This window comes from Pantoea sp. ACRSB (assembly GCF_022346905.1).
In the GTDB taxonomy this organism is placed as follows: domain Bacteria; phylum Pseudomonadota; class Gammaproteobacteria; order Enterobacterales; family Enterobacteriaceae; genus Pantoea; species Pantoea piersonii.
Genome location: NZ_JAKRNL010000009.1, coordinates 1 through 57,671 on the forward strand (window position 1 = coordinate 1; position 57,671 = coordinate 57,671).

56 protein-coding genes and 3 pseudogenes (1 of these 59 running past the window's edge) are annotated in these 57,671 nt (G+C 52.1%); 28 read left to right on the forward strand and 31 right to left on the reverse strand.

From position 1 onward, the window contains the following. On the forward strand, positions 1-164 hold a 164-nt coding region (locus MHZ89_RS19780), incomplete at its 5' end, for an IS1 family transposase (protein WP_000507499.1). Here MHZ89_RS19780 and MHZ89_RS19785 read toward each other — a convergent pair. From MHZ89_RS19785 to MHZ89_RS19800, 4 genes are all read right to left on the reverse strand, one after another. Beyond that, entirely contained in the window at positions 99-704 is a 606-nt protein-coding gene (locus MHZ89_RS19785; RefSeq protein ID WP_311784385.1) for a YaaC family protein, read from the reverse strand. The genes MHZ89_RS19780 and MHZ89_RS19785 overlap by 66 nt on opposite strands. 69 nt (positions 705-773) lie before the next feature. Then, on the reverse strand, positions 774-1,910 hold the full coding sequence (locus tag MHZ89_RS19790) for a hypothetical protein (protein ID WP_311784386.1): 1,137 nt from the start codon (positions 1,908-1,910) through the stop codon (positions 774-776). A 585-nt stretch (positions 1,911-2,495) separates the two neighbouring features. Next, entirely contained in the window at positions 2,496-4,160 is a 1,665-nt protein-coding gene (locus MHZ89_RS19795) for an ATP-dependent helicase (protein WP_311784387.1), read from the reverse strand. Further along, positions 4,157-6,061: an AAA family ATPase gene (locus tag MHZ89_RS19800; protein WP_311784388.1), complete on the reverse strand. Its 1,905-nt coding sequence runs from the start codon at positions 6,059-6,061 to the stop codon at positions 4,157-4,159. The genes MHZ89_RS19795 and MHZ89_RS19800 overlap by 4 nt, the downstream gene beginning before the upstream one ends. Before the next feature lie 921 nt (positions 6,062-6,982). Between MHZ89_RS19800 and MHZ89_RS19805 the strand changes: the two genes are divergently transcribed. The 7 genes from MHZ89_RS19805 (at position 6,983) to MHZ89_RS19835 (ending at position 14,013) form a co-directional block, all read left to right on the forward strand. Continuing rightward, on the forward strand, positions 6,983-8,335 hold the full coding sequence (locus tag MHZ89_RS19805) for an MFS transporter (protein WP_311784389.1): 1,353 nt from the start codon (positions 6,983-6,985) through the stop codon (positions 8,333-8,335). Beyond that, positions 8,313-9,656: an enolase C-terminal domain-like protein gene (locus tag MHZ89_RS19810; RefSeq protein WP_311784390.1), complete on the forward strand. Its 1,344-nt coding sequence runs from the start codon at positions 8,313-8,315 to the stop codon at positions 9,654-9,656. Before MHZ89_RS19805 ends, MHZ89_RS19810 begins: the two co-directional genes overlap by 23 nt. A 121-nt stretch (positions 9,657-9,777) precedes the next feature. Further along, the gene (locus MHZ89_RS19815; RefSeq protein WP_311784391.1) at positions 9,778-11,118 is read left to right on the forward strand and encodes a glycosyl hydrolase family 28 protein; all 1,341 of its coding nucleotides are present in this window, start codon (positions 9,778-9,780) and stop codon (positions 11,116-11,118) included. Between the two features lie 238 nt (positions 11,119-11,356). Next, the gene (locus tag MHZ89_RS19820; RefSeq protein ID WP_311784392.1) at positions 11,357-11,800 is read left to right on the forward strand and encodes a hypothetical protein; all 444 of its coding nucleotides are present in this window, start codon (positions 11,357-11,359) and stop codon (positions 11,798-11,800) included. 276 nt (positions 11,801-12,076) lie between these two features. Continuing rightward, positions 12,077-12,700, forward strand: coding sequence for a class I SAM-dependent methyltransferase (locus tag MHZ89_RS19825; protein ID WP_311784393.1), 624 nt, complete (start codon positions 12,077-12,079; stop codon positions 12,698-12,700). 71 nt (positions 12,701-12,771) lie between these two features. Next, positions 12,772-13,128, forward strand: a complete 357-nt coding sequence (locus MHZ89_RS19830) for a nuclear transport factor 2 family protein (RefSeq protein ID WP_311784394.1) — start codon at positions 12,772-12,774, stop codon at positions 13,126-13,128. A gap of 363 nt (positions 13,129-13,491) precedes the next feature. Further along, positions 13,492-14,013 carry a GNAT family N-acetyltransferase gene (locus MHZ89_RS19835; protein WP_311784395.1) on the forward strand — a complete coding sequence of 174 codons (522 nt, stop codon included), beginning with the start codon at positions 13,492-13,494 and terminating at the stop codon, positions 14,011-14,013. 101 nt (positions 14,014-14,114) lie between these two features. Here MHZ89_RS19835 and MHZ89_RS19840 read toward each other — a convergent pair. The 3 genes and pseudogenes from MHZ89_RS19840 to MHZ89_RS19850 form a co-directional block, all read right to left on the reverse strand. Then, positions 14,115-14,222: pseudogene (locus tag MHZ89_RS19840) on the reverse strand (GIY-YIG nuclease family protein); the annotation flags it as partial. A 48-nt stretch (positions 14,223-14,270) separates the two neighbouring features. After that, positions 14,271-14,996 (reverse strand): nucleotidyltransferase domain-containing protein, encoded by a 726-nt coding sequence (locus tag MHZ89_RS19845; RefSeq protein WP_311784396.1) that lies wholly within the window; start codon positions 14,994-14,996, stop codon positions 14,271-14,273. A 453-nt stretch (positions 14,997-15,449) separates the two neighbouring features. After that, on the reverse strand, positions 15,450-16,196 hold the full coding sequence (locus MHZ89_RS19850; RefSeq protein WP_311784397.1) for an SDR family oxidoreductase: 747 nt from the start codon (positions 16,194-16,196) through the stop codon (positions 15,450-15,452). 99 nt (positions 16,197-16,295) lie between these two features. Here MHZ89_RS19850 and MHZ89_RS19855 point away from each other — a divergent pair, with 99 nt between their 5' ends. From MHZ89_RS19855 to MHZ89_RS19875, 5 genes are all read left to right on the forward strand, one after another. Beyond that, positions 16,296-17,183, forward strand: coding sequence for an AraC family transcriptional regulator (locus MHZ89_RS19855; protein WP_311784398.1), 888 nt, complete (start codon positions 16,296-16,298; stop codon positions 17,181-17,183). 1,170 nt (positions 17,184-18,353) lie between these two features. Continuing rightward, the gene (locus tag MHZ89_RS19860; protein ID WP_311784399.1) at positions 18,354-19,952 is read left to right on the forward strand and encodes a PTS sugar transporter; all 1,599 of its coding nucleotides are present in this window, start codon (positions 18,354-18,356) and stop codon (positions 19,950-19,952) included. A gap of 25 nt (positions 19,953-19,977) precedes the next feature. After that, positions 19,978-20,817 (forward strand): histidine biosynthesis protein, encoded by an 840-nt coding sequence (locus MHZ89_RS19865; protein ID WP_311784400.1) that lies wholly within the window; start codon positions 19,978-19,980, stop codon positions 20,815-20,817. Between the two features lie 46 nt (positions 20,818-20,863). Next, a complete protein-coding gene (locus MHZ89_RS19870; protein WP_311784401.1) occupies positions 20,864-21,676 on the forward strand; it encodes a Cof-type HAD-IIB family hydrolase in 813 nt (270 codons plus the stop codon). Positions 21,677-21,722: 46 nt separating this feature from the next. Further along, on the forward strand, positions 21,723-22,478 hold the full coding sequence (locus MHZ89_RS19875) for a DeoR/GlpR family DNA-binding transcription regulator (protein WP_311784402.1): 756 nt from the start codon (positions 21,723-21,725) through the stop codon (positions 22,476-22,478). A 287-nt stretch (positions 22,479-22,765) separates the two neighbouring features. On the opposite strand, the gene MHZ89_RS19880 is transcribed toward MHZ89_RS19875, so the two are convergent. After that, on the reverse strand, positions 22,766-23,266 hold the full coding sequence (locus MHZ89_RS19880) for a hypothetical protein (protein WP_311784403.1): 501 nt from the start codon (positions 23,264-23,266) through the stop codon (positions 22,766-22,768). Positions 23,267-23,976: 710 nt separating this feature from the next. On the opposite strand from MHZ89_RS19880, the gene sapA reads away from it, so the two are divergent. The 3 genes and pseudogenes from sapA to MHZ89_RS22710 all read left to right on the forward strand — a co-directional run. Further along, on the forward strand, positions 23,977-25,599 hold the full coding sequence (sapA, locus tag MHZ89_RS19885; protein ID WP_311784404.1) for an ABC transporter substrate-binding protein SapA: 1,623 nt from the start codon (positions 23,977-23,979) through the stop codon (positions 25,597-25,599). After that, positions 25,600-26,565 carry a putrescine export ABC transporter permease SapB gene (gene sapB, locus MHZ89_RS19890; protein WP_120454159.1) on the forward strand — a complete coding sequence of 322 codons (966 nt, stop codon included), beginning with the start codon at positions 25,600-25,602 and terminating at the stop codon, positions 26,563-26,565. It begins immediately after the preceding gene. 134 nt (positions 26,566-26,699) lie between these two features. After that, a pseudogene (locus tag MHZ89_RS22710) lies at positions 26,700-26,858 on the forward strand (hypothetical protein); the annotation flags it as partial. 30 nt (positions 26,859-26,888) lie between these two features. Here the strand turns inward: MHZ89_RS22710 and MHZ89_RS19895 are convergent. The 8 genes from MHZ89_RS19895 to MHZ89_RS19930 form a co-directional block, all read right to left on the reverse strand. Next, positions 26,889-27,167, reverse strand: a complete 279-nt coding sequence (locus MHZ89_RS19895) for a YrhB domain-containing protein (RefSeq protein WP_120454155.1) — start codon at positions 27,165-27,167, stop codon at positions 26,889-26,891. Between the two features lie 94 nt (positions 27,168-27,261). Then, on the reverse strand, positions 27,262-27,714 hold the full coding sequence (locus MHZ89_RS19900) for a toxin glutamine deamidase domain-containing protein (RefSeq protein ID WP_311784405.1): 453 nt from the start codon (positions 27,712-27,714) through the stop codon (positions 27,262-27,264). A gap of 894 nt (positions 27,715-28,608) precedes the next feature. Next, complete coding sequence (locus MHZ89_RS19905) at positions 28,609-28,872, reverse strand: MafI family immunity protein (protein ID WP_311784406.1); 264 nt, start codon at positions 28,870-28,872, stop codon at positions 28,609-28,611. Between the two features lie 121 nt (positions 28,873-28,993). Then, positions 28,994-29,383, reverse strand: coding sequence for an EndoU domain-containing protein (locus tag MHZ89_RS19910; protein ID WP_311784407.1), 390 nt, complete (start codon positions 29,381-29,383; stop codon positions 28,994-28,996). Between the two features lie 104 nt (positions 29,384-29,487). Continuing rightward, the gene (locus tag MHZ89_RS19915; RefSeq protein WP_311784408.1) at positions 29,488-29,904 is read right to left on the reverse strand and encodes a hypothetical protein; all 417 of its coding nucleotides are present in this window, start codon (positions 29,902-29,904) and stop codon (positions 29,488-29,490) included. Next, the gene (locus tag MHZ89_RS19920; protein ID WP_311784409.1) at positions 29,868-30,119 is read right to left on the reverse strand and encodes a VENN motif pre-toxin domain-containing protein; all 252 of its coding nucleotides are present in this window, start codon (positions 30,117-30,119) and stop codon (positions 29,868-29,870) included. The genes MHZ89_RS19915 and MHZ89_RS19920 overlap by 37 nt, the downstream gene beginning before the upstream one ends. A gap of 66 nt (positions 30,120-30,185) precedes the next feature. Further along, positions 30,186-30,326: a hypothetical protein gene (locus MHZ89_RS19925; protein ID WP_311784410.1), complete on the reverse strand. Its 141-nt coding sequence runs from the start codon at positions 30,324-30,326 to the stop codon at positions 30,186-30,188. 79 nt (positions 30,327-30,405) lie between these two features. Next, positions 30,406-30,801, reverse strand: a complete 396-nt coding sequence (locus MHZ89_RS19930; protein ID WP_311784411.1) for a VOC family protein — start codon at positions 30,799-30,801, stop codon at positions 30,406-30,408. A gap of 183 nt (positions 30,802-30,984) precedes the next feature. On the opposite strand from MHZ89_RS19930, the gene MHZ89_RS19935 reads away from it, so the two are divergent. Next, positions 30,985-32,508: a sensor domain-containing diguanylate cyclase gene (locus MHZ89_RS19935; RefSeq protein WP_311784412.1), complete on the forward strand. Its 1,524-nt coding sequence runs from the start codon at positions 30,985-30,987 to the stop codon at positions 32,506-32,508. On the opposite strand, the gene arnF is transcribed toward MHZ89_RS19935, so the two are convergent. The 9 genes from arnF to MHZ89_RS19980 form a co-directional block, all read right to left on the reverse strand. Next, positions 32,503-32,886, reverse strand: coding sequence for a 4-amino-4-deoxy-L-arabinose-phosphoundecaprenol flippase subunit ArnF (arnF, locus tag MHZ89_RS19940; RefSeq protein ID WP_311784413.1), 384 nt, complete (start codon positions 32,884-32,886; stop codon positions 32,503-32,505). The two genes, MHZ89_RS19935 and arnF, sit on opposite strands and share 6 nt — an antisense overlap. Further along, complete coding sequence (arnE, locus tag MHZ89_RS19945) at positions 32,883-33,215, reverse strand: 4-amino-4-deoxy-L-arabinose-phosphoundecaprenol flippase subunit ArnE (protein ID WP_311784414.1); 333 nt, start codon at positions 33,213-33,215, stop codon at positions 32,883-32,885. The genes arnF and arnE overlap by 4 nt, the downstream gene beginning before the upstream one ends. Further along, on the reverse strand, positions 33,212-34,873 hold the full coding sequence (gene arnT, locus MHZ89_RS19950; protein ID WP_311784415.1) for a lipid IV(A) 4-amino-4-deoxy-L-arabinosyltransferase: 1,662 nt from the start codon (positions 34,871-34,873) through the stop codon (positions 33,212-33,214). The genes arnE and arnT overlap by 4 nt, the downstream gene beginning before the upstream one ends. Before the next feature lie 33 nt (positions 34,874-34,906). Next, on the reverse strand, positions 34,907-35,791 hold the full coding sequence (gene arnD / locus MHZ89_RS19955) for a 4-deoxy-4-formamido-L-arabinose-phosphoundecaprenol deformylase (protein ID WP_311784416.1): 885 nt from the start codon (positions 35,789-35,791) through the stop codon (positions 34,907-34,909). Then, positions 35,788-37,767 carry a bifunctional UDP-4-amino-4-deoxy-L-arabinose formyltransferase/UDP-glucuronic acid oxidase ArnA gene (gene arnA, locus MHZ89_RS19960; protein ID WP_311784417.1) on the reverse strand — a complete coding sequence of 660 codons (1,980 nt, stop codon included), beginning with the start codon at positions 37,765-37,767 and terminating at the stop codon, positions 35,788-35,790. Before arnA ends, arnD begins: the two co-directional genes overlap by 4 nt. Further along, complete coding sequence (gene arnC / locus MHZ89_RS19965) at positions 37,767-38,750, reverse strand: undecaprenyl-phosphate 4-deoxy-4-formamido-L-arabinose transferase (protein WP_311784418.1); 984 nt, start codon at positions 38,748-38,750, stop codon at positions 37,767-37,769. The genes arnA and arnC overlap by 1 nt, the downstream gene beginning before the upstream one ends. A gap of 1 nt (position 38,751) precedes the next feature. Next, positions 38,752-39,888 carry a UDP-4-amino-4-deoxy-L-arabinose aminotransferase gene (gene arnB / locus MHZ89_RS19970; protein ID WP_311784419.1) on the reverse strand — a complete coding sequence of 379 codons (1,137 nt, stop codon included), beginning with the start codon at positions 39,886-39,888 and terminating at the stop codon, positions 38,752-38,754. A gap of 737 nt (positions 39,889-40,625) precedes the next feature. Beyond that, a complete protein-coding gene (locus MHZ89_RS19975) occupies positions 40,626-41,030 on the reverse strand; it encodes a cupin domain-containing protein (RefSeq protein WP_311784420.1) in 405 nt (134 codons plus the stop codon). 213 nt (positions 41,031-41,243) lie between these two features. Then, positions 41,244-41,993, reverse strand: coding sequence for an SDR family oxidoreductase (locus tag MHZ89_RS19980; RefSeq protein ID WP_311784421.1), 750 nt, complete (start codon positions 41,991-41,993; stop codon positions 41,244-41,246). 238 nt (positions 41,994-42,231) lie between these two features. Between MHZ89_RS19980 and MHZ89_RS19985 the strand changes: the two genes are divergently transcribed. The 7 genes from MHZ89_RS19985 to MHZ89_RS20015 all read left to right on the forward strand — a co-directional run bounded on the left by MHZ89_RS19985 (position 42,232) and on the right by MHZ89_RS20015 (position 48,962). After that, positions 42,232-43,116 (forward strand): LysR family transcriptional regulator, encoded by an 885-nt coding sequence (locus MHZ89_RS19985; protein ID WP_311784422.1) that lies wholly within the window; start codon positions 42,232-42,234, stop codon positions 43,114-43,116. A 141-nt stretch (positions 43,117-43,257) separates the two neighbouring features. Then, positions 43,258-43,659, forward strand: a complete 402-nt coding sequence (locus tag MHZ89_RS19990) for a nuclear transport factor 2 family protein (RefSeq protein WP_311784423.1) — start codon at positions 43,258-43,260, stop codon at positions 43,657-43,659. Positions 43,660-44,039: 380 nt separating this feature from the next. Next, complete coding sequence (gene sapC / locus MHZ89_RS19995) at positions 44,040-44,930, forward strand: putrescine export ABC transporter permease SapC (protein WP_271153060.1); 891 nt, start codon at positions 44,040-44,042, stop codon at positions 44,928-44,930. Further along, positions 44,930-45,925 carry a putrescine export ABC transporter ATP-binding protein SapD gene (sapD, locus tag MHZ89_RS20000; RefSeq protein ID WP_311784424.1) on the forward strand — a complete coding sequence of 332 codons (996 nt, stop codon included), beginning with the start codon at positions 44,930-44,932 and terminating at the stop codon, positions 45,923-45,925. The genes sapC and sapD overlap by 1 nt, the downstream gene beginning before the upstream one ends. Beyond that, positions 45,926-46,729: a putrescine export ABC transporter ATP-binding protein SapF gene (gene sapF, locus MHZ89_RS20005; RefSeq protein ID WP_120454116.1), complete on the forward strand. Its 804-nt coding sequence runs from the start codon at positions 45,926-45,928 to the stop codon at positions 46,727-46,729. Between the two features lie 118 nt (positions 46,730-46,847). Further along, on the forward strand, positions 46,848-47,636 hold the full coding sequence (fabI, locus tag MHZ89_RS20010; protein ID WP_120454114.1) for an enoyl-ACP reductase FabI: 789 nt from the start codon (positions 46,848-46,850) through the stop codon (positions 47,634-47,636). 198 nt (positions 47,637-47,834) lie between these two features. Then, positions 47,835-48,962 carry an oxidoreductase gene (locus tag MHZ89_RS20015; RefSeq protein ID WP_311784425.1) on the forward strand — a complete coding sequence of 376 codons (1,128 nt, stop codon included), beginning with the start codon at positions 47,835-47,837 and terminating at the stop codon, positions 48,960-48,962. On the opposite strand, the gene MHZ89_RS20020 is transcribed toward MHZ89_RS20015, so the two are convergent. Both MHZ89_RS20020 and MHZ89_RS20025 read right to left on the reverse strand, forming a co-directional pair. Beyond that, a complete protein-coding gene (locus MHZ89_RS20020; RefSeq protein WP_311784474.1) occupies positions 48,938-49,855 on the reverse strand; it encodes a LysR family transcriptional regulator in 918 nt (305 codons plus the stop codon). The genes MHZ89_RS20015 and MHZ89_RS20020 overlap by 25 nt on opposite strands. Before the next feature lie 166 nt (positions 49,856-50,021). Continuing rightward, positions 50,022-50,228 carry a hypothetical protein gene (locus tag MHZ89_RS20025; protein ID WP_311784426.1) on the reverse strand — a complete coding sequence of 69 codons (207 nt, stop codon included), beginning with the start codon at positions 50,226-50,228 and terminating at the stop codon, positions 50,022-50,024. Between the two features lie 236 nt (positions 50,229-50,464). Here MHZ89_RS20025 and MHZ89_RS20030 point away from each other — a divergent pair, with 236 nt between their 5' ends. Beyond that, the gene (locus MHZ89_RS20030) at positions 50,465-50,608 is read left to right on the forward strand and encodes a hypothetical protein (RefSeq protein WP_311784427.1); all 144 of its coding nucleotides are present in this window, start codon (positions 50,465-50,467) and stop codon (positions 50,606-50,608) included. 382 nt (positions 50,609-50,990) lie between these two features. Beyond that, complete coding sequence (locus tag MHZ89_RS20035; RefSeq protein ID WP_311784428.1) at positions 50,991-51,200, forward strand: hypothetical protein; 210 nt, start codon at positions 50,991-50,993, stop codon at positions 51,198-51,200. 182 nt (positions 51,201-51,382) lie between these two features. Here the strand turns inward: MHZ89_RS20035 and MHZ89_RS22715 are convergent. The 4 genes and pseudogenes from MHZ89_RS22715 to MHZ89_RS20050 form a co-directional block, all read right to left on the reverse strand. After that, a pseudogene (locus MHZ89_RS22715) lies at positions 51,383-51,508 on the reverse strand (hypothetical protein); the annotation flags it as partial. A gap of 179 nt (positions 51,509-51,687) precedes the next feature. Further along, positions 51,688-52,401 (reverse strand): YoaK family protein, encoded by a 714-nt coding sequence (locus MHZ89_RS20040; protein WP_311784475.1) that lies wholly within the window; start codon positions 52,399-52,401, stop codon positions 51,688-51,690. A 294-nt stretch (positions 52,402-52,695) separates the two neighbouring features. After that, entirely contained in the window at positions 52,696-52,905 is a 210-nt protein-coding gene (locus MHZ89_RS20045; RefSeq protein ID WP_120454107.1) for a hypothetical protein, read from the reverse strand. A gap of 50 nt (positions 52,906-52,955) precedes the next feature. Continuing rightward, positions 52,956-54,542, reverse strand: coding sequence for a PTS transporter subunit EIIC (locus MHZ89_RS20050; RefSeq protein WP_311784429.1), 1,587 nt, complete (start codon positions 54,540-54,542; stop codon positions 52,956-52,958). 250 nt (positions 54,543-54,792) lie between these two features. Here MHZ89_RS20050 and MHZ89_RS20055 point away from each other — a divergent pair, with 250 nt between their 5' ends. Beyond that, the gene (locus tag MHZ89_RS20055; protein WP_311784430.1) at positions 54,793-57,096 is read left to right on the forward strand and encodes an FdhF/YdeP family oxidoreductase; all 2,304 of its coding nucleotides are present in this window, start codon (positions 54,793-54,795) and stop codon (positions 57,094-57,096) included. 122 nt (positions 57,097-57,218) lie between these two features. Next, a protein-coding gene (locus tag MHZ89_RS20060; RefSeq protein WP_311784431.1) for an exoribonuclease II crosses the window boundary here: on the forward strand, positions 57,219-57,671 show its start. Its footprint extends 1,482 nt past the window's final position; only the first 453 of its 1,935 coding nucleotides appear in the window; the start codon lies at positions 57,219-57,221; the stop codon falls past the right edge of the window.

Here is a 57,671-nt window from a genome sequence, read left to right on the forward strand (position 1 = left end):
TGCACGTAATCAGCAAGCGATATACGCAGCGAATTGAGCGGCATAACCTGAATCTGAGGCAGCACCTGGCACGGCTGGGACGGAAGTCGCTGTCGTTCTCAAAATCGGTGGAGCTGCATGATAAAGTCATCGGGCATTATCTGAACATAAAACACTATCAATAAGTTGGGACCATTACCCGATAGTATATCTCTGATATTTAAACTTTTCGGTCCACTATTATAGGAAGGTGCTTTCGATAAATCAAAAAGACGTAACATCTCATGGGCGACTTGAATATCACCGCTGTTACTTGTTTTTATAGTGACGCTGGATTTAGAAAATTCACTCTGATAATCTTCCGATATGCCGTGTATATACCCCTTAAACAAAACATTATCTGACCGGGAAATGTTGATTGCGATTTTTGAAAGGTTAAGAAATGCATAGTAATATAATAACGGTTGGGATTTCACCGGGCTATTTTCTGCTGATTCGTAAAAGTTTTTTGCCTGTTCCAGAAAAGAAAATAGCACCTTTTCTTTTTTAAGCTTATCAGCATTCGTTTTGGTTGTTTTCTCAATGTAACGTTTCAATATATAGTCCCAAAAAGACCATATATCAGAAATAATTATCTTTTCTCCTGAACCAATCTTTAGCTTATTATAATCCATGGAAAACAGTGGAAAGCCATTAAGGTACTTTCTTATCTGTATAATTGACATATACTGCCCCAGTACGTTACTGTATAATTAAGAAACAAAGAAGCCAGTTTTTTTCAATATCTTATATATCTATGACTCGTCCTTATTTAGCCCGTAAATTTCAGATAATCGTTTTTTTTCGGCCTGAAACTCTTCATCAATACTAGCGAAATCAGGTAATGAACCAATCAAATCCTGAATGCGATGAATTATTTTCCATGCATCATAATGAATGAATGGGTTCATACCTATAACATTCCCGGCATCGGGAATAATCGAATTTCCGGCATTAGCGAGCATATTAAATTTATCTGTAGCTATGTTTTCATCCCATTCAGATACAAATAGAAGCAACGCGGAGACAGCAAGCAACTGATTATTTCTCATTATTGAGAGCGGAGTAGTAAACTTTCTTCTGAGAGAATCATAGTGCTTGATTATTGTCGTTGACAAGTGCATGGCTGCCACGTACTTATCATTTAGCTCTCGCCTGTCAAATATCCTTATTCCTTTGTCCTTTATGACAAGTCGATGTGCTTGGTTTGCTAATGTGTTACTATACAACCTCATAAACGGGTTGTTTTCTTTAGTATTCAAATCAATATTGAAGAAGGGTGGATATTTACACTTTAAAGACTTATACACCTCATCATTTATATTAAACCATGATTCGTATTGCTTACCATCCTGAACTACATATTCATCAGTATCACCTTTACTATAAAATGATGCTCTGATAAGATTAATAATGTGTGGGCTGTAGCTGATGACAATATTCCCCGACTCGCGCAGATCAGCAAACCACTTTCTCATGTTCCTGATATCGGTCTGGTTAAAAACCTTGTGCTCAATTCCTCGACAAACCAGTTCTCTTACTAATATCATAATTTCTGAACCATCCTTTCCAAACTTAATAAAGGCATCACCACCTGAATCTCTGACTTTATCTGGGCCCGTATAATAGTCACAAAAAACCTTGTGTGCATCCGTATCATCAGGTTTTCTGAATGCAAAGCATGACTGCTTAACCTTTTTACCAGTTATCTTCGAATAGCCTTCCGATACATAATATGCACCTGTAACGTTGCACATTGGGCATTCTGCATCTTCATGTACGAATCGTTGAAAACCATCTAAGTTACATGACACATTTTTAAGATATAATCTTTCTAATTGCTCTTTATCCAGTTCGATTTTAAATTTCTTTGAATAAACAGTAATTGCCACGTGCTTCTCCATTAGTTAACCGTTAAATAATGCAGAGGGCTATTGATAAGCAGGCAAGCCCAGGAGTTTTCTGCCAGTTGGTGTTCCGACCTAGATAGTATTTTATTATATCACCGCCATAAGGGGCATAGTGGAAGCCGGTGCGATCACAACTTGCGCTCATTATACGTTTTCTGTCCCACAATGACGGGATGAGAAGTAAAGCCTCAGCTGTACAGCTTCAACCTGCTCCCCTTTGATTAAGAAACATTTCTGTCAGTGATTTCATCATAATGTCTCTTACTGTGTATACAACTTAGTCCTCTCCTTACTCTTAACAGATGCTGTTCGGTGTGCAGGTCCGCGTTGTGTTAGGAACGGATGCTGCAGGCTTCAGTCTGTGTTGATCAACGGGGAGTCGGTCACAATCACAAACTACATGTCTTTCGGGTCTGCCACTTGGCGCAAGAAGCAAACGCTGCAAATGGCATTCCGCATTAACTATTGAACAATGCTTGAATAGCCAATTGTAAATATCAATGCATTATAGCCCAATAAATGATATGAAAATAATTGTGCAATTATAAGGAATTTTTGGGTTGACCGTTACCTCACAAACGGAAGAACATAATCAAAAAACTCTAATCGAGCAGTCCGAAAAACTTTCCAGTGCATAGCATTAGCAGGTTCATCACGCTTGTTAGTATGAGTTAAAATAAGGCGTCTCTTTGCTCGTGAAACACCGACAAAAAACGCGCAGCGATTTTCTTCTTCTTTACCAAAGAAAGTCTCATTCTCTACAGCCATGATAACAACCGAATCAAACTCTAATCCTTTGCTTTTATGAATGGTCAAAATGCGCACAGCCTGATCATCAGCAAATCGTTTTAATGCGAGTAGTAAATCAGATTCGATTTCCAGTAAATATTTGATACGTGCTCTGGCATCGCGAATAACCTGTTTCAGACGTTCATGGGACTCATAATCAGGAGATAATGCAACAAGCGTCTGTAAACCTATGTGCTTTAAGAGAGCTCGTCCAAATTTCCACCATTCAGAAAAGGGTGTGTCCGTTTTTTTTGCACCAGATACTTCCTTACGATGCTTTCTTATAAGTTGATCAAGACCTTTTCGCACGCTGGTCTGAATTTCTTCATCAGCAAAGGGAACCAGCAGGTTCATCAGGCGAATCCAGGCTTTAGGTTCCCGATGCCCATAAAGACAGGACAAGTAATCAACGATTAAACGAGCCACGGGTTCAACCGTGATGTCCTGCATTTGCTGCTCATTGCGGTAGGGAATTCCGCGCTGCTCTAACTCTTTGAAGAGGTGATCAGCATACAAATCTGGTTGCTTTGAAACCAGTACTGCAATTTCAGCTGGAGGTAGCTGCTCTTTATTTATCCAACCATCAATTAGGTCAGCCAGATGAATAGCTTCAGTTTGACTATCTTCAAATTTCCAAGCAAAAACCTCTCCTTCCTCCCCTTCCAGTTGATCATCAGGCATTACGGAGTCAGGATCTAACTTACGAATAATTTCGTTCTGAACACGCAGCAATGTTGGTTTTGAGCGGAAATTGCGATACATATTGAGCGGCAACGCATTAAAGTCCTTTGTGAAGGACTGGAAAATGCCGTCCAGCGCACCTGCCCAGGCCATAATTTTCTGTTTTGTATCACCGACTGCAGTCAGTCGAATTTTGGTTCCCTGAAAAGCGAGCTTTAACAAGTCATATTGTAAATTTGTGCAGTCCTGAAATTCATCAAGGAAAATGTCACTATAGGTCTGACGGATTGCATTTCGGGCTATTTTTGACGTTTGCAATATCTTAATTGCATAGGGAACCAGTTCGCCGAATGCTATTTCGTGACGAGACGCCCCGATTTTCTTGTCCACAATAGTGTAACCAGTATCTAAGGCATATTCTCCCGTGAGTACCGGCCTGAATCGATCTATGATGCGCTTAGCAAATGCGTGAAAGGTAAAACTGTCAAAGCGAGAAGCAAGATCCTGTCCACACCTACGTTCAACGCGCTCTGTAAGGTTTCTGCTGGCATCAACCTTAAATGAGATCGCCAGAATCCTTTTGGGGTATCGGCACGTTCCAGTTCGCAAAAGGAAGTCAGCACGCTGTGCGAGCATTTCCGTCTTACCCGCGCCCGGTCCGGCAGTTAGTGCCAGACAACGTTTACGCGCTTTCGCTGCACGTTTCGCATTAGGTTCCAGCATCAATCCATCTGCGGGCTGCCATTCTTCAACAGTAATCATTCTGGCAGTTCCGTGAGTTTGGCAATAACCGCATCAGCCAGCCTGTCCAGTGAATCCGGCATGCTATCAAGTAGCTCATCATCATTTAGTTGAGTTAACGCCTCGATGTGCGCTGCGGGTTTGCTGCCAAGCTTGAAGCGTTGATGATAGGTATTGAAAAGCGCTAATTCATAGTCACTGTACTGAGATGGATCGTAATGACTTTTTCCGAGAACAGCTTTAAGGGTTGCCTCATCGGGCTTGTCTTCGTGAACGTCATAGGCTTTTGGATACGCAAGTAACATTGAAAAGTCTAAATCCATTGGGTAGGAGAAAAACACCCCGCGCTCTTCAAGAATGTCAAGATAATTTTCGAAGTCCCGAATTTTATCCTTTCCATCATTCCATTTTGGAATTTCGTAATCTTCAGGGAGTTTTTTACTCGGTTGATGTATTGCAAACTGATCGTTTACGTACTTAATTCTTCCCCACCCTGCTGCATAGCGGGCAACATCAAGATCAAGCAGTGTAAAATAGGGGATCTTTAATGCTGCAAGCAGACGCCAGAAATGGTTAACATGCCGCCCTCCTAATGGTGCTATCGTAATGGCAGACTCATCAACGGGTGCCCCCTTGGCCTGAAGCAAGCGTGGCAACACAATTTCTTCACTATCACCTTCGCCAAGCACTACCAGCCGTGAAAAATAAATTTCCGGAAATGCCTGGACGGCTTCTCGCACAAACTTATGTGCCTCATCAGTTTCATCAGGCAATTTGATACAGGTGACACACGTCTCTCTTGACTCATTCAGACGAAGATAACGTATTAGCTCAGGACCCACCCGGCGCAGCATTGTGGGTGCATGCGTCGCAATGAGCGCTTGCGCATCCGGGTTTTCTGTCATGACATTCAGGGAACTAACAATGCGACCCAGATAATGTGGGGAAAGGCTGTTTTCTGGCTCCTCAAGGGCTACCAGTGTGAAGACCGGAGGACGTAATTTATCGGGATCAAATGTTACATTTTTTTCTGCAAGAACAGCTCTGCCAATAGCTTGAGACGATAAGACAAGAGAAAGGTAAAGCATGGATTTTTGACCATCGCTCAGCCTTGAAAAATCAACAAATGAGCCATCGTGACCTGGGGTAAAGGAAACCGACAGATGCCTTAACAGCGATTCAATTTCTGATGCGACAAAAGTAATTTTAGGATCAGAAAAAAATTTACCTTTGTGCAGCGTTGCCCATGTTGCCTTTAAACTCTCACTGAAAGCATTCACCGAGGGGTTTGCCGCAAGGCTTTCACTTATTTTATCCGTCAGCCCTCTAATCGTTTCGCGTTCAGCGTCCCAACGAACAGCGCGAAGTAAACGCCCAAGTAATGCATTCGCACCGTAAGTAATATGGTCAGCAGGATCACGTCTGGCAGGCAGATAGTGTACCTGAATATGATTACGTTCAGCGCGTGGAACCTGAGCGACATTCAAAGGCAAGTCATCTGCATCAACGTCCAAAACATATACCAGAGCGTCTTCAATATCGCCATCCAGCCCCATAGCCGCATTAAGGCGAAAACGTACACGCGGAATCCCATCCGGCTCGTCCAGTCGCATATGACTAAAATGGGGAGCTACGGTACTGTTGTCCTCCTCCTCTTCCAGTTCGGGAAACAGAAAATCAGCCTCTATCCACAGCTGGCGCTCAAGCGGAACCTCCTCTTCATCAAAGGGGACGTGGAAATCTGAACGCTGAATCCGCCTTAATGCGGGGTCGAATGCAAAGAGTCGACACAAAGCCTGGAGAACTGCAGTTTTACCTGAACCATTAGGACCAATGATATATGTTATATCTTCAAGGCTCAGTTCGGTTGATTCATGTCCAAACGACTGAAAACCAGATAAACGAATCGCTTTAAGCTTCATGCGTATCCCTACACAGGTTAATTAGATTTTTAAATCAATTATTTAAACCACTTATCATCTAACAGCAACATTCTGTTAAACTCAGACTCAGTCAGGGTAAATACAGAAATTTCTTATTGCTTGTACTTAATAAATTTTAATAACAGTTTTTATGAAAACATTAAAGTCATTTTTGTTAATCCAGTCATTCGGTAATCTCGATTCCCGATAGCAGAACTGCCACTCGGGGTTAGGACAGAACGCAAACAGGGAAGTGAGTGCCAAAGCGACTCTTGCATAAGGTCGTCCGTGTGGCAGATTTCTTCACAGCTTAAGGACCGGGAAACGAAGCCGTATGAGGAGATATGAACCGTGCAAAGCCCCGGATCGTGTCAGTGTGTTGGTATAGTTCTTAGTGGCCGCTAAATTCGCTACCAAAAAAGTTAGCTGCGTACGTCTTATTTACCATCAGACACAAGCCACTAAGCCCGAAATGTCGTTTCTGGTGTTCCAGCGGCGCTTACCGACTTACCAGTTAGTGGAATCGGAATGACGACCCGAAGGTTCAGAGAACCTGAGGTGGCATAGAAAAAAGGATATGTAACCGAGCCCCTGACTATCAAGCTCAGGTGGCCCGCTCCCAAATGATTCACAAATATTCATACTAGTAAATCGCCATGCTGCCAGTTATGAAGGTCCGCTCTTCGCTCATAGCGGATCTTGCAGCCTGTATATATGTTTTATGCCAACAGCGGACATAACCTCCCGAGTGAGCCAGCGCACAAACCAGCACGAAACCTTTCGACGTAAATTTACATAATTTCATGAAATTGAAAAACTGCACGGCATTTGCCTGACAGTTCCAGGGCAAAAACACATAACTACTCACCCACTCTACTGCGTATACCTATAGCGGTGTTTTTCTGCCCCTAAAGGTGACGCATGACACAACAACTGCATGAATTATCGGCCGATCACGAGGCTCATATTGCTTCTGCAATAGGCAAATTTTTCCGTCGCATTATTCCAATGCTGGCGCTGATGCTTATCGTTAATCAGATTGACCGCGCCAACATTGGCTTCGTTAAAGCCGAACTGCAAACCGATGCCGGCATTAGCGCTGCTGCTTTCGGTTTAGGCGCGGGGCTTTTCTTTATTGGTTATGCGCTGTTTGAAGTGCCCAGCAATATGATGCTGAAAAGATACGGCGCACGCGTGTGGCTTACGCGCATTATGATTACCTGGGGAGCGGTGGTCGTTCTTACCGGTTTCGTTAGCACGCCGCTGCATTTTTATCTGCTGCGTTTCCTGCTTGGCGTAGCTGAGGCGGGCTTCTTCCCTGGCGTTCTGTTCTATTTCCGTCAATGGGTGCCAAATGCCTGGCGAGGGCGCGCTACCGCAATGGTGCTGAGTGCAACCGCCAGCGCTTTTCTGTTCTCTGGCCCGCTCACAGGCGCAATCCTGATGATGCATAATGCTGGTGGGCTCGCGGGTTGGAAATGGGTAATGTTCATGGAAGGTGGCGGATCGATAGTGATCGGCTTGCTGGCGGCGCTTGTGTTGGTATCGAAACCAGAAGGGGCAAAATGGCTAAGCGATGCGGAAAAACAGGCACTGGCACAGCAGCTGGCTCTTGAAGAGACCGCTCGTGAAGAACATGCCGTCACGCACGGTCGCTGGGGGTTGATAACCGATCGCAGCCTTCTCTCCTACTGCTTGATCTTCTTCACCATGACCATGACCGGTTACACGCTGGTGTTCTGGCTACCGCAAATCATCCAGCGTATTCAGGGGTTCAACAGTTTCGAAACCGGACTGCTGACTGCCATCCCGTGGTTGTTTGCCATCGTTGCTCTGTTTCTGCTGGGTAAAGTCACCGATCGTTATCGCGATAAGCTGGATAAAGGTCTCGGAATTGCCATGCTGCTCGCCGCGTGCGGCACCTTTATGGCCACGCTTGGCACGCCATGGTTTGGCTTTATGGCGATGATTGTGGCTTGTATTGGTTCCAAAGTCAGCGCCGCATTCTTCTGGCCGATGCCGCAAAGCGAACTGCCCGCAGCGATCGCAGCACCAGGCATTGCGATGATCAACTCCATTGGTAACCTTGGCGGTTTCTTCGCGCCTACGGTGTTCGGCTATCTTGAAATGCATACCGGCAGCACCACCGGTGGCCTCTACGCGCTGACCAGTGTGTCAGTGGCTACCGGCCTGTGGCTGTTGCTGCGCAGCAAACCTGTTCCCCCATCTTTGGGTTACAAGGAGAGACACCATGTCAGACAGTCCAGTCATTAACTCCATGCGCATCGTACCGGTAGCTGGCTACGACAGCATGCTTCTGAATATTGGGGGTGCCCATAACTGCTTCTTTACACGCATTATCGTAATCCTGACCGATTCTGCCGGACACACCGGTGTTGGCGAAACGCCCTGTCATGCATCGACCTTGCAGCTGCTGGAGCAGTTTCGCCCTTTAATTGAAGGCAGTTCGCTGCTACGCCTGAATGCCACGCTGAGCCAGCTCTTTAATAGCGAAGCGCGTCAGCAGCAAACCTCACATACTGACGACATTCATATTCCGCAGATGAATCCGGAGAAGTTTTATAACGCTGCTGCTGCCATTGAGGCTGCGCTACTGGACCTGCAAGGCAAGCTGTTTAACCTGCCAGTAGCAGATTTGCTTGCCAGCGGAAAACAACGGGATCGTATCCCGGTACTGGGCTATTTGTTCTACATCGCCGATCGCAGGCTCACCAATATGCATTATCGCTCGGGAGATAAGGCGCCGGATGGCTGGTTCCGTTTGCGTCATGAGCCTGCGATGGACAGTGCTGGAGTGCAACGGCTGGCCGAAGCGGCAGTTGAGCAGTACGGCTTTCGTGACTTCAAGCTAAAAGGCGGTGTGATGGCAGGCGAAGTGGAAGTTGAAACGGTTGAGGCGCTGCTGACGCGCTTTCCTGACGCGCGCGTAACCGTCGATCCCAATGCAAGCTGGTCACTGGATGAAGCGATTCGCTTTGGTAAACAGCTGGCGGGGAAAGTGCCATATCTGGAAGATCCTTGCGGTGCAGAACAGGGCTACTCAGGCAGGGAAACGCTTACGGAATTCCGTCGCGCCACGGGCGTGCCGGTCGCTACCAATATGATCGCTAACGACTGGCGTCAGCTGCACCATGCGCTGCAGCTTAACGCCATAGATATTCCGCTCGCCGATCCTCACTTCTGGACGATGCGCAACGCCAACGTGGTGGCGCAGTTGTGCAATGAATGGGGTCTGACCACCGGCTGCCACTCCAATAATCATTTTGATATCTCATTGGCTATGGTGGCGCACCTTGGCGCGGCGGCGCCAGGTGAGCGTCAGACCGCCTTTGATACCCACTGGATCTGGCAGGACGGACAGCAACTGACGCACCAGGCGCCGCAGATCCGCGATGGCTATCTGGAATTGCCACCCGGTCCAGGTCTGGGCATCGAGTTAAATATGGAACGCGTCGAGCAGGCGCATGCGCTTTACAACACGCTGCCGGATAAGAACCGAAACGATGCCCTGGGAATGCAATTTTTAATTGATAACTGGCGCTATGATGCCAAACGCCCGTCACTGGTTCGCTAAGGAAGCAATGTGAAGAAAATAATACGTGCAAAGACGATGGTGACGTATTAACGCCGCCTGGTAGCATGAAACTGGCCGCCCTGACTGCCGGCCGCACAATAGTCTAATCTGCTGAGGATGCATGAATAAATCTCTGATGACTCTGGTCTGCTGTGTTTCTTTTTCGTCTTGTTTAGCGCAAGCCGCCTCTTCAGTCTGCCGCCCCCAGGAATTTGGGGGTAAAGCTGATGGAGAAACCCTGAACACGAATGCTATTCAACAGGCTATTCAGCAATGTAGTCAGCGCGGTGGAGGAACCGTTCAACTATCGCCGGGGCTCTGGTTGAGCGGGCCGCTGCAATTACAAAATAATATCACGCTAAAAATTGAAAAAGGGGCAACCCTTAAGGCCAGCAATCAGGAAGGAAAATTCATTTCAGCGTTTATCGGGCATCCGGCCAAAGTGAATGAAGCTTTTATCTTCGCCAGTAATGTGAAAAATGTGACCATTATGGGCGGAGGCACACTGGATGGCGATGGAGAGAAAACCTGGTGGCCTGAAGCATTCAAAATACGCGGCGAAGTAAGAGGCGGGAATCAAAAAATCTTCACCGACCGCTTTCCCGGGATTCCTTTGGCGAACGGTGTTCCACGCCCCTGGTTTGTAGAATTAAATGATGTCACTCAGGGTAAGATTGAAAATCTACACCTGACCAATTCGCCCATGTGGAACATTGTTATTCGCAATAGCGTCGATATTAATGTGAATAAAGTGAAGATCACCAATCCTGTCACCTCGCCGAATACTGACGGGATGGATATTGTCTCCTCCCGGAACATTACTGTGTCAAACATGGATATTGCAACGGGTGATGACAATATTGCCATTAAGTCCGGGTTGGTTAACGGCACGGGAGCAGCATCGAAGGATATCACCATCCACGACTCCATTATGCGTGATGGCCACGGTATTTCTGTAGGGAGTGAAACCGCGAACGGTATCGGAAAGGTGACGATCAGTCGCATCACATTTCTGAATACGGAAAATGGCGTGCGCATTAAATCAGCCAGGGACAGAGGTAATACCATAGGCCCTCTTATTGCCAGTCATCTCACCATGTCCAATGTGAACACGCCGATTCTGGTGACCAACAGCTACAGCGGCCAGGCGGGGGCGCAAGGGCATACTTTTACGCAGCCAATAGAAACGAGCCCGCTTACGGCTTCAACGCCAAAAATCAGAGGGATAACCCTCTCAGATGTGATGGCGACTAAAGCGACCTATGCCATGATTTTTAGCGGCCTGCCGGAATCTCCAATACAGGATGTCTCGCTACATAACATCAGGATTGATGCCAGTTATGGCGTGCAGGCAAGATATGTCGCAGGTAAAGGGAATAATGTGAGCATTTCCGTGAAGGAGGGTTCGACGATGGAAAAAGGCCCGAATGCAGCACTGCAACTGAATCACGGGACAGACTAACAAAATGATCGGGTAGGTTCCATGAACACCCTGGGTCTTTCAATGTCGATTCTGTGCCAGAAGTGGACGTTGCTATAGCAGCTTGTTTTTGTCAGTCAGGGGCGATTTAAGCTTTTGATGTCCCCCTGACTTTATCTGAACGTGCTCTTACAAACATGTTGTAATGGCCTGAATCGTTACTTTAAATATGAAGTATTATTCCTGAATTCATATACGGCAACGCGCTTAAAGAGGACAAATGGATAAGTATGCGGAACGGCTCACAGGATTTATGCGGGCTGTAGGCTGTATGAATGATACGGCAAACCGCGTGTCTGACTATTTTGTGATTAAACTTGAGGAAAGCGACAGCTTGTTGACGTCTCTGGCGATGTATCATTCATCTGTCACAGATAAGTTTCCGGCTACATACTGGCATCCACAACTTAGAGCATGCTCTCAAAAAATATTTATGGAGACAGTGGCATCATGGTTCTTTGAGCATAAGGATACGCAGCTTCTGCCTTCCTCACTTAAGCAAAACCTCCTCGCCCATTTTATAGATGATCTTAATGAAATGACCGGTAATGCACTGTTCTTTACCCTCATCACCAGCCCACCAGTATGGTATGGCTCCCTGCACGAAGAGTTTGTGATTGAGTCACAATATGGCAAATACCTCGTTCATTTCAGTTGTCACTAACCTCTTTGTCACGATTCAAAGTCAGCAAAGCTTCCCTTAACAGCCTCTACTCCGGTTAACAAAATCGAGCCGAGGACTTCGCGCAAGCATGATGATTGCATGTAGCCGATCCTATAGATCATGCGGTAAAGACCAGATGTTACTCTGAAAAAAATGTTGCTCCATCACGGATAAGTCCCGGATGATTATAAACAAACACACTCAACCGGAAAGGCTTGTTATACAACTCCGGCGCGTTTTAGAGAACCGGGTAAATGGCCATGAAAAGGGGATAAAATGAGCAATCAGGCTTTTAAAGCAGTTATATCTCTTTATGAGAAACACGCTTCAGCTTTTGAAAATATGCGCCCTGTTAATTTATCAGAAAAACCATGGCTTGACAGGTTTACAGCCTGCCTCCCTGCAGGCGGTCATATTCTGGATATTGGCTGCGGTACTGGCTCACCGGTAGCAGAATATTTACTTAACCAGGGGTTCAGGGTAACAGGTGTAGACTCAGCGCCTTCCATGATTGCCCGGTGCAGAGATAAGTTTCCTCATCAAACCTGGCTTGTTGCCGATATGCGAAAGCTGGATCTGGGAAAAACATTCGATGGCATTCTTGCATGGGACAGTTTTTTTCATCTTTGCCATGACGATCAGCGTGAAATGTTTGCCCGTTTTTCTGCCCATGCCAAAAAAGGTACGGCTTTAATGTTCAATGCCGGCCCGCAAGAAGGAGAAGCCTTTGGCCAGTTACAGGGTGAACCACTGGCTCACTCAAGCCTGTCGTCTCGTGAATACGAATCACTGATGCAAAATTATGGTTTTCAGACAGTCCGGCATATTGTTGAAGATAAACAGTGTAACAGTCGTACAATTTGGCTTGCTGTCAAACTGGCTCCCGGTCAGGCTGACTGAAGAATGCAAAGCGCTATGCTTCACTGGCAGCATCAGACTGCACCATAAACATTTTTCTTACCGGAGACTTTATGCAAAAGGCCCTTATGCTGGAGAACAGACTCTTTGCTGCAATGATCCATTCAGATACAGACGCGCTTGATTCCCTTATCGCAGACTCACTGATATTCATTAATCACGCCGGGCTAAGTGTTACCAAAGCTCAGGATCTGGAAATGCATTCTTCCGGGCTGATTCGCATTCAGGATATTACGCGGGAACGTTTCAACGCCTGTGAATACTCTGATTGTCTTATTGTGGATACCTGCGTATCAGTGACAGGAACCTATGACGGTCAGAGTGCAAATGGCCGTTTCCATCATTTACGCACCTGGGCTGTGACTGATGGACGATGGCAGGTTGTAGGCCTGAAAAGCTCAATTGATTAACATTGCCAGTCAGGCGAAATTAATATCCTGCTTTGCTCCTTTCTGCCCAGAATCTTATTAAACTGGAAATACGTGAAATTTCCAGACTGGCTTACATGCCCCCTTTTCGCTCAGGAACTCCTGAGGGCTCTGACAGTACCTCTCAGATATCGCGATAACGCCAGGCTCTGCTGCTCCCTGTCCTCTATAAGGCTGTTCTTCCGCCCGCTGCTGAGCCAGTTTCAGGCCCCACTGCGCCTGCATGCCCAAAGGAACTACGCCTGTCTGCTATGCGCCAGTAGCTGATGTCGCTCACAGCGTGATAAGTTAATTGATAGAAAATGGGGCATCCTGTTAACACCGTCACGTAAAAAGGAATGTCAGGTGGATTTAGAAACTGCTCGTTTAAGACTTGAACCCTTTAATGAATCACACTATGAAGGCCTGAGGGTGATGGATAACGATCCCAGCGTGATGCATTATATCAACAAGGGGATTGTTAAAACACCAGAAGAGACCTGGGAAAGTATAAGGCGTGTTAAGTCGCGTTGGGAGAATTACGGGTATTCGTGGTGGACTATCAAAGAAAAGGCTTCTGGGGCTATCGTTGGCGCAGCATGCCTTCAGCATCTGGCCAACGTTGAGGGTGCACCTTTAGAGATTGGCTGGCGGCTCGTGCCGGAACAGAATGGCAAGGGCTATGCAACAGAAGCGGCTAAAGCAATTATTGATTTTGCAGCAGAGCAGACCGGCGCAACGTATTTAGTTGCTGTTGCCGATCCTGAAAATCTTCCCTCTCAGCGAGTAATGCAGCGACTTGGTATGACTTACAAAGCAATAGAACGGCATTACGACGTACCCTGCGTAGTTTATGAGCTTAACATGCGGCATGCTGGCCAATCGTAATGAGACGCGTACATAACGTGCGCTTTGAGCCAAAAGTGAGCGTTTCTAAATTGGTTTATTTCAGTCAATACGCAAGGCCATTACCATCCGACACTCTCACGTCATTTATAATTAGTAATTTTATCATTTTCGCTTATTTTTTTAGAGACAGAGCGGGGTTCCCTTCCCAGATACTCAGATATTTCTATTGGGGACATATCAAAGTCTACATGCGACCTCATGGCTATTAAACTCAGCATTAAGCCAGCAGGCAAAATCTAAAAGTTTTTTTCGGCATCAGCTATGCTTTCTCGCCCGCCAGTGCTCATAGCCAGCAAATAATCCATATCTTTTGCCAAAGCAGGATATCGGGCAATGAACCAGGCTCTATGCTCATGAAGCGTACCCGGCCACTCATTGTCATGATCACTGCGAAGGATATTGGTTGATCTGACAAGTTTTCGCGCAGCTGAGCGCACCAGTTGCAACTTTTTGTTTTCATCAGAGGATGCTTTCATTTGGATTATCAAACCCGTCACAACTTGCTGGAAGTTACCGTTCACAGCGACTGCAATAGCTTTTGAAGGCCTGAAAACCTGAAAGCGATGGCTCAGGTCTTCACCATAAACGCAGCGACAATGATGTTTAAGCCAGTATCCCCAGCTGAGTAGGTTATCTGCGTTAAGAACCTGTTCCAGCAAACCACAGTCAAAATCAATTTTACTGATAATCGGATTATTTTTTTCAAGCTCAGAATGAATAGCTTCAAGCTGCTTTGTTGTAGCCTGGTCGAGTTTGTGCTTGAAAATTAGCGTCATATCCAAATCAGAATTATTTGTCTCTGCCCTGCCTTCCGCCACACTTCCGTATACGTAAAGACTATGTATGAGGTCAGGAAAAGAATGAGTCAACTTTGTCACAACATCTGCAATAACACGTGAGAATGCAGGCTGAATTTCAGCGTATTTTAGCAAAGGTATAAAATAGTTATGATTGTCGTCCATCCTTGCTCCTTTTTGCTGAGTTGAACTGCCAGTACAACGAATATATTGAGGCTGAGCATTTTGTGCTCAGACCATTATGCTTCAATCTACGCCTTTCGCTCAAAGCGGACTAAGAAAAACATTATGCCGTTTCGCTCCATCCCCCTCTAAACCTCATAGCACGTATCAGGTAATGAATTAAAGTCACATTGGGATGCTCTGCTCACCCTACATTTTCTTCCCTCCGGCAGTGTTAAAGCCAGTTGAGGATCTTCACTGCGCCTGCCTAAATGCTTGCCTTTTGATCGGCAGAGTGCACAAAATTTAATAATTTACTGAGGCCGCAGCGACTTATACTTCGCTGCGGATGTCACCATTAAACCGGACGGTCTGCTCGTAGCATTGAGCGATTATCGGCAGGTCTTTGTGAAAGCGCTTAAACGAAATTTATAAGGCAGTCGCAACACCTAAGAATTAACCTACTTCCTGCATCAACGCTACCGCATCTTCTCCCGCAGGCATACGCAACGGTGCAGTGGTATCGGTGGCGGCACGCCATATCGCTTCCGCAACATCAAGCGCTTTGGTAGTGGATTGCGGCTGCTGCATACCGGTAAGTACCCGGTCAAACAGGGGCTGATAGGGTTCAGGCTGGGTGTGATCCATGCGCGACATGGCGTTTTTGCCGAAGTCAGTGGTCGGAGCCATGCCCGGTAGAACCAGACGTACGTTGATGTTGAACGGCTGTAACTCAAGCGCCAGCGATTCCGTAAAGGCATTCACCGCTGCCTTACTTGCCGTGTAGACCGCCAGTAATGGAAGAGATTTAAGCGTTACCGTAGAGGTGACGTTAATCACCGTACCGCTTTGTTTCGTGCGAAACTGCGGCAGCACAGCCTGCGTCATCGCGATGGTGCCGAGAGTATTAGTCTCAAACACATCGCGCACCGTAGACATTTCCATACCTTCCAGCGCTGCAAGTACCCCTATCCCGGCGTTGTTCACCAGAACATCAATCTCACCTGCTTCTGCGACAGCCTGCCTGATACTGGCCTCATTACTGACATCCAGTGGCAGCAGACGCAGATTTTCTGAATCTGGAAACAGATCGGCTTGTGGTTTACGCATAGTGGCGATCACTTTCCAGCCACGCTCGAGGAAATAGAGAGCCGTTTCATGCCCAAAGCCTGAAGAACAACCGGTGATTAAGATAGTTTTCACATTTCACTCCTGTCTGGTATTGAGTCAGGTGATTACTATATAGTCAGCCTTCTGTACTCACTACAACGCAGCGTCCAGCATTCATTCGCAGGAGTCCAAATGATCGATCCTTTAGCCGAGATAGTGTCGCTGCTGCAGCCGCAAGCGGCATTCTCTAAGCGTGTGTGCGCCAGTGGCCGCTGGCGAGTAAATCGCAGTGAAACTGGTCAGCCGTTCTACTGCCTGATGCTGGAAGGTTGCAGTGAGCTGACTATAAAAGGAAACCCGCCCATTACCCTGGAGAAGGGAGATTTTGTACTTATCCCCGCGGCGCTGGAGTTTTGTATGAGCAGCGTCGAACCGCCAGCCGCCGATGCGCCGGAAACCCTGCCGCAAATGCTCGCGCCCGGGGAATTCTGGGTAGGCGATCCAGGACAACCCGCTGATGTACAAACCCTGATTGGCTATTGCCAGTTCGACGCGCCCGATGCCGGGCTAATAGTCTCGTTGCTACCGCAGTTTATTCATGTTCGAGGCGAGTCACGTCTGACGATGCTGGTGCAGCTGGTGATGGATGAATGTCGCGCACAACGTTCCGCGCGCGATATAGTCCTGGAACGATTGCTGGAGCTGTTATTAATTGAAGCGCTACGATCGATATTGATCTGCAATGCATGTCCGGGCGTGATGAGTGGGCTGGCTGATGAGCGCGTGTCAGCGGCGATCCGCGCCATTCACGCCCGGCCAGAGCATAGCTGGACGGGCGCCGAACTGGCGAAAGCAGCGGCCATGTCACGTTCCGCATTCTTTGTACGCTTCCGGGAAGCGGTTGGCGTGGCGCCGATGGACTATCTGCTGACCTGGCGAATGGCACTGGCAAAAAAACTTTTACGCGGCAAAGATATGACGGTGGCCGAAGTGGCTGAGCACGTTGGCTATCGCTCTGCCAGCGCTTTTAGCGTTGCTTTTTCCCGCCATGCTGGGATTACGCCGGTAAAATATGAATAGGTTTCTTTCGGCGCCAGCAGACATTGCCTGAGGGCTTATGGAGGCGGTGCTTCAGGCTCAGTCAGAACCGTAAAGCTTTCGGAGTCACAACGAATCATGCTGCATATGCACTTTATTGTTCCTGCGGTTTCACTGTGGGGGGCACCTGACACCGCTGCGCTATATGTCGATGGCGTAATCCATGACTGATTTCGGATGAGACGAAAACCTAAAAAAGGCTCATAACGGGGCCATGATGATAAAAATAATAAGTTATACCGGTGGTTTATTACCAGTCGTGAAAGGCTAAGGCCCGCCTTTCGCTGATAGCAGAAGACTAAGAGCAACATGATGCTCTGTCGACCTCCCCCACCCCGGAACCCATCTGGAATCTCATAGCCCTTATCAGGTATCACGTTAACGGTTGCCCGCCAGCCTCCCTCACTATTTGGGACTTTGGTATCGGGTCGTTTGCCCCTGTATTATTTGGGAGAGTAATGCACTCAAGCCAGAGTTGGGCGATGGCTTATCTGGTGCTGGCTGCCGGAGGAGTAATTACAGCCATGACTGCTGTAACGCTCAGGCTAAGAAATTAACCTGAGCGTTATGATTTTATTCGCTCTGTTCTGACCTGAGCGCTGTGCTGTCAGAAATAGCAGAGATGTAATGGTTTTTTTATCGAATCCCTTCCTTCAGTAGCCAGAGCTATATGAGCCCAATTGCGGTCATATCATTGCTGGGGTACATTTTCGAGCCAGAAGCAGAGTCCAATCGACAATACTTGCCTGTGAAGAACAGACACGTAATAAAATCCATTTAACTCAAATAATTACCTGTTCAGCTTAGCCCGCCCTGTCTTACCAGGGCCTTCATTTAGCTCTTTTCAACCCCCGTGGAGCCATCAATTCACTACCTGTTTTCGTTTGATCCACTTCACACTTCCACAAAAAACAACACAAAACAATAACAAGATAAAAATCTATAAAAAAGAAAAATAATAAAATAAAAAACCAAAAAATAACCATTAAAGCCAATGAATAGATATTAAATATTGTTTTATCAAAAAATTAACTGCACCAACCCAGAAAGAACCTATTGATATAAGTTGTTTTGTTTGGGAATATCCTTGAAAGCAAAACATCAACAACAAAACAACACCAGAAGAGCATCTACCCCCGAGAGGTTTTTTTTATGAAAAAGATTGCCATTATCGGAAGCAGTGGAGGAAATCTCTACAACCTGGGCGGTGCAGACCCAGAGAAGCTGCTCGCCGAAATTTACGTTCAGTGTGAAGCTGCGGGCATCGAGGTTGGCGCAGTGCAGTTTATTGCTGCTGAAGCCTCCATGGATAATGCCAAACCCACCACGCCTGCCAGCGTGTATACGCTCCCGGACGGTAGCGGTTCAAAACCCAAACGAACTTTTGACGGCAAACTGTCCGAGGTTAATGACGCCATGAAGGACACTGACGCCGCGATCGCCAGTGAAATTCGCAGCGGCAATATCCACGGCCTCATCGTCATGAGCGCAGATCCAGGCAGTGCGAACAGAGAAGTATTCAGAGCTGCGGCCGAAACCAAAGTGCCGATTGTAGGCACAGGTGGCACCTCTATGGCTATGATTGCCGCCTCAGGGGCAAAAGTTGTCGCGACATCCGGGACAACCGGAACAACAAGCCGGACCCGGGCCGTTTCCTTTGCTGCCTCTCTCGCAAAACACTGGGGTATGAAATATCGCCCGAATCTGGGTGGCGCCACCACTGGCAGTGTGGGTTCTGGCCAGAGCCTGCTCAAACGTATCAATATCCGCAGCATTATGATCCCAGCCTTGCCGGGATTCATTGCCATGGCTCTGGTGCTGGCCGCAAGTCATATTCCCGGACTGGGAAAACTTAATGACATCTTTGAAATTCTGCTTAAGGGACTGCCGGTGCTGGTGGCCGTTCTGGCCGCGAAGCAGGTTTCAGAACTTGATGAGGTGTCAATCGTATCTGGGGTGGTCGCAGGCGTACTGTCGGTAGAAGGTGGACTGATTGGCGGGATCATCGGCGGCCTGTTAGCCGGTATATTCGTGCGCTATCTGTTCGAGCTGTGCCTGAACTGGCGCTTTCCTATGACGACTGTCAACATCGTGGCGGGCGGTATTTCGGGTCTTGCTGCCGGTCTGATTATGCATTATCTGCTCAGTCCACTCGCCCTGATGGCCGGTGACTATATCAAGCTGGCTATTTCAGCCACCCTTGCCTACAGCCCTATCCTGGCGGGTTTGCTTGCAGGGCTGGTTATCTGGCCGGCAATACTTGCTGGTATATACCACGCAGTCATTCTGCCGCTGGTTCTGCTGGAAATGGAAAAATCGGGCGTTAGCTTCCTGGGTGCTGTAGATATGGTTGGCCTGGTTATGGTCGCCGCAGGCATCAACCTGGCCAATATGATTGCTCCACGCGAAAAAAGTGAAGCAGCTGTCGCCACGCCGGGATTACTGATCAATATCGGCTTCGGGACTTTTGTCGAATCTGCTTATCCCTTCATGTTCGCAAATAAAGTCGTGTTCATCTCAGCAATTGTTTATGCGGGGCTGGGCGGCATGTTGCTGGGATATTTCAAAATTATGGGCGTCGCTTATGTGCCCGCATTCGTTTCGCCTTTCATGTCAAGTAATGCGCTGAATATGGCGATTGTAATGGCCACAATCCTGGTGCTCACCTGTATTACGACCGTGATTGCCAACCGCTTTAAAGCCGTCTCGAAAAAAGAAGAGTCTACTCAGGTAGCTCAGTCTGTTAAATAACTCACCAGTCTCAAAGAGGTAAATCATGTTTAAAGGTGATATGAATAAAAAACGTGCCGCAGCCATTAAAAAAGTGAAGGATGCGATTGCACTTCACGGCGGCCAGACAATTTTAAGTACAGGGATCACTGGTGATGATGCGCGCCTCGCAAAAGCAGTCTGCGAAGCGGGTGTAAAACTGCTGGAACCTAACCATCCGGCACTGGCGCTTGCTCGCGGCCATCGTGGCGTAACAAATATGCATGCCGCTGAACAGATTCGTCACGAAATTTCTAACACCCAGATGGCGGAAGCCTGTCAGGGCGTCCGCAACGTCGTGCCTGATGACGTCTTCATCACCGTGGGTATTTCAGGCGGCTTTACCGAAACGCTGCCAGTCCCGCTGACCGACGAGCATATTCTTGAAATCGCCCGTTCGGGTGCAGATGGCCTGCATACGCATAAATCAGACTGGGATGACCTGAAAGAAGTGGTCGATCTGGCACACAAATATGGTCTGACGGTAGATGCCTATATCGGCCACCCTGACGATTTGCATACCTTTGGCTTGCCGGCTCGTACACCTGAAGAGGTTGCTCAGGTCGCAAAACGCATGCAGGACATTGGCGTGGATATGATTGGTCTGATGACTGGAATGAGCTATGAAGGTGTCGCTGCAGGTGAGATCCCGCAGATCATCAAAGACCGTTTGCATGCGCTGGTCAATGCAGTAGACGTACCGACCCTGGCTGAAGGCGGCATCAATGTCCGCAACGCGCAGGCTTTCCGCAATACCGGCGTAAACATTCTGGTAGTAGGTACGGCAATCGATAATATGGTGCAGGCAGCAGCAAAAGAAGCCGTTTTACCGTTTATTCAGCACTAATTTCCCTTTTAAAAAGGAGCTTCGGCTCCTTTTTTTGGAGTATAAGATGAAACTTATCGCTCTTGATATGGACGGAACGCTTCTGAACTCTCAGGGCCATATCTCTGCAGCAAACCGGAGCGCGCTTAAAGAATTCACAGAACGTACCGACGGTTATATTGCCGTCTGCTCTGCCCGACCGCTGAAAACCTTATTATCCCTTCTGAAAAGCGAACAGGTCATTGCAAGCATACGTTATGTTGCAGGATTTAATGGTGGACAAATCTTTGATGTTTTGAATGATAAAATTATATTTGAGCGAAAAATGACACGGACGGAAATCCGTAGCATTGACGCAGCCGTTAAGCTTTATCAGTATGACCATCATTTTTTCACAGACAAAGAGATTAAATACAGTAATTGCAATACCGTCTCACGCCACACACTTTACGAAGCAAAAATTTTTAACTTAACGAGTAAGCAATATCCTTTATCAGAAATATTTAATTCAACCGATATATATAAAATCACTGTTTGCGGAGATCGTTTTTTTATACCAAAATATCAGGAAAACATTCAGGAAACGCTACCTCCAGGCTTTATCAGCTTGATCACGGGGGATCATTATATTGATATCCAGCCAGCAGGTATCGATAAAGGACATGCGGTTGAACGTATAAAGTCAGAACTTTCCCTGCTAACCGAAGAGGTGATGGCAGTTGGCGACCAGCAAAATGACCTGCCCATGTTCAGGGCGGCGGGAACAGGCGTGGCGATGGGAAATGCCGGGGATGACGTCCGTGAAGCTGCAGACATGGTGACGGCGCACAATGACCGTGACGGCGTGGCGTGCGTTATCAAAAGATTGCTTTATCAATAACATAATTGTATCTTTAAGCATATTACATTAAACAGAGATCCCTTGAATGAATCCGGTATCAAGAAAAAACTACATCCTTGACGCGCTGAATAAGTCAGGGGAAGTAAGCGTACTTTCTCTTTCTGAGGAATTAAATGTTACCTCTGAAACTATACGCCGCGATCTGTCACAACTTGCTGATGAAGGATACTTAGTTAAAATACACGGAGGCGCGCTTCGCAAACAGATTTATAAAGAAGATGAGTTTTCAGAAAGGCTTAAAAGCATGCGCCCAGCCAAGGAAGCCATTGGACGCAAAGCAACAACCTTGATTTCCCCTAATGATATTTTATTTATCGACTCTTGTACAACTAACCTTATTTTCTCCGAACAGATCCCCCCTCTTCCATTGACTGTTTTCACTAACTCGTCACTCATTGCAGAATCTATAAAACAGAATAACAATTTCGCACGTGTTTATGTGATTGGCGGGGAATACAACCTTGAGTTTCGTGCGAACCTTGGCGCAGAGGTCGTTGAGAAAATTAACACCATTCGTGCTGATATTTGTTTTTTAGGTGCAGGCGGCATTACATTAAATGGTGGTGTACAGGTTAAAAACATTGATGAAGCGCATGTATCCAAGGCAATGCTTAAAATGAGCAAAAAACGTATTATTCTCGCTGATCACACTAAATTTGGACAGGAGGGAGTAATGAGTATTGCCTCACTGAATCAAATTGATGCTATTATTTCTGACCAGTTATTTGATTCGCAGCAATCTCCGGCACAAGAATATGGAAAAAAACTAATTTTAACTTAATCAAAAAGGAAGTCCTTTTTACTGTAAAACATGTTTTGAAGGTATACGGTATTTATTCTTGGTTAACTTTCTTATTCCACACCGAATGTTAATTTTATTGCAAAAAATATTTTATTTTGCTGTGTAAACCTCTTAAGACATCTTTGATATATCATGACCTTATCCTTTCTCTATAAAACCCTCTGGTTTCTGGATAAGTCGCATCATTTCTTCGACTTTCTCCCTAAAATTTTCTACACCTTTTATTAAAGCATTTCGGCGTAGAAGCTCCCCTAAAATCCTTATGTTTATTCACTCGCGAGAGTACTGTATGTTTTCTTTTCTCGATCTAATATCATCAGGCATCTGCATTTCCAAATAGCCTGTGCACTTGTCGCCATAAGTGCCGCTCTGGCTTTTATAAAATATGAGTTAAGCTCCTGCTGCGTTGGCTCAATAAATGGCGCACCACAAATATAATCTACATTATTAATGTCTACAAATTTTAACACCTCCGCTGGATTTTCAGCTAAAGCATAAGCCATTGATATATTTATTCCCTCCTGAAAAGAGGTAACTCCCAGGAATGGAGGCTTTATTAGCTCAGGATAAAGACTCATCCACTGAGACTTCCCTTCTGAGATATAATTTAAAACGTCTTCATATTCAGATAGCGCAATATAATTGCTATTATTTTCATGAATCGCCATCTTAATCTTTCTGTAGGTAACCTGCTCTTTATCATCATGATAATTCGCCGCGCACATAACAAGAGGCAACAACAAAATAATAAGCACCAGCCATTTCATCTTATGCTTAACTCCCAACTTCCGGCATCGACGTTTTCTTTCTGACTAAAGAGCAACAGCCCTGGGCAATTGAAATTGATTAACAACCAAATAAGGTAACTCTGCCTCGTTGAGGATGCACGTCGAGCGTTTAGTTATTTCGCTCATGAAGCATAAATTCTCACTCCAAAACTGGAGTATTATTTAAATAATTGTTTATTACTCATGGCTTATTTATTTTTTAATTACTCTTTCCATTAACCTTACTACGTATCAGCCACTTAATTTATTAGATAAAGTACTGGCCTGAGCTAATCCCATGCTTAAAGGAATAAGTTACTGTAACCGTTTAGCCAGTGCGCCGTAAACGAGGGTATTGATGCTAATGCGGGATATTTTTTCAGAAATCGCTTACAAACGGGGCTGAAGGCGCAGCGCAAAAGCTAGCGGGGAAAACAAAAAAAAGCCCGCTTACGCGGGCAACAATACTGGAAGCAATGTGAGCAATGTCGTGCGCTTCATCAGTAGAGCCACCGCTGAAGCGCAATGAAATAATAATCATTCTTGTTCTCACTTGTAAAGCGCTAATTGAGAATTTTTCTCATTACCATGCTAATGGTGTGTCTTTACTCTTCTGGATGGCGAAATTACCTGCAGCCGCGCCGCCATGTTTTGGGTCATCGTCCCCTTTGCGATACACTCAGCCTATTGCCCGGACACCGTTGAGTTCTATGTCAAAACTAATCCCGTCGCTGATGCTTATTCTCAGCGTATTAAGCGTCTCTGCCTGGTCGGCAGAGAACCGCGATATCCGCCACAGCGGCTTTGTCTACTGCGTTAACGGCACGCTGAGTACCTTCAATCCGCAGATGGCAAGCAGCGGCCTCGCCGTGGATACGCTCGCCGCGCAGCTGTATGACCGCTTGCTGGATGTCGATCCCTATACCTATCGTCTGGTGCCCGACCTCGCCTCCGCCTGGGAAGTGCGCGATAACGGCGCAACCTACCGTTTTCACCTGCGCAGCAAGGTCTCGTTTCAACATACTTCGTGGTTTACGCCCACGCGCGCGATGAACGCCGATGACGTGGTGTTTAGTTTCGGGCGAATGTTTGATCGCAACCACCCGTGGCATAACGTCAACGGCGGCAGCTACCCCTACTTCGACAGCCTGCAGTTTGCTGATTCTGTGCAGAGCGTAAAAAAGCTCGACAGCAATACGGTTGAGATCCGGCTCAATAGCCCTGACGCGTCGTTCCTCTGGCATCTGGCGACTCACTACGCGCCAATCCTCTCAGCGGAGTATGCTGACCAGCTGACTCGCAGCGGCCGCCAGGAAGAGCTGGATCGCCAGCCGGTCGGTACTGGCCCCTATCAGCTCAGCGAGTATCGCGCCGGGCAATATATCCGGCTGGCACGTAACCCTGCCTACTGGAAAGGGGTGCCGCGCCTGCAGCAGGCGGTGATCGATTTGGGCGCAGGCGGCACCGGCCGTATGTCCAAATTGCTGACTGGCGAATGCGATGTGCTCGCCTATCCCGCCGCGAGCCAGATCTCAATCCTGCGCGACGATCCTCGTTTACGTATGACGCTGCGACCAGGGATGAATATCGCCTATCTGGCGTTTAATACTCGTAAGCCTCCGCTCGATCGACCGGAAGTACGTCATGCACTGGCGCTGGCGATCAATAACGAACGGTTGATGGAGTCGATCTATTACGGTACGGCGGAAACCGCTGCCTCAGTGCTGCCGCGTGCCTCATGGGCATATGATAGCGAAGCGCGCGTTACTGAATACGACCCGAAAAAAGCGCGCGCGCTACTCGAATCGTTGGGCATTACCGATCTGCATCTGCGTCTGGTGGTGCCCTCCGCTTCGCAAGCCTGGAATCCCAGCCCGCTGAAAATGGCGGAACTGCTGCAGGCGGATCTGGCGCAGGTTGGCGTGAAAGTCAGCATTGCGCCGGTAGAGGGCCGTTTTCAGGAAGCGCAATTGATGTCGATGAACCACGATCTGACGCTAACCGGCTGGGCGACCGACAGTAACGATCCAGACAGCTTTTTCCGTCCGTTACTAAGCTGCGCGGCGATCCGCTCGCAGACCAACTACGCGCACTGGTGTTCTCCTGGCTTCGATGAAGCGTTGCAGAAAGCGCTGCTGTCGCAGCAGCTTGCGGGTCGAATTGATAACTATCATCTGGCGCAGCAGATGCTGGCGCGCGATTTACCTGTGCTGCCGCTCGCCTCTTCGCTGCGTTTGCAGGCCTATCGCCACGATATCAAAGGCCTGGTGTTAAGTCCGTTCGGCAACACCTCTTTTGCCGGAGTTTATCGTGATGAGCGCGAGGAGCCGTAAGTGATCATCTATATGTTGCGTCGTCTGTTATTGCTGGTGATTACCCTGTTTCTGCTGTCGCTGGTGGGCTTCAGCCTTAGCTATTTCACCCCCAACGCGCCGCTGGAAGGCGCCTCGCTGTTCGATGCCTGGTGGTTCTGGTTCAGCGGTATGCTGCAGTTTGATTTCGGCGTCTCCAGCACCAACGGCCAGGAGATCGGCCTGCAACTGCGAGAGGTGTTTCCCGCCACGCTGGAGCTTTGCGTGCTGGCGTTTGTACTCGCGCTGTTAACCGGGATTCCGCTGGGCATCTGCGCGGGCGTGATGCGTAATAAATGGCAGGATAAGGTGATTAGCGCGCTGGCGCTGCTCGGCTTCTCCATGCCGGTATTCTGGCTGGCGCTACTGTTTACCCTGTTTTTCTCGCTGACGCTTGGCTGGCTGCCGGTCTCCGGACGTTTTGACCTGCTCTATCCGGTGCAAAACATTACCGGCCTCGCGCTGGTGGACGCCTGGCTTAGCCCCTCGCCGTGGCGTCACGAGATGCTGGTGAGCGTATTGACGCATATGATCCTGCCGGTGATTGTGCTGGCGGTCGCTCCCGCTACCGAAGTGATGCGCCTGCTGCGTGCCAGCACCAGCGAAGTGATGGATAAAAACTACGTCAAGGCAGCCGCCACACGCGGGCTGTCGCGCTTTACCGTGATCCGTCGGCATGTGCTGCACAATGCGCTGCCGCCGGTGATCCCGCGTCTGGGCTTACAGTTTTCCACCATGCTGACGCTGGCGATGATTACCGAAGTGGTATTTAACTGGCCTGGTCTGGGCCGCTGGTTAATTAACGCTATCCGCCAGCAGGATTACGCGGCCATTTCAGCAGGCGTAATGGTGGTTGGCGGTCTGGTAATCCTGGTGAATGTGATTTCCGATATTATTGGCGCGGCGATGAATCCGTTGAAGCATAAAGAGTGGTATGCGTTGCGGTAGGGATGCATTGAGCGTTATTAGTTTTGTGCCGACTGTTCTGCATAAAGAGGCTGCCAGGATGACGCTGATAGCTTTACCGAGCGTCATGTAAAATGCATTAGCTTGTTGAGCCAGCAACAGGGCCGATGCTAAAGCTAACGCTTTGTTCCTTAGCGCTGCCCGAGCCGGAGATTATGCAAACGCTGCGCAAGGTCTGTAAGCTCTCCGCCCGCAAGCAGCGCCAGGCAGAGGCATTTTACAGACGATTACCGCACCGCAGCCACGAATCGGTAACTGATTGGTATATAAAGTAAAATCCCAACCGCGAGAGGTTGGGATTTTTTCTAACTCAGATGCTTTTTATTTTCTTCGTATTCATGTAAATATTTTTCAAGAGGATAGGCTGTTCCAAATTCGTGTATTTCTCCAGTATCCTTATCCACTATAAAAGGTGCATTACCTGCAAGTAGCGCACTATCATTACCGGTCTCAAGATATTCTCTGGATTGAAAACAAAAGAACCACCCCTCAGCAAAGCGTCCCTGAAGAGTAATAACCATCGGTATTTCTTCACCGCTGAGGTGATCGACTGCTTTTGCTACCGCTTCATCAAAAGTAATCATTAATTCGTCCTCAATAACTGGAATGATTTAAACTGACTAAGATCAGCAGACTTACCCGTTTGTCCATCAAGGAAGCGAACCGTACCATTTTGATTCACAACATTAAATATATACCTGGCTGACCAGGGCCATAAGAACCAAAAACAATTCCTCTCGCACCAGAACCAGCGTTTGTCATTTGCTGCATAATACTGTCAGATGAAGAGGCATATTTAAATTTTGTTCCGTATTGTTGCTCCAAAACGCTTAACGGTACGCCTTTAGTTGAGTTTATTGGCAACGTTGATGCTGGATTTCCAGCCAAAGTAGCATCAGTAACAATCGAACAATTTACGCAGTTATGCGTCCGGCCCGGTTCAGGATAACCGGGGTTAACATTTTTAATTGAACCAGCATTTTGTTCAGTGGACCCTGTACCCTTCATCCCATACACCGCGCCCGCCACCGCGTGCGCCATGGTGTTGGCCATGAGGTTAGTGTTTTCCGTGCCGTCAGGATTATATGTTGTCGTCGCTTTCCTGATGGCGTAAAAGAGGTACGGTGCCATCGCGCCGCCCGCTGCGGCACCCAGATTGCTGGCGCTCAGACCACCCCTATCGAACGATTAAGCTCGCGTATTTTACTGCTACGTTACTGCCCTAGAGCAAGAAAACTTTTTTGAATAACTGATGAATAGCTCTTAATATTGCTGATAATAGAAATATTCAATTATTCAAGCGGGATTAGGTTTATTAACATCAAACTTAATCGTTTCATTAACAGATAGATCTCGAATCTCACCTGCAATACTTCCCCTATATATCATTGCCGATGCAGATTGCTCACTGAAAATATTCTTCTAAGACAAATTGAACTACAGGAGCGAGTCTGTGTCCTTTTTTAACTCTACCTGCAATTTTTAGAATCCTGCCCTTGCCGGGAAACGAACGTCATTATTTATACCGCTCAATTTTACACCTGCTGCCGGATTTTCCTGCATATCACTCCAAAATATTTGTTTATTCATATCCCGTGGTATTGCTGATTGATTCGGCTTAGCTGTTGATTTTCTCTGCCGCACTTATCAGAATTTTGGTATCGATAAATTTCGCAACTTTACCGACTTATGACAACGCTTTCTCAGCTGGGATAGATGTCAGCAGCGCCAACGCGTAGTCTTTCGCGCCTTTCGCCGTAAGTAATGCCATTACCGTCTCTGAGACCGGATTATTGCTCAGTATGGCTTTGCATTTTTCGGCAGATCACCTTTCACTATCCGCACCAAAACTGCCTGTCCCTGCTCTGGCGGCAGGTTTTTATCCTGAGCATATGGCGCGTAAGACTTTAAGACTGGCCGTAATCCATAAAACCTTTATCAAAGCCATCCAGACCATCCAGACCATCCAGACCATCCAGACCATCCAGACCATCCAGACCATCCAGACCATCCAGCATATTATTCTTAACCTCTAACTAATTCTTTTAAATGTTGGAGACTAATATTATTCTGATCCATTTTAAGTTCATTGCATATTTTTATAGCTAGTTCATACTCATCTTTATTAATTGATACTTCATATTCGCTTAGGTGATCACAGATGGTTTCGAAAGCTAACCCTCTTTCATCATAATCTACATAATTAATTGCGTCTTGGAGTAACTCATTATCCAGGCGATCCCTGAAGAGACCACCAAAGTCCTTTATTTTTTTATCTAACTTGCTCATTTAATGACCACCTACTTTTTTATCGGTTTATAACTACCCGGTACAGATGCATTATCAGGGAACGCAGTGATAATTTTTCCGGCAGCTGGTTGATATTCAATCCTGACTCTCACACCATCTCTTATTTCATAAGCAACCCAGTTAGCAGGTTTGCCTTTGCTAGTATAACTGCCACCAGTCCCTGTCTGGGCATAGGAGAAGTCGCTATATCTCCTATCTCATGTACTATTTTTTCTGCACTCCAGTTAGACGGGAATGTCGTTTTTCCGGGATTTGCTGGAAATAAATGCCCGCCACTGGTTAAATTATCACCATAGAGTATATGCTGCTTAGCCTCAGGAGATAAAATATCCGTATAATCTTTGCTGTTCCCGACCGTTCCTGTCATATCCTTGTAAGGTAATGAGTTTCCCTTATATTTCCCACCCGTATACTCGACATCCGTTATCGCTCCATCCCTCTTAGGACTGTATGCACCTTCACCGGCTTTCCATGTCAGTGGGGGAAGCACATCATCAATTTTGGATGCTGCTTTTGATGCAACTTTCTCAACAATCCTCTCCGTCAGTACCGCACCGCCCTTCGCTAATCCGGCACCACCGGCAAGTAATCCGGCTATATCCGTAACCAGCTTACCGCCTTCAACACCGCATTAAACGACCCGCTGGCACCGGCTTTCTGATACTCCACTTCCATCCGGTTGATACGGTCAATATAGGACTGTTTCACCGCATCCGAAACGTTACCCAGCACATCTCCACTGTTAAACAACGATTTCAGCGCTTCGTAGGGATCAAGCGGACTGCTGGCTATCTGTACGATACCTTCAACAGAGTCATAAATCCCCGCAGGAACTCCTGCCAGCATTTTTGTACCAAAAGCAGCATCCTGGACCACACTGATGGCATTCCATTTGGCACCGACTTTCCACTGACATGAGGCGCTACCTTTACAGGCATCAAACTCTTTATCCCGTTCAGAGCGTTGCTGACTGCTCAGATAATTATTCTCAACCGAATTCTTCCCGGCCACCGCCCCGGTCCCGCCTCCAGCGCCGAGTCCGACGCGATGCCGCCCGCCAGCCCGGTCACCATCTGGCTCAGCGCGCTCACCGTCTGCTTCTGGCTCTCCGTCAGGTCGCTAATCTTCATGTCAGGGTACATTACCGCCGCAATAGCCTTCGCCGCCAGTTCTCCGTCTGCCGCACCCGCTGCGCCTGCCACCGCGTGCGCCATGGTGTTAGCCATGAGGTTGGTGTTTTCCGTGCCGTCAGGATTATACGTCGTCGTGGCTTTCCTGATGGCGTTAGCGAATTAAGGCGCCATTGCCCCACCCGCTGCGGCTCCGAGGTTGCTGGCGCTCAGCCCGCCCAGCGCGCCCGTCACCATGGACTCTTTCGCCTGTGAACCACGGCTCAGCAGCGCATCCGTAATAGGGCTGGTGAGCTGAAGCATCAGGCCGCTCTGCTTCTGTTCATAGTTCTGACGGTGGGTCAGTGTGTCGTGACAGCAGAAACGTAGCCGGCATACCGAGTTAATTATCGCCCCAGCGCATGTTCTGAATTACGACCCTGTAACCGTCAATATCCCTGAAAGTGATGCCTCTTTGCTCCCAGTAAGGATTAAAAGATTTTACTCTGACAAAACCGGCATGACTCATTGTTGCGCAGCGCTTTTCCCAGCTTCCTTTGTCAGGCACGTACAATACTAAAAGGTCTTCGGCCGACGGCGAAGGCGTCACCGGATGATGGTGACACTGCGTGAATTCAAGATGCCAGGCTAAATCCTCCCGGCCTAACATGCATCCGCTGAACCCGTCATGATCGCTAAATTCACCGATTTTTTTCAGGCCCAGGCCGTCGCAGTACATTTCACAGCTTTTGCTGAGCAGGCTTACAGGCCTTGCGATGCGCATCTGTTGAAATTCCATAGTCACCTCTTTTTAAAATTGACCACCTTAGAACGAGCCCTAACGCAAAGCGCTGTGGCTTCGGCTATGACAAACGGCAAGAGAAGTGCCCTTTCATCGGCCGCCTGTCTGCGTACCGGCCTGCAGGTCCGCTTTTTACTGCTACCTTTTACTGATAACCCTCTGTTTTACTGGAGAGAGACTTTGCCATCACCCCGCACCAGAAGAACAGAGCGCTTTGTGCTGCTGTTTCTGCTTTTTATTAGCCTGTTTATCGTGACGGCATGCAGCTGGGCATTATGGCGATCCTGGCAGAACCGGCTTCAGGACGTCTCCGTCCAGGCCCGCAACCAGTCGCTATCTCTGTCGCGGCAGGCGCAGGATACTTTCCTGCAGGTCAATATTGCGCTGGATGAAATAGCCCGCCAGACAGACCAGGTATTTAGCCACCCGGAGGCGTACAGCGGCGGACGTGGCATTCTCGCCGGACTCGCTCTTCCTCTGCCTCAGCTGGCTGGCCTGTTTGTTTATGATAAAGAGGGCAACTGGCTGGCCACCTCCCGCGACCAGCATGACACCCGGCTGAATAATGCCGACCGGGAGTCGTTTATCTGGCACCGCGACCACGCAGACGCGGGCGTTCATATCGGAAAGGTTATCCGCAGCCGCAGCGCTGATGAACTGGTCATTCCGGTTTCTCTGCGGCTGAATGACGCTGAAGGTAATTTTCGTGGCGTAGCGCTCGGCTCGGTAAAGGTCGCCTTTTTTCGCCAGTTCTACGGCTGGTATGAACAGAGCCCTGGCGATCTGCTGGCGCTGATGAACACCGAGGGCCTTCTTCTCTATGCCCGCCCTTTCCCTGACAGCGTGCTCAACCGCAGCCTCTCCTCCAGCCCGCTCTTTACTCGCCTGCTGAGCCAGTACCGCATCGGCAGCGCCACCTGGAACAGCCGCCTTGACGGACAGGAGCGTCTTTTCGGCTACGCCCGACTGGAGCGTTATCCTCTGGTGGTGGCTGTCGGCTATGAAACCCGCGCGATCCGGCACGCCTGGTGGATGAGTAATATCACCGGCATCAGCGTTAATATTTTTACGTGGCTGCTGGTTTTGCTGTTCGGCTTTCTGGTGCTTCGGCATCTGCACGCCAACCAGCAGAGCCAGCAGGCGCTGATGCGCTCGCAGGATGAGCTAACGCGACTCAACAGCACGCTCAGCGACCTGGCGATGCTGGACGGCTTAACAGGACTGGGCAACCGGCGACAGTTCGATTTTTATCTGGAGAAGAGCCTCGAGGGCGCCGCCTCGCCGGTCTCTCTGATTATGTTCGATGTGGATTACTTCAAGCGTTATAACGATGAGTATGGGCATATCGCTGGCGATCGCTGCCTGCAGGAGGTGGCGGCGGTGCTGAAGCACCTTCCGCTACGCAGTACCGACCGGGTGACCCGCTATGGCGGGGAGGAGTTTGCCATTATCCTGCCGGGCACAAAGGCCCGGGATGCGGAGAACGTGGCGCACCGGGCGCTGGAGGCCATTCGCCGGGCGGCGCTGCCTCATGGGGCGAGTGAACTGCCGGAAAAAATCGTTACCCTGAGCGCCGGTATCAGCGCTTCCTCTTCCGGAGACTCGCCTGACTCGCTGAAGCTTGCCGCCGACGAGGCGCTGTACGTCGCTAAAAAAGCGGGCCGTAACTGTATTGCCGGTACGGATGGCATCTGCCTGCTATAACCTGGCCTTGCGGCGTGGAACAGAGATAATGACCAGACCCAGCACGATCAGCAGCACGCCCGCGAGGCCGCTCCAGCGGAACGGCTCGCCGAAGACCGGCAGCAGAACCGCAGCCAGCCACACCAGCACATAGCTCAGGCTAAGCAGCGGATAGAGCCGGTTAAGCGGCAAATGACGCAGCGCCAGCATCCAGCAAAGCATAGAAAGCCCATAGGCTCCCAGCCCGATACAGAGCAATACCAGCGGCTTGCTATGCTGCACCCAGTCGACGCTCAGCCATTCAGCAGCGGGTGGAAAGTCCCGCATCGCCAGACGTAATACCAGCTGAGCCAGCGTCACCAGCAAAACAGAGCACAGCGCCAGACCAAGGCCTTTCACAGGTGGCTCCCTATCAGCGCCACACCAGCGACAATCGCCAGCGTGCCGATCCACTGCTGCAGCGTATAGCTTTCCCGCCAGATAAGACGCGCGGCAAGCGCCACCAGCACAAAATTAATGCTGAGCATCGGATAGGCCACGCTGACCGGCACCAGACGCAGCACCCACAGCCACACCAGCATCGCGACGCCAAGCAGCAGCAGGCTTAACGCGATCCACATCAGCAGGCGTTTTTTGCCCTGGCGCGCGCCGAGGGTGGCCGCCTGTTTCTGGCACAGTTGCGCTGCGCAACTCAGCAGGCTCACCAGCATAATCAGCAGCAGATTCATGGTTTTTCGTCGTAACCGTAATAAACCAGCCGCCCCTGACGATAAACCTCATCCGGCTTCGGCAGGCTCGCATCCGGTTCCTTCTGACCAGAATCGAGCATCATCACCACGGATACCTTGCCAGTGCGACGATGCTCCTGAAGCCAGCCCGCGAAGGCGCTGCCATCCACATAGCGCGGCTGCGCATCGGGATAGCTGAGGCCATATTGCAGTTCGCCTTTAGCGTCATAAAGGGTAATATCGCTGCGCCGCAGCTCCCAGGCGATCGCCGAGGCGACGCCCGGATTGTCCGCCAGCAGATAACGGCTGCCCACCAGCCGCTCGCTTATCGCGCTGACGAAACTCTGCGGCTGTTTCGAGTCGCGCACCTTCTGTGGAATAGCGAACCCAACCAGCAGCGCCAGCGCCAGCGGACAGAGTGCCGCCAGCTGCCAGCGGTTATCGCGCGGCCGGAGGCTCAGCCAGCCCACCACGCCCCAGCAGACAAACGCTCCTGCCGCCCAGACCACGCGCATCTTCTCGTCGCTGGCGTAGAGCGGATGGTGTGCCAGCCCCCACGGCGCAAGGAATGCCACGACTGCGATCGTCGCGATCAGGCCGAACAGCAGGTTGATCCAGCCGTTAATCTTAAACACCTTGCCCAGAGCTGCGCTGCTGCCGTGGGCATAGCGCGCTATCAGCAGCGCCAGCGGCGCGAAGCAAGGCAGAATATAGGTGGGCAATTTGCCTTTTGCGATGCTGAAAAACAGCAGCGGCATCACTACCCAGCACAGCAGATAAGCCGCGCCCGGCTCTTGCCCGCGCTCCCGCCAGGCCGCCTTCAGCGAGCCAGGCAGCAGCGCCAGCCACGGCATACAGCCCGCCAGCAATACCGGCAGGTAATACCAGAACGGTGCTTTATGCTGCGCATCGGCTTCAGCAAACCGTTGTATATGCTCGACCCAGAAGAAGTAGTGCCAGAAATCCCCTTCCTGCCGATTGATCGCCAGCGCCCAGGGCGCGCTGATTAACAGCGCCATTACGATGGTCAATAATCCCCAGCGCAACAGTTCAGCGAAGCGACGCTGCCAGATAGCCCAGGGCACGATTGCCAGTACCGGTACCGCCAGCGCCAGAAAGCCCTTGGTCATAAAGCCCATGCCGCAGGCGGCGCCGAGCAGCAGATAGCCGCCGAGACGCTGCTGCGTAGTGCTCGCCTGCGCCGCCAGCCAGTAGCTGCACATCGCCGCCACCAGCCACAGCAGTAAAATGGGATCAATCACCGCATAGGTTCCGACACCATATACCAACAGCGAAGTCAGAAAAATAAGGCCGCCGGTGAGCGCGATTGCCCGGCTGGCGAACATGCGTCTGCCAAGCCAGTAGAGCAGCAGCGCGCTAAAGGTGGTGCTGAAAATCGCCCCTGCGCGCACGCCGAAAAGAGTATGGCCAAAGATGAACTGGCCGATATTGTTTACCCAGTAACCGGCAATCGGTTTTTCAAAGTAGCGTAAACCGAAAAAGTGCGGCACCACCCAGTTGCCGCCCGCGAGCATTTCGCGGCTGATTTCGGCATAGCGCGTTTCATCCGGCTGCCATAAAGCACGAAATTCAATCGGGATAAGGTAATAAAGCGCGAAGAGCGCCAGCAGCAGCGCGGTTTTAGTGCCTGTACGCATCCATGTTTCCTGTGCAAATAATTACCGTTACGTTCAGCCCTGACAGCCCAGCCAGCCTTCGCGTCCGGGGATGTGGCCGCGGACGAGGCTGCCACGCGGCAGCGTGCTGAGATCGGCGGGCAATAGCTCGCTGAGCGGGCAGAAGTGGATACCCTGATCTTCTGCGCGTTTCAGCAGTTCCGCGAAAGCAGATAATCCAACAATGCCTTCAACCTCGGCATGAATGGTGTAAACCGGCGAGCCGGTAGCAGCCAGCATCTGTTCGAGGATAAAGTCGTTGAAGCCTGCCGCACTGACCTGCTGACCGACCACTTCGTCCCAGGTCGGCAGCGTAACTGGCACCTGCACCGTACCCTTGCTGCCGTCGCTAAGCTGCGGAATAAAGGGCCCGCTGCCGCGGCAGTCGCTGTTATAGAGGAAGCCAAACGGTTCTTTGGCGTCGACCACGCGCGTATCGGCGCGCCAGCCCGCCACCGCCGAACAAGTGACAGCGTCACCTGTTATCGCCTCCAGCGCCGCTTTGCCCCGCGCAATCTGCTCAGTCAGCTTCGCCTGCGGCCAGACGCCCGCCCAGGTTTGCCAGGCGAAATGGTCCCAGGCATGCAGGCCGATTTCGTGATGCTCAGCTGTGGCGCGAATAATGTCAGCCAGCCCGCGCCCAATATCCCGTCCCGGCCAGGCGGTGCCGGCCAGCAGGATATCCCAGCCGTAGAGCGAGGCTGCGCGTGAGCGCAGCATCTTCCACAAAAAGCGCGGCTTCATCAGACGCCACAGGTGGCGTCCCATGTTGTCCGGCCCGACGCTGAAAAAGAAGCTGGCCTGCAGCTGATGCAGACTGAACTGCTCCAGCAGCGCCGGAACGCCCAGCTTTGTACCTCGCCAGGTGTCCACATCGACGCGCAAACCGACTTTCTTCATGGCTTGTCCTGTAGCTCAACGGTGCGCAGGAAGAAGTCCAGCGTGTTGTCGATGGTGGTATCCATCTCTACCGTCGGCGTCCAGTTCAGCAGACGGCGTGCGTTTTTGATCGACGGCTTACGGTGCTCTACGTCCTGATATCCCTTCCCGTAATAGCTGCTGCTCTCGACTTCGCGGAAACCGGCGAACGGCGGGAAGCGGTCACGCAGCGGATGGCGTTCGAAGCTCGCCAGCAGATGCTCAGCCAGCTCTTTGATGCTGGCTTCATTGTCCGGATTGCCGATATTGACGATCTGGCCGTCGCAGTTGCCGTTTTTGTTTTCAATGATGCGGAACAGCGCTTCAATACCGTCACGAATATCGGTGAAGCAGCGTTTCTGCGCGCCGCCGTCGATCAGCTTGATCGGCGAACCTTCCACCAGATTAAGGATCAGCTGGGTGATAGCGCGTGAGCTGCCGATACGGGCGGCATTCAGGTTATCGAGACGCGGCCCCATCCAGTTAAACGGACGGAACAGGGTGAAGCGTAATCCCTCTTTTTCGCCGTATGCCCAGATAACGCGATCCAGCAGCTGTTTCGATACGGAGTAGATCCAGCGCTGTTTGTTGATCGGGCCGACCACGAGATTAGAGCTATCCTCGTCGAAATGGTTGTCGGTGCACATGCCGTACACTTCTGAAGTGGACGGGAAAATAATGCGCTTTTTATACTTCACGCAGTCGCGGATGATCTTCAGGTTCTCTTCGAAATCGAGTTCGAACACGCGTAGCGGGTTGCGGGTGTACTCAATAGGCGTGGCGATCGCCACCAGCGGCAGCACCACATCGCATTTCTTGATGTGGTATTCAATCCACTCCGAGTGAATGCTGATATCGCCTTCAACAAAGTGGAAGCGCGGCTGATCGAGGAAACGGCTGATGGCGTCAGACCCGATATCCAGCCCGTACACCTCAAAGTTATCATCCTGCAACAGGCGTTCAGTTAAGTGATTGCCGATAAAACCGTTAACGCCGAGGATCAATACGCGGGTGCGCCGTTTGATCGCGGCGACCGGCTGCGAGTAGAGCAGCGCGCCCGGCACCATGCCGAGGTTTTGCGCCAGCTGGCTGCCGTTCATATAGACGCCGTTATCACTCTGGCCGGTCAGCACTTCCAGCGCGCCTTCGCCGCAGGCGATCAGGAAAGGATCGACCGACAGCACCGTACCCGGCTTCGCTTTTGGCGCATCCGCATGTACGCGCCCTTTCCATACCACAAACTTCAGCGTACCGGCGAAGGCAAATGCGCCCGGCCAGGGATCGGTCACGGCGCGCACCAGGTTGTTCACCGACTGCGCAGGCCATTCCCAGTTGATACGCCCGTCTTCTGGCGTGCGGCGGCCGACCACCGTGGCTTCGCTGTTGTTTTGCGGCGTGGCGGAAATGTCGCCGCGCTTCATCGCCGGTAATACGCCATCCAGCAGCTCCGTCGCACAAGCGACCAGCTTGCGGTGCAGCGTCAGAGCGTTGTCCTGCTCATCAATCGCCACGCGCTGCTGAACGACGATATCGCCAGCGTCGGCGCGCTTCACCATGCGGTGCAGCGTCACGCCGGTTTCCGTTTCGCCATTTACCAGCACCCAGTTAAGCGGTGCGCGGCCGCGGTATTTCGGCAGCAGCGAGCCATGCAGATTAAAAGCGCCAATCCGGGCGGTCTTGAGGATGCTGTCGCTTAGCAGCGCGCGGTAATAGAAGGAGAAAATAAAGTCAGGCTGCATCGCTTTAATACGATCGACCCACAGCGGATGGCTGGCGTCTTCCGGTGCGTAAACCGGGATGCCCTGCTCCGCCGCCAGGCGCGCCACGGAGGGAAACGCATGGCTTTCAGGCGAGGTGTCAGCATGAGTGAAGATGGCGCTGATTTCATAACCGGCTTTCAGTAGCGCGCTAATGCCCGCACAGCCCATTTCGGCGTAGGCGAAGACGATGGTTTTCATTACTCGGATTCCTGTACAGAAGAAGCTTTTTGCTGTGGGTGAATAACACGCTGGATAAAGTAGCGGGGACGCGCGCGGACATCGTTATAGATACGGCCGATGTATTCGCCAAGCAGGCCCATGCCGATAAACTGCGCGCCGACAAAAATAAAGAGCACGGCGAACAGCATGAACACACCGTCGCCCGCCCAGCTGGCGCCGAGGAACAGACGCAGCACGATCAACACCAGCGAGAAGGCGAAACCAGCCAGCGCGATCAGGCTGCCGATAATGCTCAGCAGACGCAGCGGCGTGGTGGTCAGGCAGGTCACCAGGTCGTACATCAGGTTAATCAGCTTCATAAAGCTGTATTTGGAGTCGCCGAACTCGCGCTCGGCGTGGGTAACCGGCAGCTCAATAGTGCGGCGCGCGAAGGTGTTGGCGAGGATCGGAATAAAGGTGCTGCGCTCGTGGCAGTTAAGCATCGCATCGACAATATGACGACGATAGGCGCGCAGCATACAGCCGTAATCGCCCATCGCTTTGCCGGTGACGCGCTGAATCAGATGGTTAATGGCGCGCGAGGCGCGGCGGCGGAACCAGCTATCCTGGCGGTTCTGACGAACGGTGCCGACCACGTCATACCCCTGCTGCGCCGCCTGCACCAGCTTCGGGATCTCTTCCGGCGGGTTTTGCAGATCGGCATCCAGCGTGATGATCAGATCGCCTGAAACATGGCTGAAACCCGCCATTATCGCCGAGTGCTGACCATAGTTGCGGTTCAGCAATACGCCGACCACATGGCTGCCGGGCATATCGGCGGCATCGTTGATCATCTGGGCGGAGCGGTCGGCGCTGCCGTCGTCCACCAGCAAGATTTCATAATCCAGGCCAATCAAGCTGCAGGCCGCATCCGTACGGCGCACCAGCTCCGCCAGGCTCTCTTCTTCGTTGTAGACCGGAATAACAACAGATACTTTGTGAATCGCTTTTTCTTCCTGCATCTCAGACTCCAGCTACGTGACGTAAGGCGTCAATAACGCGGGTGACATCGTCATCGTGCATATCCGGGAACAGCGGAATGGAGCAGATACGATCGCTGTTCCATTCGGTGTTGGGCAGGGAGAGCTGGGGATAGCGTTCGCGATAGTATTTGTGGGTGTGCGCGGCGCGGAAATGCAGGCCGGTGCCGATATCCTGCGCCTTCAGCGCTTCCATCAGCGCATCACGGCTGATGCCGCACGTCGCTTCGTCTACGCGAATGATAAACAGATGCCAGGCGTGCTGATGAGCCCATGTCGGTTGCGACAGCGGCAGGAACGGCGTGTCGGCTAATTCACGCAGATAGCGCTGGGCGATCGCCTCGCGGCGCGCATTAAAGGCGTTGAGCTTTTTCAACTGCACCAGCGCAATAGCCGCGCTGATATCGGGCAGGTTGTACTTGAAGCCAGGCATAATCACTTCCGCCTGCGGCTTGCGGCCGTGGGTATGGCGATCGTACGCATCGACGCCCAGACCGTGGAACTTCAGGCTGCGCATGCGATCCGCCAGTTCGGCGTCATCGGTAACAATCAGGCCGCCTTCGGCGCAGGTCATATTTTTGATAGCGTGAAACGAGAAGATGGCAGTACCTGAACTGCCGACATGGCGTCCCTTGTAATAGCAGCCCGCCGCGTGCGCGGCATCTTCAATCACCGGGATACTGTAACGCTTGCCGAGGGCGTGAATTGCATCGCTGTCTGCCGGTGCGCCCGCGTAATGCACCGGGATAATGGCGCGGGTGCGCGGCGTGATAGCAGCTTCGATTTGTTCGGGCGTAACCATCAGCGTATCGCGATCGATATCGATCATGACCGGCGTGGCGCCCAGCAGCGTAATGATATTGATGGTGGAAACCCAGGTCAGCGAGGGTGTAATAATCTCGTCGCCGGGCTGAATATTCAGCGCCAGCAGCGTAACGTGCATACCCGCCGTTGCGGAACTCACTGCGATAGCGTGTTGATTACCCGTGAGCTGGCAAAAAGCCTGCTCCAGCGCAGCATTTTGCGGGCCAGTGGTGATCCATCCCGATTCAAACACCGCTTTTACCGCAGCCAGCTCTTCTTCACCCAGCGAAGGCCGCGAAAAAGGAATAAATGACATAGTTAGATTCCATCAAATTTAAGTTGCTCGAACGTAAAATAGTTAAGCGCCGCCTGGAGAAATAAATATTACAAATATGAAGCAATTGTTTCTTTTTAACGTAATTTTGGTGAATCTCGCCATGACTCCCTTTTTTCAGAGAGGCGTCGGAGAAATAATGCTGACGAAACCTTAAGACAGCCTTAAAGAGGCTATCACTTTTTTCATCTGGTGTGGAAGGTAAAGCAAGAACAACTCAAGGAGGATACCGCTAATAACCCGCGCCCGATTTTATCTCTTATTTGAGCATTGCGTGTCATATGCGTTATTAGTGTATATGTTCTTTCTGCAAGATCAACTTACTGGTGAAAAGTTCATTAAAAACATAGAGATTTTTTATCAACTGCAATTAATTCAGGCCTGGAGAGTTCATTAAAAACAGCTATCTTTCAATTGTTTATGCCTGGTTTATTGATTTGACTCCCTATTTTTGATTCTGCTTTTCACCAAAAAATATGCGAACAAAAATCAACCAACCACAGGTAACTTTAACGGCAGTTAAACAAAAGCTATAAATAGTGGCAGTAAGAACTTATTTCGGAAAACAAATGATGAGACAGTCCCCAAAGATAAAGTATTGATACGCGACTGCCGCCGCGCAAAAGAGCGTTATTTAATAAGCCAGCTTATTAATGCCTTCTGGCGATAATCTACTTTGCCCGCTAAGTAAAAACAGAACTTTATAAGGGCTGGCATTGTCAAAATTCCGCCTCTTCCCCTGGCAGCGGCAGGGAAAGTTCCTGTCCTTCAACGCCAGCGTAGAAAATAAGTAATTCCGTCGGCTCTTCGGTGGTATAGCCGCGATGCGCGCTGTCGATGGTTTCATTAAGCGCCTGCCCCGCGCTAACGCTAAAGCGTTCGCCGGTGTTCTTATCTTCTACGGTTAACTGGCCAGAGAGAATATAAGCGGTATTGGGCATGGGGTGTGTATGCCAGGGTAGCTCGCTGTGGGCAGGCAATGACATACGCATCACCGATATCTGTGGTTTGCCTTCCGGGTACGCCCTGTATGCCTGACCGTTCCAGGCGGTCCCGCTTTGCAACACCAGTGTGTGTTCGATATCCGTCGGGTTTTTGTCTGATAACTGCTTCTTCTCCGTCATGGCTTCTCCTGTCAGTTAGGGTCTGGTTCGAGTGTAGCTGCCCCCGGTAAAAGCACCCTTTTGCAGGCCCCGCCTGCGGGTTTATTAGCCGGTTATAAAAAGGAAAGGCCGCATTAAGCAGCCTCTGAAACAGATTTCACAGCCTTCCTGAACCCGATGCTATCCGCACGCTTCTGGCCTGACAGCCAGATTAAAAAATAAAACGCGTGCCGATTAAACCTGCGCCAGACCGCCATCAACATAAAACTCAGCGGCATTAATAAAAGCAGCATCGTCAGAGGCGAGAAACGCCACCGCTTTGCCGACTTCCTCAGGCTCGCCCAGCCTGCCAAGAGGAACCTCAGCGGCCAGCACCTCAAAAAGCTCCTGGCGCTGTTCTTCCGGGACCAGGCCGCCCAGGCCTGCGGTGCGGATCGGGCCTGGACTGACAACGTTCACTCTGATACCGCGATCTTTTAAATCCAGCGCCCATGAACGGGCAAAGTTCCTCACCGCTGCTTTACTGGCGCTATAAACGCTGAAGTTCGCTGTGCCTTTAACTGCGGCAGTCGAGCCTGTCAGGATAACCGATGAGCCATTATTCAGGAGAGGCAGCGCCTTCTGAACGGTAAAAAGCAGCCCGCGCACGTTCGTGCCGAAGATGCGATCGAAGTGTTCTTCAGTGATTGCCTCAAGCGGCATCATATCCCCGCCGCCGGCATTGGCGAACAGGATATCAAGTCGTCCTGATTCGCTGGTGATGGTCGCAAAGACCTTATCGAGATCGGACAGACTGGAGGCATCAGCGCGGATACCGGTCGCGGCCGGTCCAATCGCCGCTACCGCAGCGTCAAGCTCTTCCTGGCGACGGCCGGTGATATAAACCTTTGCGCCCTGTGAAGCCAGCTCCTGCGCAGAGGCCAGACCGATGCCTGAACTGCCGCCGGTAACCAGCGCGATTTTATTTGCAAGTTTATTGCTCATCATTTGCTTCCTCAGATTAAGGCACGCATATGCCTGTTGAATGTCTTTTAAGCTCTCAAGCTGAACATCGCTAAATAGAGAATTAACGGCTGCCGACGGCGTTACTGACTAAGCGAGACCGGCGACTGTGGCGACAAAAGAAGCATATCGACGAACAGCATTTTTCAAAATAGAATGATTTAAAACTCATCGTTGCAGATTTGAAATGAACAGATTCCCCGATTTCGAAGGACTCGCGATGTTCGCGAAAGTAGCAGAGGAAGGATCGTTCGCCGCCGCGGCGAGAGTTATGGGCGTCTCCGTCCCAACGATATCGCGCGCCGTCGCCCGGCTGGAGGAGAGGCTGGGCGGCAGGCTGTTTAACCGCACCTCGCGCCAGGTGGCGCTGACCGAGTTTGGCCAGAGCATGGCCGCGAAAGCGTCTGAGATTTACCGGCAGGCAGAGGAAGTTGAAAGCGAGGCGCACGAGCTTGCGGTACAGCCGCGCGGTCTGGTGCGGCTGGCGGTGCCTATGGCCTTCGGGCTGCGCTGGATCGCGCCGCTGTTGCCGGAACTGATTCGCCAGTTTCCCGAACTCAGCGTGGATTTGCACCTCTCGGACGCGTCGGTCGATGTTATCGCCGAAGGCTTTGATGCGGCGCTGCGCATTGCCGCGCTGCCGGACTCGTCGCTGGTTGCGCGTCGCTTATGCGCGGTAACACAGTTTCTGGTAGCGGCGCCTTCCTATGTTGCTCGTCATGGCGCGCCGGAGCATCCCAGAGCGCTGACATCGCGTGCCTGCTTCAGCTATGCGTACCGGGCGCGCAGTCAGGTATGGCGCTTTACGCATACCTCCGGCGTGCATGAAGATATCGTTCCGAATGGACCGCTGCGGGTAACTAACTCAGACGCCCTGCTGCCGCCGCTGCTTGAAGGTCTGGGCATCGCCGAACTGCCAGAGTTTATCGCAGCGGAATATTTGCGCGATGGCCGTCTGGTACGCCTTCTTGATGAGTGGTCGATGACTCAGGGCGGGCTCTATTTCGTCACCCCAACCGCGCGCAGTCGACCGCTTAAGGTCAGAGTGCTTTCCGATTTCTTTGCCAAACGTCTCAGCGATCCAGAGTGGCGCTACGCGCCATGAAAGCAAAATCAGCAGGGATGATTACATAAATGAAATGGTAGGTTTCATCCTTTGCTGTTTTGTGCGCTTCTGAAGTTAATTAGGCTGGTGTCAGGCCCGCAACACTTTGTCGGCCGGTAACCACTTCAGGAGTCCCTGACCATGAAAACCGCCGTACAGCTACTGCAACTTTATCTGGATTCAATACGCGATCCCCGCGCCGCCGCGGCGCTTTTCGCCGCTGATGGCGCGCTGGAGTTGCCCTACCTGAAAACGCTTGGCCTGCCGCATCGCGCGCAGGGCGCGAAAGAAATTGAGTCCTTTATTGCTGGCCTGCTGGAGAAAGTGCCCGATTTCCGCTTCCGTAATATTGAGTTTTTGATCGATACGCCGACCCAGGCTTTTGGCGAATACAGCGTCGAAGCGGGTATCGCAGGCACCGACCGCATCTACAGGCAGACCTATGCTGGTCGCTTGGTAGCGGTAGCGGGAAAAATTACCCTGCTGAGGGAGTCGCTTGATACGCTGGCCGCCTGGCGCGCCTTTTCCGGCGAACAGAGCTGAGCTGGCTTAACTGCGGAAAAGAGCGTCCCGCTCTTTTCCGGCTCGCATAGCGCTCGCTTCAGGCTGGCCTGACAGCGCAGAAGCTGACCTTCTGTTACCCCTGAATGAAATTGCTGCCGCCGTTCCCTTGCCTGTAAGAGGGTTATCGACGGATAATCCTCTGTAACGAGCGGCGCGCGCCTGCGCCTTTCGCTCTTTGCTGTCTTCTGCACTGTGTACGCTCCCTTTTCGTATACGCAAGCGTGGCAACTGAATCCGTACCGCCGTTCCTGCTAAGCGCAGTACGACATGATAACGCTGAGAATCTGAGCAACACATTGATATGACAGAAAATTTTAAATTGCCGCAACCCATCCAGACCAAACCTCAAGCGACTGCGTATGCCCTACGATAATGTCTATGCCGAGAAGCGGCTGCCCGGCGCGTTTCGCCGCAGCTGGCACCACTTTTATCGCAACACCACCGCCATGATCGGCCTGTATGGCTTTGGCGCGCTGCTGTTCCTTTGCCTGTTTGGCGGACTGCTGGCGCCCTATGGCATCGATCAGCAATTTCTCGGCTATCAACTACTGCCGCCCTCCTGGTCGCGCTATGGCGATGTCTCTTTTTTCCTCGGCACCGATGACCTGGGCCGCGACGTACTGAGCCGTCTGCTGAGCGGCGTGGCGCCCACCGTCGGCTCCGCCATTCTGGTGACGCTGTTTGCAACGCTGTGCGGACTGGCGCTCGGCGTGCTGGCGGGCATCACCCACGGCTTACGCTCAGCCGTTATGAACCACGTGCTGGATACGCTGCTGTCGATACCGTCGCTGCTGCTGGCAATTATCGTGGTGGCGTTTCTCGGCCCACGCCTGGAGCACGCGCTGCTGGCGGTCTGGCTGACGCTATTGCCGCGTCTGGTGCGCGCCACCTATAGCGCAGTGCACGACGAGCTGGAAAAAGAGTATGTGGTGGCCGCGCGCCTCGACGGCGCTACTAATGTCGATATTCTGCGGCACGCGATTCTGCCCAACGTGCTGCCGATGCTTATCAGCGAAGTAACGCGCTCGCTGTCGCTGGCGATCCTGGATATCGCCGCGCTCGGCTTTCTCGACCTCGGCGCGCAGCTGCCTTCGCCCGAATGGGGCGCGATGCTCGGCGATTCGCTGGAGCTGGTCTATGTCGCGCCCTGGACGGTAATGCTGCCGGGCGTGGCGCTGATGATCAGCGTATTAATTGTTAACCTGCTGGGCGACGGCATCCGCCGCGCCGTAGAGGCGGGAGTAGAATAATGCCGTTACTCGATATTCGTAATCTGACCATTGAATTTATGACCGCCGACGGCCCCGTGAAAGCGGTGGATCGCATCAACCTGACGCTTATGGAAGGCGAAGTGCGCGGGTTAGTGGGCGAATCGGGCTCGGGCAAAAGCCTGGTGGCAAAGGCGATCTGCGGCGTGACCAAAGATAACTGGCGCGTTACCGCCGACCGTATGGTGTTTGACGATATTGACCTGCTGCGTCTGTCGCCGCGCGAGCGCCGCCGCATCGTCGGACACAACGTCTCGATGATTTTTCAGGAACCGCAGTCCTGTCTCGATCCTTCGGAGCGCATCGGCCGCCAGCTGATGCAGGCTATTCCGCGCTGGACCTACAAAGGCCCCTGGCTGCGCCGCTTCTGGTTCTGGCGTAAAACCCGCGCCATCGAGCTGCTGCACCGCGTCGGCATCAAAGATCACAAAGATATTATGCGCAGCTTTCCCTATGAGCTGACCGAAGGCGAATGCCAGAAGGTGATGATCGCTATCGCGCTGGCCAACCAGCCGCGTCTGCTGATCGCCGATGAGCCGACCAACGCCATGGAGCCGACGACCCAGGCGCAAATTTTTCGCCTGCTGAGCCGCCTTAATCAGAATAACAACACCACTATTCTGCTGATCAGCCACGACTTGCGCACCATGAGCCAGTGGGCGGATCGCATCAACGTGATGTACTGCGGGCAGACGGTAGAAACCGCGGGCAGCGACGACCTGATGACCACGCCGCACCATCCTTATACGCAGGCGCTGATCCGCGCGATGCCCGATTTTGGCCGCTCGCTGCCGCACAAGAGTCGCCTTAATACCCTCTCCGGCGCCATCCCTTCGCTGGAAAGCCTGCCGATCGGCTGTAGACTCGGCCCACGCTGCCCTTATGCGCAGCGCAAATGTGTTGAAACCCCGCGTCTGAGCGGCAGTAAAACGCACCTGTTCGCCTGCCACTTTCCGCTGAATATGGAGGAGCAGTAGATGGAAACGCTGCTTGAGGTGCGCAATCTGAGCAAAACCTTTCGCTACCGCACCGGACTCTTTCGCCGTCAGCACGTCGAGGCGGTAAAGTCAGTCAGCTTTATCCTGCGCGAGAAGCAGACGCTGGCGGTTATCGGCGAGAACGGTTCCGGCAAGTCGACGCTGGCGAAAATGCTGAGCGGCATGGTGGCTCCGAGCGCAGGCGAAATCCTGATCAACGACCATCCGCTGGAGTTTGGCGACTATGGCTACCGCAGCCAGCGCATCCGCATGATATTCCAGGATCCCTCGACCTCACTTAACCCGCGCCAGCGCGTTAGCCAGATCCTCGACCTGCCGCTGCGGCTGAACAGCGATCTGCCGCCGGAAGCGCGCGAGAAGCGCATCATCGCGACGCTGCGCCAGGTGGGTCTGCTGCGCGATCACGCCGGATACTATCCGCATATGCTGGCGCCGGGACAGAAGCAGCGTCTTGGCCTGGCGCGCGCGCTGATTTTACAGCCGAAGGTGATCATCGCTGACGAAGCCCTCGCCTCGCTCGATATGACGATGCGCTCCCAGCTGGTTAATCTGATGCTGGAACTACAGGAGCAACACGGCATCACCTATATTTATGTGACGCAGCATCTCGGTATGATGAAGCACATCAGCGATCAGGTGCTGGTGATGCACCAGGGGGAAGTGGTCGAGCGCGGCGGCACCGCCGACGTGCTGGCTTCGCCGCTGCACGACCTGACTAAACGGCTGATTTCCAGTCACTTTGGCGAAGCGCTGACGGCAGAAGCCTGGCGACGCGAACGCTAATACAGGTTGGTTTACCCCATTTGCCTGAGACGTGCTAGAATCCGCACGTCGATTAACGCGGCCGCCTGTTTTTTAACCAATACGGCCGCCAACAACAATGACCATAAGGATTACAGCTATGGGTTTTCTTTCCGGTAAGCGCATTCTGATTACTGGCGTTGCCAGTAAACTCTCTATTGCCTACGGAATTGCGCAGGCGATGCACAAGCAGGGCGCAGAACTGGCTTTCACCTACCAGAACGACAAACTGAAAGGTCGTGTGGAAGAGTTTGCTAAAGAACTGGGTTCAGACATTGTTCTGCCGTGCGATGTGGCTGAAGACGAGAGCATCAAATCGCTGTTTACTGAACTGGCAAAAACCTGGCCAAAATTTGACGGTTTCGTTCACTCCATCGGTTTCGCCCCGGGCGACCAGCTGGATGGCGACTATGTGAACGCCGTTACCCGTGAAGGCTTTAAGATTGCCCACGACATCAGCGCCTACAGCTTTGTTGCGATGGCGAAAGAGTGCCGCGAGATGCTGAACCCGGGCTCCGCCCTGCTGACGCTCTCCTACCTGGGCGCAGAGCGCGCGATCCCGAACTACAACGTGATGGGTCTGGCGAAAGCGTCACTGGAAGCGAACGTACGCTATATGGCGAACGCGATGGGCCCTGAAGGCGTGCGCGTGAACGCCGTTTCTGCCGGTCCGATCCGTACCCTGGCGGCATCAGGCATCAAAGATTTCCGTAAGATGCTGGCGCACTGCGAAGCGGTTACCCCGATTCGCCGTACCGTTACCATCGAAGACGTCGGCAACTCAGCGGCGTTCCTCTGTTCTGACCTGGCCGGCGGCATCACCGGCGAGATCGTTCACGTTGACGGCGGCTTCAGCATCGCCGCGATGAACGAGCTGGAACTGAAATAAGTTGTAAGGGCGAGCCTGGCTCGCCCTCTCTTTTACCGCTCACTTTTCCCGCCTTATAGCTACAGGCTATTAATTATCACCGATCGATCTTTTGCCCTTCTCTACCGTTAAGCGACGATAAGCCAGCCCCCGGGCGCGCGTCACGGTTTCGGATTCACGCCATGCGCGACGTGCCAGTTATTTGCAAAAGGAATAACCATGGAACAACGCCGCTATCCTGGCCATCACCACTGGTTTTACGAGAGCCAGACCAGCCCGCACGCCATCCAGGCTGAGCCGCTGGTTCCCGAAGCAGCCCTTATCAACGACCGTTTCCTGCTCGGTTTACAGCAGGAGGCCAGCGCGCTTCAGCCGCTGTTGCAGGCCAGCCAGCCGATGCTGCTTGCCTCAAGAGATCTCAGCCAGCTGCTGTTTCCCGATCGCGTGACGGCGACGCTGACCCATACCCTGACCCTTTACGATCGACTCAGCACCGCGCTGACCGTCGCGCAGATCGCGGGCGTGCAGCGCCTGTGCAATCACTATTCGGCGCGCCTCAACCCGCTGCCCGGCCCCGACTCTTCACGGGAGAGCAACAACCGCCTGACCCAGCTGACGCAGTATGCGCGCCAGCTGGCGATGCAGCCGGAACTGATTAACGCGGCGGCGCTCCGGGCGCTGGACGCCGTGGGCCTCACCGAGCCGGATATCGTCACGCTGAATCAGATCGTCGGCTTCGTCAGCTATCAGGCGCGCGTCGTCGCCGGTTTGCATGCGCTGCTGGCGCTGCCTGTGCGCTGGCTGCCGGGCGTAACGCCGCCGCCTGACGCCAGCCGCGACGGCTTTGCCGAGAAGCAGACGTGGAAACCGGGCATTAAGCCGCTGGAGCTGCGCTACGCCAGCGCCGAGCAGCTTGCCGCCGTCACCTTTTGCCAGCCGCATCCCGATCTTGCCGATACGGTGTGGCTGCTGGCGCACGACGCCGCCGCGCTCTACGGCTGGCAAACGCTGCGCCTGCGCATCATCCCTGCCGCCTTTACGCCGCTGGCAGAGGCGACCTGCGCCCGCGCGCTCGGCTGCCGCTGGGCGTTTCAGTTTTTCCCGGTTGAGGTGCGCGACGCGCTGCTGGAGTCCGTTGATGAGGCCGCCAGCCAGCCGACGACGCAGGGCCGCGTTGTGGCGCTGGCGGCGCAGCTGACGCGCTCGCCGGAGCGCTTCAGCGCGGCGCATCTGCAACCGCTGGTCGCAGAAGGCTGGCAGCCGGAAGCGCTGTTCGCCCTGATTCAGGCGGTGGCGATCGGCAACTGGAACAGTCGGCTGTTTTACGCCATGGGTGAAACGGCGTAGCTTTCGAGGTGGCTGCGCGCCTCGTCGAAGAAGTGCTGCGACAGCGGCGACGCGCGGCCCGGCTCGGCAATCACCAGCGCCGCCTGGCGCGCCATATGGGTAATAGTAATCGGCCGCTGCGCCATGCCGTTCAGCATCGAAGGCAGCAGATGGCCGACAGGCGACACCAGCACCCCTAACCCCACCTGCGCGCTCTGCACCAGCTCAAGAATAGCGGCGCTCTCTACCATGACCTGCGGCGTCAGGCCCGCTTCGCGGAAAGCCATATCCAGATAGCGGCGGAAATAGCGCGTCGGCTCCGAGAGGCAGAGCGGCAAGGCGGCGAGCGCAGCCAGCGAGAGAGGCTCATCGCTGACCAGTTCGGGAAACTGCGCGGGATCGAAAATCGCTTCTACCCCGCGTTCGGGCAGAAAGGCCGTCTGAAAATGCAACTCGCGCAGCGTCGCCAGCTCAAAAAAGCCGATGCCAACGTCAACCGTATGGCTGTTCAGCGCCTCCAGCAGCTGATCGGCGCTCAGCGCGGCGATCCGGTAGTTAAGCTGCGGATAGCGGTTCTGCACTTTTTTCAAAAGCTCCGGCAGCGCCACGCTGCACTGCGGCATCACGCCGATGCGCAACGTACCGTTGACGCCATGCTTCAGCGACTCCACTTCCAGCTTTAGCCCCTGATAGACCGAGACGATTTCCCGCGCCCACGCCAGCACGCGGTCGCCTTCCGGCGTGAAGCCGACAAAGTTATTGCTGCGGTTAATCAGCGACAGTCCGAGTTCGCGCTCAAGGTTTTTCAGGCGCATTGAGAGCGTTGGCTGACTGACGAAACTGGCCTCCGCCGCCCGCCCAAAGTGGCGCTCGCGCTCAAGGTTGCAGAGGTAAATTAACTGTTTAATGTCTATTTTCTTTACCTATCAATCGCTTAACAAGGTTTTCTGTGTGTAAAAATAAAATTATGTACTGGCAGGCGTACTCAATAAAAAATGCCTTTGTAATTTACCTTTGATCTTCAGGTAGGGCCGCCGGGTTGTCAACGTGAAGCCCAAAATGAGATGGAAACTGCAACGCTTAGATCGTCGGTCGGAACTTATTTTCATCATCGACAATTGTCGCAGTAACTTTACCTGGCACGATAATTCTCCCCATCACCTCTCCCTCCATCGTTTCTCCGTCTGGCGTGATTAGCCCGGACGCGAACAAAATCCCGATTATCGGATAACCATCATACTGAAACGCCACTTTATCACCTGGTTTCGCCTGTTCCGCGCTGTCCACGATGACAAAGCATCCTGCGTTTCGATGCGATATGTACTCGAAGCGTAGTGCGCATAATCCGGATCCGCATGATGTAAGTCGTATAGTTCATGTGAAGCTGTCACATCACGTCCCTTATGTTACGGAGCGCCGCCTTGCCGTTGCGTAGCCAGCGTTGAAGAGTCCGCCTGAGTGCAGATTTTTTATGGATAAAAATCGCCCTCCGCCACAGGTTGCTAAACCGAAGTATGCAGTGAATGGCAGGGACAAAAATTCAAAAAGGCCGCCCGCAGGCGACCTTTTTGAATTTGAATATGCCCCACCCGGCGCTTATCTCCGGCACTCGTAATGGCTTAGCTCTTGAAGGGGCTGAAAACAGGTTACTAAAAATCCCGATGTGAAATTTTGCAACAACCCACACTTTTAAGATTAATCCTATTAAAATGCGCCTGGCTGACTTGCGATTACTATCGGCGTAAGTAGCCGCGGCTATTAACGCAGGCACACCGGGCTCTCTCTCACCGGACGCGCAGTATCAGGTGAAACAGACCCTGATGTATCTGAAGCAGCGTAAGGCTGACAACGAGCGGTTCCGCAAAGCAGGTGACGCGCAGCCGCGCACGTTTGAGCAGTACGATCATCCGTAACGGATGATGGCTTAGCAGAGCAGAAAGCCGCCCACCGAGGCGGTTTTTTATTGCTCACGCGGCTATAGTTTTACAAAGAAGAGTCGATGAAGTTTCCACGGGGAATGGACCCGGTATATCAGAAGGACGTCAGGGAGTGAAAAAGACAATCTATCTTCCTCAGTTTGATAAGAGCGCTGTAGCAGAAATCTTCGGGAATAAAATCACTGTACGTTATGAAGGTAACGAAGATTTCCCGAGATCTTTGAAAGTAAAAGACCAGTACTATGTAGTTATTGACGGTGAAGAAAAGACCATGGTTCTTGTTCGTAAAGCTATTGGCTCATGGCAGTTTTCTCTGCAGTAACAACCAGACAATCCAACAGACCTCGCTACGGCGGGGTTTTTTATTGCCTACAGGAAACCGAAATGACACATCCAGATCCGATAGATGAAGCAGCACGCGAGCAGCATTTGATAGCAATGGCACTGGCGAACCATCTGTGGGTCTATTCCTTCTTCCAGAGCACGCCTGATGTTTAACAGTTCATCCCGAGCGTCTTTCAGTCGCAACAGGGGATAAGTTCCGATGTCAGCACGCCGCTGCTTGCCAGCAAACATGTAACGCATCTGGAAAACTATCTTGTCTTTTCGATACGTGGATAGAGAGACCATCGCGATCGGTTTTCCCGAATCTAAATAAAAAATGACCGCTTTTCAGGCGACCTTTCGGCAGTCTCATATTGATGTCACTGTTACAGCCTGATGCGCCTAAGCGCACCGCCCCCTTCTGCCCCGGCGCTTTGCGCTCTGCAGCAGATGGATCTGTGTCGCTTCATAAAAGATGGCAGACATTACCGTTGGGGCTGCCTGAAGATAGTATGCAAGGCCAGCAGCATAAGCATAAGGCCGATCAGAATGATAAAAAGATATCCCAGCAGGCGATAGAGCCAGATACCGGCCACGCCGCCTGACAGAAAAGAGAGGAGCGTTAGGGCATGAAGTTTTAGACGATCAAGATAAAGCGGCGTGTACTCAGGAGACTCTTTGCGTCTCAGGATATCGAACAGCATTGCCAGCTCAATACCGATATCGGTTGAGGTTCCGGAAACGTGGGTAGTTCTTACCCGGGCGTTCGATATCCTCGTCACCACCGCATTTTGCAGCCCCATCAGGAAGCTCAGGCATAATATTAATACCACCCCAGGTGAAAGCGGCGTTAGCCAGGTTTCAACCACGCCGAGACCCACCAGTCCCGCTCCCTCAATCAATATATTCAAGGCGTAGACCGTGGGTATCTTTCGCCTGCGGCCGATATTAATAATGACCGTTGAGAAGGCGGAGCCAGCGATAAAAACCGCGATAACCGACAGAAAAAAGATGGCCGGGGCAATATTGGCTTTAGCAAGATTGTCTGAAAGCGAGGAAACATTTCCTGTCATATTGGCCGAGAAAAAGCCTACAACTTCAAATGCTGCGGTATTGAGCGCGCCAGCCACGGCGGCAAGCGTAGAGGCGAGTCGGATATCCGCTGAGGTGCTGCGTAATTGTTCAGTGCTGATCAGCATAGCGTCTGCAGTGCCGGAAAAACGTAGCGCTATGTTCCTCTTATCCAGTCTCAGTGACAAGCTGACAAAACGCCTGTTTTTATCTGGCCAGCTCGCCGCGCTTTCACCAGTCGTATAACCGCTGAAAAGAAAAAGCGTCAGGATCTCCTGCAGGGACAAAGATAAAAAGCGTGTTCACAGCGCAAGATAAAGGCGGGAACGCCGATCGGCGGCGTAGTAGCTGGAAAAGGCACTGATACAGCTCCCACCATAACCAACCTTGTCAGCCAGGTGGGAACCCGATATGGCTAAACGCTACTTTTTATCTCGATCCTGATAGGGATCTTTCTTGTCATCGTTATGGTCATCGCGGGTGCGAGGGATTTCGCCGTGTTCATTGGGCGCGTCAACCGCCGGATGATCGTCCTCTTCATAGGCGTTGCCAACGTGCGGCGTGCTTTCGGGGGCGCTCTTGCTCACGTCGCCTTCCTGTTTACGTTCTTCATTGGTTTTATGTTTAAACATTTCCGTCTCCTTGTTCACTTCCGGTCTGTTAAGTGTAGACGTAAATCGTTTCACGCCACGCCGAGCGCGCTTTTCACTTCGTTAGCGATCGTTTCGACCTGCGGCCCATAGATAACCTGGATATCGTGCTCGCTGACGCGATTGATGCCGTTAGCGCCGGTAGTGAGCAGCGTCTGATCCACCACTTCTTTCATATCTTTGACCCGTACGCGCAGGCGGGTAAAGCAGCAATCGACATCCTCAATATTCGCCTCTCCCCCCAGGCCGCTGATAATGACTCTGGTGCGCTCACCCGCCGCCACCTGCTGCGGTTTTTCATCGTCAGACTCACGTCCCGGCGTCTCCACGCCCATACGCGTGATAACAAACCGAAATCCGTAGTAGTAGAGCGGCGCATAGAGTGCGCCGAGCGCCAGCGTCCACCACCAGTGCGTTTTACTGCCGCCAAGGATGCCGAATACCACCAGATCGATTACGCCGCCCTGTACGTTGCCAATCATCAGATGCAGCATCGACATCAGCATAAAAGAGAGACCGGTAAGCAGCGCATGCATCAGATAGAGCACCGGCGAAACAAAGATAAAGCAGAACTCCAGCGGCTCGGTGATGCCGGTCGTGAACGAGGTCAGCGCGCCCGCCATCATCAACGCCTTGACCCGCTGTTTATGTTCAGGGCGCGCGGTGTGGTAGATCGCCAGCGCAGCGGCTGGCAGACCGAACATCATGACCGGGATCTTACCCTGCGCGAGAAACTGGGTGGCGCTGCGCAGCGTGTCGTCAGGCACCGTTCCGGGATGGGTCAGCGACGCGTTGAAAATATTGAGCGCCCCCACCAGCGTCTGGCCGTCCACCGTGGCGATGCCGCCAATTGGCGTAAAACGTACGGTTTCGTTGAGAATATGATGCAATCCGGTCGGGATCAGGATGCGTTCCGCCGTCCCGAGCAAAAAGGCGCCATACTGTCCGCTTTTGCCAATCATCTGGCCGACCCAGGCGATGCCCGCGCCGAGCGTCGGCCAGATCAGCGCCAGCAGCACGCCCACCAGCGGCAGAAAGACCACGGTGACGATGGGCACGAAGCGACGTCCGCCGAAAAAGCTGATAGCGGTCGGCAACTGCTGGGTATAGAAGCGATTATGCAGCATGACCGTCAACAGCCCGGCAATGACGCCGCCCAGCACGCTCATGTTGTAGGTGAAGATGCCCAGCATCTGGATATATTCCGCCGAGGTCATCATTGCCGCGGTCTGATCCATGCCCGCCTTCTGTAGCGCTTCTGGCGTGGTGGTTGCCGCCGTCAACCCTTTCGCCGCCAGCGTGGCGTTGATGCCAACGTTCATGGCGATATAACCGATAACGGCGGCAAAGGCTGCCGTCGGCTTCTCCGCCTTCGCCAGGCCAATGGCGCTGGCCACCGCGAAAAAAACCGGCAGGTTGGCAAAAAGCGCGCCCGCCACTTTACGAATGAAACCGATAATCAGCTGCGGCACCTGCATCTGAGCAAAGGCGTCGCCGGTAATCGCCGGGTTCTGCATCGCGGCCGCGAGGCCGAGGAAGATCCCCGCCGCCGCGATCACCGAGATCGGCATCATTAAGGCTTTGCCAAATGCATGGATCTGACTGGTGAGCTGTTTCATGGGGTGCGCCCTTTCAGAGGAGAAGGTGCAAGTATTGACCCGATGCGCCAGTAACTCCCGTTATCGGCGGGTTACCAGAGGGTAAAATTTGAGCAGCGTCACAATTACGCCTGCGCCGCGATAAATGGTGGCTATCGCACCATTAAGTCAATCAATTAGACAACTTATGATTGCAGTCGCACACTTCCCTCACCGTCAGGATATATCCTGATAACAAACTTCCTACAAAAAACATAAGCCTGCACTCACCATGAAATTCAAACGTAAAATTAAGCCTTACCGCGCCGCTGCGGGCGGTTGGGGTTCGCTGGAAGCCACTACCCGTTTCGTTTTCGACAGCAAGGCCGCGCTGAAAAATATGCGCAACCTGATGCGCATGAACAAAGCACGCGGCTTCGACTGCCCGGGCTGCGCCTGGGGCGACGATAACAAAAGCACCTTTAGTTTCTGTGAAAACGGCGCTAAAGCGGTGACCTGGGAAGCGACGCGTCGCGTGGTCGATACCGATTTCTTCGCACAGCACAGCGTCACCAAACTCTATGCCCAGAGCGACTACTTCCTGGAGTATCAGGGCCGTCTGACCCACCCGATGCGCTATAACGCTGAAACCGACCACTACGAGCCGGTCAGCTGGGATGACGCCTTTGCGCTCATTGCGCAGCACATTAAGGCGATGGATAACCCGAATCAGATGGAGCTTTACACCTCCGGTCGCGCCAGCAACGAAGCCTCCTGGCTCTATCAGCTGTTCGGCCGTCTGGCGGGCACCAATAACTTCCCGGACTGCTCCAACATGTGTCACGAAGCGAGCGGCGCCGGTCTGAAGCGCAGCATCGGCGTCGGCAAAGGCACCATTCGTCTCGACGACTTCGACCATGCTGACGCGATCTTCGTCTTTGGCCAGAACCCGGGCACCAACCACCCGCGTATGCTGCACAGCCTGCGCCACGCTGCCGATCACGGCGCGAAAATCGTAACCTTCAACACGCTGCGTGAACGTGGCCTTGAGCGTTTCGCCGATCCGCAGAAGCCGCTGGAAGTGGTCACCTCCAAAGCGGGCACCATCAGCTCCGCCTACTATCAGCCGAATCTCGGCGGTGATATGGCGGCGGTGCGCGGCATGGTGAAAGCGCTGCTGGAGACCCATCGCGCCCGCGTAGCGGCCGGTGAGAAAGGCCTGTTTGACGAAGCCTTTATTAACGCGACCACCCACGGCGTCGAAGCCTATTTCGATGCGGTAGACAACACCGACTGGATGCAGATCGTGCAGCAGTCTGGTTTGAGCGAAGCGCAAATCCGCGAAGCTGCGGCGATTTACCAGAGTTCCGATCGCGTTATTGTCACCTGGGCGATGGGCATTACTCAGCACAAGCACTCGGTGGATACGGTACGCGAAATCGTCAACCTGCAGCTGCTGTTCGGCCAGCTCGGCAAGAAAGGCGCTGGCCTCTGCCCGGTACGCGGCCACAGTAACGTGCAGGGCAACCGCACTATGGGTATCGATGAGAAGCCCAGCAAAGCCTTCCTCGACGCGCTCGGCAGCCACTTCGGCTTTGAGCCGCCGCGCGAACACGGCCATAACACGGTTGACGCGCTAAATGCGATGCTGCGCGACGAGATCAAAGTGCTGATCGCGCTGGGTGGCAACCTGGCAGCCGCCGCCCCCGATTCGCCGCGCACCGAAGAGGCGCTGCAGCGCTGTGGTCTGACGGTGCACATCAGCACCAAGCTCAACCGTAGCCACCTGGTGCCGGGCGCAGAGAGCCTGATCCTGCCGACGCTGGGCCGTACCGAGCGCGACACGCAGGCGAGCGGCAACCAGTTCATCACCGTTGAGGACTCCTTCAGCATGGTGCACGCCTCTGAGGGCATCGGCATTCCGCTGGCGGAGACGCAGCGCTCAGAAACCGCCATTGTGGCGGGCATCGCGCACGCGGTGCTGGGCGATGAAAAAGTTAAGTGGCTGGAGCTGGCCGCCGATTACAACCTGATCCGCGACCATATCGCCGCCACGATCCCGGGCTTCGCCGACTTCAATGAGAAGTGCGACCTGCCGGGCGGTTTCTACCTCGGCAACGCGGCGGCGGACCTGCGCTTCAACACCCCGACGCAGAAAGCGGAGTTCAGCAGCGCAGCGCTGCCTGAATCGCTCTTCCCGGCGGATGTGGCTGAGGTGCCGTTTACGCTGCAGACGCTGCGTTCGCATGACCAGTACAACACCACGATTTACGGCCTTGATGACCGCTACCGCGGCGTTTACGGCCAGCGCGAAGTGGTGTTTATCAACCCGGAAGATATGCAGGCGCTCGGCTTTACGGAAGGTCAGCTGGTGGATATCGAAACCCTGTGGAACGACAATATTTCGCGTCGCGTCAGCGGTTTCAAACTGGTTCGCTACAATATTCCGCGCGGTAACCTCGCGGCTTATTACCCGGAAACCAACCCGCTGGTTCCGCTCAACAGCTTCGGCGATATCAGCGGCACGCCGACCTCCAAATCGGTTCCGGTTAAGCTGGAGCTGTCGGTTTCACTGCCTACGCAGCGCATTGCGTAAGGTCAGAGTTTCCTTAGATAAAAGCCGGTTAATCCGGCTTTTTTACCCTCTTTTGCCTTGCCGCGCGCCCCTGATTCGCGTAAAACTAGCAGCCGCTCTTAGGCCACGAAACTAAACTGACTATGTTCCAGGATAATCCGCTGCTCGCGCAGCTCAAAGAGAAGCTCCACGCGCAGACTCCTCGCGCAGAAGGTGTTGTTAAAGGCACCGAAAAAGGTTTCGGCTTCCTTGAAGTCGACGCGCAGAAAAGCTATTTCATTCCGCCGCCGCAGATGAAGAAGGTGATGCACGGCGACCGTGTTTCCGCCATCATCCACAGCGACAAGGATCGTGAAAGCGCCGAGCCTGAAACGCTGATCGAACCTTTTCTCAGCCGCTTTGTCGGCCGCGTGCAGAAGAAAGATGACCGTCTTTCCATCGTCCCGGACCATCCGTTATTAAAAGACGCTATCCCCTGCCGTCCGGTGCGTGGCCTGAGCCATGATTTCCAGGCAGGCGACTGGGCCGTCGCTGAAATGCGCCGTCACCCGCTGAAAGGCGACCGCGGTTTCTATGCCGAACTGACTGAATTTATC

Bases quoted from the DNA above. Each gene is read 5' to 3' on its own strand.
- MHZ89_RS19930 (WP_311784411.1), bottom strand. From the start codon at position 30,801: ATGGAATTTCAACAGATGCGCATCGCAAGGCCTGTAAGCCTGCTCAGC.
- MHZ89_RS19825 (WP_311784393.1), top strand. From the start codon at position 12,077: ATGAGCAATCAGGCTTTTAAAGCAGTTATATCTCTTTATGAGAAACAC.
- sapC (WP_271153060.1), top strand. From the start codon at position 44,040: ATGCCCTACGATAATGTCTATGCCGAGAAGCGGCTGCCCGGCGCGTTT.
- MHZ89_RS19800 (WP_311784388.1), bottom strand. From the start codon at position 6,061: ATGAAGCTTAAAGCGATTCGTTTATCTGGTTTTCAGTCGTTTGGACAT.
- arnD (WP_311784416.1), bottom strand. From the start codon at position 35,791: ATGAAGAAAGTCGGTTTGCGCGTCGATGTGGACACCTGGCGAGGTACA.
- MHZ89_RS20015 (WP_311784425.1), top strand. From the start codon at position 47,835: ATGGAACAACGCCGCTATCCTGGCCATCACCACTGGTTTTACGAGAGC.
- MHZ89_RS19815 (WP_311784391.1), top strand. From the start codon at position 9,778: ATGAATAAATCTCTGATGACTCTGGTCTGCTGTGTTTCTTTTTCGTCT.
- arnA (WP_311784417.1), bottom strand. From the start codon at position 37,767: ATGAAAACCATCGTCTTCGCCTACGCCGAAATGGGCTGTGCGGGCATT.
- MHZ89_RS19875 (WP_311784402.1), top strand. From the start codon at position 21,723: ATGAATCCGGTATCAAGAAAAAACTACATCCTTGACGCGCTGAATAAG.
- arnB (WP_311784419.1), bottom strand. From the start codon at position 39,888: ATGTCATTTATTCCTTTTTCGCGGCCTTCGCTGGGTGAAGAAGAGCTG.
- MHZ89_RS20055 (WP_311784430.1), top strand. From the start codon at position 54,793: ATGAAATTCAAACGTAAAATTAAGCCTTACCGCGCCGCTGCGGGCGGT.
- arnT (WP_311784415.1), bottom strand. From the start codon at position 34,873: ATGCGTACAGGCACTAAAACCGCGCTGCTGCTGGCGCTCTTCGCGCTT.
- sapA (WP_311784404.1), top strand. From the start codon at position 23,977: ATGTCAAAACTAATCCCGTCGCTGATGCTTATTCTCAGCGTATTAAGC.
- MHZ89_RS19820 (WP_311784392.1), top strand. From the start codon at position 11,357: ATGGATAAGTATGCGGAACGGCTCACAGGATTTATGCGGGCTGTAGGC.
- MHZ89_RS19925 (WP_311784410.1), bottom strand. From the start codon at position 30,326: ATGCTTCAGCTCACCAGCCCTATTACGGATGCGCTGCTGAGCCGTGGT.
- MHZ89_RS19855 (WP_311784398.1), top strand. From the start codon at position 16,296: ATGATCGATCCTTTAGCCGAGATAGTGTCGCTGCTGCAGCCGCAAGCG.
- MHZ89_RS19975 (WP_311784420.1), bottom strand. From the start codon at position 41,030: ATGACGGAGAAGAAGCAGTTATCAGACAAAAACCCGACGGATATCGAA.
- MHZ89_RS19865 (WP_311784400.1), top strand. From the start codon at position 19,978: ATGTTTAAAGGTGATATGAATAAAAAACGTGCCGCAGCCATTAAAAAA.
- MHZ89_RS19860 (WP_311784399.1), top strand. From the start codon at position 18,354: ATGAAAAAGATTGCCATTATCGGAAGCAGTGGAGGAAATCTCTACAAC.
- MHZ89_RS20040 (WP_311784475.1), bottom strand. From the start codon at position 52,401: ATGCTGATCAGCACTGAACAATTACGCAGCACCTCAGCGGATATCCGA.
- MHZ89_RS19990 (WP_311784423.1), top strand. From the start codon at position 43,258: ATGAAAACCGCCGTACAGCTACTGCAACTTTATCTGGATTCAATACGC.
- MHZ89_RS20050 (WP_311784429.1), bottom strand. From the start codon at position 54,542: ATGAAACAGCTCACCAGTCAGATCCATGCATTTGGCAAAGCCTTAATG.
- fabI (WP_120454114.1), top strand. From the start codon at position 46,848: ATGGGTTTTCTTTCCGGTAAGCGCATTCTGATTACTGGCGTTGCCAGT.
- arnC (WP_311784418.1), bottom strand. From the start codon at position 38,750: ATGCAGGAAGAAAAAGCGATTCACAAAGTATCTGTTGTTATTCCGGTC.
- MHZ89_RS20030 (WP_311784427.1), top strand. From the start codon at position 50,465: ATGGCAGGGACAAAAATTCAAAAAGGCCGCCCGCAGGCGACCTTTTTG.
- MHZ89_RS19870 (WP_311784401.1), top strand. From the start codon at position 20,864: ATGAAACTTATCGCTCTTGATATGGACGGAACGCTTCTGAACTCTCAG.
- MHZ89_RS19985 (WP_311784422.1), top strand. From the start codon at position 42,232: ATGTTCGCGAAAGTAGCAGAGGAAGGATCGTTCGCCGCCGCGGCGAGA.
- MHZ89_RS19980 (WP_311784421.1), bottom strand. From the start codon at position 41,993: ATGAGCAATAAACTTGCAAATAAAATCGCGCTGGTTACCGGCGGCAGT.
- MHZ89_RS19920 (WP_311784409.1), bottom strand. From the start codon at position 30,119: ATGGCTAACACCATGGCGCACGCGGTGGCAGGCGCAGCGGGTGCGGCA.
- MHZ89_RS19880 (WP_311784403.1), bottom strand. From the start codon at position 23,266: ATGAAATGGCTGGTGCTTATTATTTTGTTGTTGCCTCTTGTTATGTGC.
- MHZ89_RS20045 (WP_120454107.1), bottom strand. From the start codon at position 52,905: ATGTTTAAACATAAAACCAATGAAGAACGTAAACAGGAAGGCGACGTG.
- MHZ89_RS19900 (WP_311784405.1), bottom strand. From the start codon at position 27,714: ATGGCACCGTACCTCTTTTACGCCATCAGGAAAGCGACGACAACATAT.
- MHZ89_RS19830 (WP_311784394.1), top strand. From the start codon at position 12,772: ATGCAAAAGGCCCTTATGCTGGAGAACAGACTCTTTGCTGCAATGATC.
- MHZ89_RS19795 (WP_311784387.1), bottom strand. From the start codon at position 4,160: ATGATTACTGTTGAAGAATGGCAGCCCGCAGATGGATTGATGCTGGAA.
- MHZ89_RS19905 (WP_311784406.1), bottom strand. From the start codon at position 28,872: ATGAGCAAGTTAGATAAAAAAATAAAGGACTTTGGTGGTCTCTTCAGG.
- MHZ89_RS19785 (WP_311784385.1), bottom strand. From the start codon at position 704: ATGTCAATTATACAGATAAGAAAGTACCTTAATGGCTTTCCACTGTTT.
- MHZ89_RS19805 (WP_311784389.1), top strand. From the start codon at position 6,983: ATGACACAACAACTGCATGAATTATCGGCCGATCACGAGGCTCATATT.
- MHZ89_RS19895 (WP_120454155.1), bottom strand. From the start codon at position 27,167: ATGATTACTTTTGATGAAGCGGTAGCAAAAGCAGTCGATCACCTCAGC.
- MHZ89_RS19810 (WP_311784390.1), top strand. From the start codon at position 8,313: ATGTCAGACAGTCCAGTCATTAACTCCATGCGCATCGTACCGGTAGCT.
- sapD (WP_311784424.1), top strand. From the start codon at position 44,930: ATGCCGTTACTCGATATTCGTAATCTGACCATTGAATTTATGACCGCC.
- MHZ89_RS19845 (WP_311784396.1), bottom strand. From the start codon at position 14,996: ATGGACGACAATCATAACTATTTTATACCTTTGCTAAAATACGCTGAA.
- sapF (WP_120454116.1), top strand. From the start codon at position 45,926: ATGGAAACGCTGCTTGAGGTGCGCAATCTGAGCAAAACCTTTCGCTAC.
- arnE (WP_311784414.1), bottom strand. From the start codon at position 33,215: ATGAATCTGCTGCTGATTATGCTGGTGAGCCTGCTGAGTTGCGCAGCG.